Annotated in this window: 51 protein-coding genes and 3 pseudogenes; 17 read left to right on the top strand and 37 right to left on the bottom strand. The window is 65.7% G+C overall.

Annotation, left to right across the window (positions count from 1 at the left end; translation table 11 throughout):
- Positions 1-803 (top strand): HNH endonuclease signature motif containing protein (locus A5659_RS09210; protein WP_156748933.1); only part of this gene is annotated, 803 nt, incomplete at its 5' end.
- 38 nt (positions 804-841) lie between these two features.
- Here the strand turns inward: A5659_RS09210 and A5659_RS09215 are convergent.
- Together A5659_RS09215 and A5659_RS09220 are read right to left on the bottom strand one after the other, a co-directional pair.
- Positions 842-1,273 carry a TIGR03618 family F420-dependent PPOX class oxidoreductase gene (locus A5659_RS09215; protein ID WP_067180546.1) on the bottom strand — a complete coding sequence of 144 codons (432 nt, stop codon included), beginning with the start codon at positions 1,271-1,273 and terminating at the stop codon, positions 842-844.
- A gap of 115 nt (positions 1,274-1,388) precedes the next feature.
- A complete protein-coding gene (locus A5659_RS09220; RefSeq protein ID WP_067180552.1) occupies positions 1,389-2,153 on the bottom strand; it encodes an SOS response-associated peptidase in 765 nt (254 codons plus the stop codon).
- A gap of 44 nt (positions 2,154-2,197) precedes the next feature.
- Between A5659_RS09220 and aroA the strand changes: the two genes are divergently transcribed.
- Together aroA and rsgA are read left to right on the top strand one after the other, a co-directional pair.
- Positions 2,198-3,505, top strand: coding sequence for a 3-phosphoshikimate 1-carboxyvinyltransferase (gene aroA / locus A5659_RS09225; RefSeq protein ID WP_067180554.1), 1,308 nt, complete (start codon positions 2,198-2,200; stop codon positions 3,503-3,505).
- A complete protein-coding gene (rsgA, locus tag A5659_RS09230) occupies positions 3,502-4,497 on the top strand; it encodes a ribosome small subunit-dependent GTPase A (RefSeq protein ID WP_066867998.1) in 996 nt (331 codons plus the stop codon). Before aroA ends, rsgA begins: the two co-directional genes overlap by 4 nt.
- On the opposite strand, the gene A5659_RS09235 is transcribed toward rsgA, so the two are convergent.
- Entirely contained in the window at positions 4,481-4,957 is a 477-nt protein-coding gene (locus A5659_RS09235) for a helix-turn-helix domain-containing protein (RefSeq protein ID WP_066868001.1), read from the bottom strand. The two genes, rsgA and A5659_RS09235, sit on opposite strands and share 17 nt — an antisense overlap.
- Before the next feature lie 97 nt (positions 4,958-5,054).
- Here A5659_RS09235 and A5659_RS09240 point away from each other — a divergent pair, with 97 nt between their 5' ends.
- The 3 genes from A5659_RS09240 to A5659_RS09250 are packed head-to-tail and all read left to right on the top strand — an operon-like array spanning position 5,055 to position 7,825.
- The gene (locus tag A5659_RS09240) at positions 5,055-6,227 is read left to right on the top strand and encodes a thiolase family protein (RefSeq protein WP_066868005.1); all 1,173 of its coding nucleotides are present in this window, start codon (positions 5,055-5,057) and stop codon (positions 6,225-6,227) included.
- Positions 6,228-6,235: 8 nt separating this feature from the next.
- On the top strand, positions 6,236-7,321 hold the full coding sequence (locus A5659_RS09245) for an NmrA family NAD(P)-binding protein (RefSeq protein WP_067180628.1): 1,086 nt from the start codon (positions 6,236-6,238) through the stop codon (positions 7,319-7,321).
- 3 nt (positions 7,322-7,324) lie between these two features.
- Positions 7,325-7,825, top strand: coding sequence for a DUF302 domain-containing protein (locus A5659_RS09250; protein ID WP_067180557.1), 501 nt, complete (start codon positions 7,325-7,327; stop codon positions 7,823-7,825).
- A gap of 6 nt (positions 7,826-7,831) precedes the next feature.
- Here the strand turns inward: A5659_RS09250 and A5659_RS09255 are convergent, their stop codons facing one another.
- The gene (locus A5659_RS09255; protein ID WP_067180560.1) at positions 7,832-8,932 is read right to left on the bottom strand and encodes a hypothetical protein; all 1,101 of its coding nucleotides are present in this window, start codon (positions 8,930-8,932) and stop codon (positions 7,832-7,834) included.
- A 150-nt stretch (positions 8,933-9,082) separates the two neighbouring features.
- Between A5659_RS09255 and A5659_RS09260 the strand changes: the two genes are divergently transcribed.
- Both A5659_RS09260 and A5659_RS09265 read left to right on the top strand, forming a co-directional pair.
- On the top strand, positions 9,083-9,691 hold the full coding sequence (locus A5659_RS09260) for a TetR/AcrR family transcriptional regulator (protein WP_067180562.1): 609 nt from the start codon (positions 9,083-9,085) through the stop codon (positions 9,689-9,691).
- Positions 9,688-10,512: a hypothetical protein gene (locus A5659_RS09265; RefSeq protein ID WP_066868019.1), complete on the top strand. Its 825-nt coding sequence runs from the start codon at positions 9,688-9,690 to the stop codon at positions 10,510-10,512. The genes A5659_RS09260 and A5659_RS09265 overlap by 4 nt, the downstream gene beginning before the upstream one ends.
- Before the next feature lie 15 nt (positions 10,513-10,527).
- Here A5659_RS09265 and A5659_RS09270 read toward each other — a convergent pair whose 3' ends face one another.
- Positions 10,528-12,033 carry an NAD(P)/FAD-dependent oxidoreductase gene (locus tag A5659_RS09270; RefSeq protein WP_067180564.1) on the bottom strand — a complete coding sequence of 502 codons (1,506 nt, stop codon included), beginning with the start codon at positions 12,031-12,033 and terminating at the stop codon, positions 10,528-10,530.
- Positions 12,034-12,151: 118 nt separating this feature from the next.
- A complete protein-coding gene (locus A5659_RS09275) occupies positions 12,152-13,294 on the bottom strand; it encodes an AraC family transcriptional regulator (protein WP_231997786.1) in 1,143 nt (380 codons plus the stop codon).
- Between the two features lie 17 nt (positions 13,295-13,311).
- On the opposite strand from A5659_RS09275, the gene A5659_RS09280 reads away from it, so the two are divergent.
- Entirely contained in the window at positions 13,312-14,055 is a 744-nt protein-coding gene (locus A5659_RS09280; protein WP_082975998.1) for an SDR family NAD(P)-dependent oxidoreductase, read from the top strand.
- A gap of 29 nt (positions 14,056-14,084) precedes the next feature.
- A complete protein-coding gene (locus tag A5659_RS09285; protein WP_066868024.1) occupies positions 14,085-14,948 on the top strand; it encodes an ABC transporter substrate-binding protein in 864 nt (287 codons plus the stop codon).
- Between the two features lie 110 nt (positions 14,949-15,058).
- Here the strand turns inward: A5659_RS09285 and A5659_RS09290 are convergent, their stop codons facing one another.
- From A5659_RS09290 to A5659_RS09310, 5 genes are all read right to left on the bottom strand, one after another.
- Positions 15,059-16,339, bottom strand: coding sequence for a fatty acid desaturase (locus A5659_RS09290; RefSeq protein ID WP_066881909.1), 1,281 nt, complete (start codon positions 16,337-16,339; stop codon positions 15,059-15,061).
- Positions 16,340-16,436: 97 nt separating this feature from the next.
- A complete protein-coding gene (locus A5659_RS09295; protein ID WP_369806940.1) occupies positions 16,437-17,624 on the bottom strand; it encodes a ferredoxin reductase in 1,188 nt (395 codons plus the stop codon).
- Positions 17,625-17,734: 110 nt separating this feature from the next.
- The gene (locus tag A5659_RS09300) at positions 17,735-18,247 is read right to left on the bottom strand and encodes a hypothetical protein (RefSeq protein WP_066868031.1); all 513 of its coding nucleotides are present in this window, start codon (positions 18,245-18,247) and stop codon (positions 17,735-17,737) included.
- Between the two features lie 5 nt (positions 18,248-18,252).
- On the bottom strand, positions 18,253-19,113 hold the full coding sequence (gene ppk2, locus A5659_RS09305) for a polyphosphate kinase 2 (protein ID WP_066881900.1): 861 nt from the start codon (positions 19,111-19,113) through the stop codon (positions 18,253-18,255).
- A gap of 41 nt (positions 19,114-19,154) precedes the next feature.
- Positions 19,155-20,576 (bottom strand): wax ester/triacylglycerol synthase family O-acyltransferase, encoded by a 1,422-nt coding sequence (locus A5659_RS09310; protein ID WP_067180579.1) that lies wholly within the window; start codon positions 20,574-20,576, stop codon positions 19,155-19,157.
- A gap of 209 nt (positions 20,577-20,785) precedes the next feature.
- Between A5659_RS09310 and A5659_RS09315 the strand changes: the two genes are divergently transcribed.
- Positions 20,786-21,394 (top strand): Rv3235 family protein, encoded by a 609-nt coding sequence (locus A5659_RS09315; protein WP_231997787.1) that lies wholly within the window; start codon positions 20,786-20,788, stop codon positions 21,392-21,394.
- 24 nt (positions 21,395-21,418) lie between these two features.
- On the opposite strand, the gene A5659_RS09320 is transcribed toward A5659_RS09315, so the two are convergent.
- From A5659_RS09320 to mddA, 3 genes are all read right to left on the bottom strand, one after another.
- Positions 21,419-22,573 (bottom strand): cation:proton antiporter, encoded by a 1,155-nt coding sequence (locus tag A5659_RS09320; RefSeq protein WP_066868044.1) that lies wholly within the window; start codon positions 22,571-22,573, stop codon positions 21,419-21,421.
- Positions 22,574-22,577: 4 nt separating this feature from the next.
- Positions 22,578-23,060 (bottom strand): cation:proton antiporter regulatory subunit, encoded by a 483-nt coding sequence (locus A5659_RS09325; protein ID WP_066868047.1) that lies wholly within the window; start codon positions 23,058-23,060, stop codon positions 22,578-22,580.
- Positions 23,061-23,127: 67 nt separating this feature from the next.
- Positions 23,128-23,892: a methanethiol S-methyltransferase gene (gene mddA, locus A5659_RS09330; RefSeq protein WP_067022147.1), complete on the bottom strand. Its 765-nt coding sequence runs from the start codon at positions 23,890-23,892 to the stop codon at positions 23,128-23,130.
- Positions 23,893-24,055: 163 nt separating this feature from the next.
- On the opposite strand from mddA, the gene A5659_RS09335 reads away from it, so the two are divergent.
- Positions 24,056-25,777, top strand: coding sequence for an ATP-binding cassette domain-containing protein (locus A5659_RS09335; protein ID WP_082975989.1), 1,722 nt, complete (start codon positions 24,056-24,058; stop codon positions 25,775-25,777).
- 92 nt (positions 25,778-25,869) lie between these two features.
- On the opposite strand, the gene A5659_RS09340 is transcribed toward A5659_RS09335, so the two are convergent.
- The 12 genes and pseudogenes from A5659_RS09340 to A5659_RS26880 form a co-directional block, all read right to left on the bottom strand.
- Positions 25,870-26,679 (bottom strand): adenylate/guanylate cyclase domain-containing protein, encoded by an 810-nt coding sequence (locus A5659_RS09340; RefSeq protein ID WP_067180582.1) that lies wholly within the window; start codon positions 26,677-26,679, stop codon positions 25,870-25,872.
- A 65-nt stretch (positions 26,680-26,744) separates the two neighbouring features.
- Positions 26,745-28,295 carry an HD domain-containing phosphohydrolase gene (locus tag A5659_RS09345; protein ID WP_067138098.1) on the bottom strand — a complete coding sequence of 517 codons (1,551 nt, stop codon included), beginning with the start codon at positions 28,293-28,295 and terminating at the stop codon, positions 26,745-26,747.
- Positions 28,296-28,426: 131 nt separating this feature from the next.
- On the bottom strand, positions 28,427-31,255 hold the full coding sequence (gene secA / locus A5659_RS09350) for a preprotein translocase subunit SecA (protein WP_067180584.1): 2,829 nt from the start codon (positions 31,253-31,255) through the stop codon (positions 28,427-28,429).
- Positions 31,256-31,406: 151 nt separating this feature from the next.
- A complete protein-coding gene (gene hpf / locus A5659_RS09355) occupies positions 31,407-32,072 on the bottom strand; it encodes a ribosome hibernation-promoting factor, HPF/YfiA family (RefSeq protein ID WP_067022154.1) in 666 nt (221 codons plus the stop codon).
- A gap of 333 nt (positions 32,073-32,405) precedes the next feature.
- Entirely contained in the window at positions 32,406-33,038 is a 633-nt protein-coding gene (locus tag A5659_RS09360; RefSeq protein WP_066868068.1) for a ComF family protein, read from the bottom strand.
- 68 nt (positions 33,039-33,106) lie between these two features.
- Entirely contained in the window at positions 33,107-34,315 is a 1,209-nt protein-coding gene (locus A5659_RS09365; protein ID WP_067022156.1) for a cytochrome P450, read from the bottom strand.
- A 515-nt stretch (positions 34,316-34,830) separates the two neighbouring features.
- The gene (locus A5659_RS09370; RefSeq protein WP_067180586.1) at positions 34,831-35,721 is read right to left on the bottom strand and encodes an alpha/beta fold hydrolase; all 891 of its coding nucleotides are present in this window, start codon (positions 35,719-35,721) and stop codon (positions 34,831-34,833) included.
- Positions 35,721-37,352, bottom strand: coding sequence for a GMC family oxidoreductase (locus tag A5659_RS09375; RefSeq protein ID WP_082975990.1), 1,632 nt, complete (start codon positions 37,350-37,352; stop codon positions 35,721-35,723). The genes A5659_RS09370 and A5659_RS09375 overlap by 1 nt, the downstream gene beginning before the upstream one ends.
- Before the next feature lie 30 nt (positions 37,353-37,382).
- Positions 37,383-37,673: a hypothetical protein gene (locus tag A5659_RS09380; protein ID WP_067180593.1), complete on the bottom strand. Its 291-nt coding sequence runs from the start codon at positions 37,671-37,673 to the stop codon at positions 37,383-37,385.
- A gap of 24 nt (positions 37,674-37,697) precedes the next feature.
- Positions 37,698-38,738, bottom strand: coding sequence for a nitronate monooxygenase (locus A5659_RS09385; protein WP_067180597.1), 1,041 nt, complete (start codon positions 38,736-38,738; stop codon positions 37,698-37,700).
- Positions 38,713-39,705, bottom strand: a complete 993-nt coding sequence (locus A5659_RS09390) for a Crp/Fnr family transcriptional regulator (RefSeq protein WP_082975991.1) — start codon at positions 39,703-39,705, stop codon at positions 38,713-38,715. Before A5659_RS09390 ends, A5659_RS09385 begins: the two co-directional genes overlap by 26 nt.
- 172 nt (positions 39,706-39,877) lie before the next feature.
- Positions 39,878-40,243, bottom strand: a pseudogene (locus A5659_RS26880) (oxidoreductase); the annotation flags it as partial.
- Positions 40,244-40,969: 726 nt separating this feature from the next.
- Between A5659_RS26880 and A5659_RS26885 the strand changes: the two are divergent.
- Both A5659_RS26885 and A5659_RS09400 read left to right on the top strand, forming a co-directional pair.
- Complete coding sequence (locus A5659_RS26885; protein ID WP_197497956.1) at positions 40,970-41,467, top strand: nitroreductase/quinone reductase family protein; 498 nt, start codon at positions 40,970-40,972, stop codon at positions 41,465-41,467.
- A gap of 436 nt (positions 41,468-41,903) precedes the next feature.
- Positions 41,904-42,620, top strand: a pseudogene (locus tag A5659_RS09400) (LLM class flavin-dependent oxidoreductase); the annotation flags it as partial.
- A gap of 111 nt (positions 42,621-42,731) precedes the next feature.
- Here the strand turns inward: A5659_RS09400 and A5659_RS09405 are convergent.
- The 6 genes from A5659_RS09405 to istA form a co-directional block, all read right to left on the bottom strand.
- Positions 42,732-43,331, bottom strand: coding sequence for a TetR/AcrR family transcriptional regulator (locus tag A5659_RS09405; RefSeq protein ID WP_067022167.1), 600 nt, complete (start codon positions 43,329-43,331; stop codon positions 42,732-42,734).
- 78 nt (positions 43,332-43,409) lie between these two features.
- Positions 43,410-45,086 (bottom strand): CocE/NonD family hydrolase, encoded by a 1,677-nt coding sequence (locus A5659_RS09410; RefSeq protein ID WP_067022168.1) that lies wholly within the window; start codon positions 45,084-45,086, stop codon positions 43,410-43,412.
- A gap of 24 nt (positions 45,087-45,110) precedes the next feature.
- Complete coding sequence (locus A5659_RS09415) at positions 45,111-45,635, bottom strand: carboxymuconolactone decarboxylase family protein (protein ID WP_067180604.1); 525 nt, start codon at positions 45,633-45,635, stop codon at positions 45,111-45,113.
- Positions 45,632-46,636 carry an MBL fold metallo-hydrolase gene (locus tag A5659_RS09420; protein ID WP_067180606.1) on the bottom strand — a complete coding sequence of 335 codons (1,005 nt, stop codon included), beginning with the start codon at positions 46,634-46,636 and terminating at the stop codon, positions 45,632-45,634. The genes A5659_RS09415 and A5659_RS09420 overlap by 4 nt, the downstream gene beginning before the upstream one ends.
- Positions 46,637-46,891: 255 nt before the next feature.
- The gene (istB, locus tag A5659_RS09425; protein ID WP_067180612.1) at positions 46,892-47,698 is read right to left on the bottom strand and encodes an IS21-like element helper ATPase IstB; all 807 of its coding nucleotides are present in this window, start codon (positions 47,696-47,698) and stop codon (positions 46,892-46,894) included.
- Between the two features lie 50 nt (positions 47,699-47,748).
- Complete coding sequence (istA, locus tag A5659_RS09430; protein WP_156748938.1) at positions 47,749-49,011, bottom strand: IS21 family transposase; 1,263 nt, start codon at positions 49,009-49,011, stop codon at positions 47,749-47,751.
- Between the two features lie 84 nt (positions 49,012-49,095).
- On the opposite strand from istA, the gene A5659_RS09435 reads away from it, so the two are divergent.
- Positions 49,096-49,455, top strand: a complete 360-nt coding sequence (locus tag A5659_RS09435; protein ID WP_067022173.1) for a hypothetical protein — start codon at positions 49,096-49,098, stop codon at positions 49,453-49,455.
- Positions 49,456-49,513: 58 nt separating this feature from the next.
- Here A5659_RS09435 and A5659_RS09440 read toward each other — a convergent pair whose 3' ends face one another.
- Entirely contained in the window at positions 49,514-50,551 is a 1,038-nt protein-coding gene (locus A5659_RS09440) for an AraC family transcriptional regulator (protein ID WP_197497957.1), read from the bottom strand.
- Positions 50,548-51,594 carry an AraC family transcriptional regulator gene (locus A5659_RS26890; protein ID WP_369829366.1) on the bottom strand — a complete coding sequence of 349 codons (1,047 nt, stop codon included), beginning with the start codon at positions 51,592-51,594 and terminating at the stop codon, positions 50,548-50,550. The genes A5659_RS09440 and A5659_RS26890 overlap by 4 nt, the downstream gene beginning before the upstream one ends.
- A gap of 890 nt (positions 51,595-52,484) precedes the next feature.
- Here A5659_RS26890 and A5659_RS09450 point away from each other — a divergent pair.
- On the top strand, positions 52,485-53,603 hold the full coding sequence (locus tag A5659_RS09450; protein WP_067180622.1) for an acyl-CoA dehydrogenase family protein: 1,119 nt from the start codon (positions 52,485-52,487) through the stop codon (positions 53,601-53,603).
- 34 nt (positions 53,604-53,637) lie between these two features.
- Here the strand turns inward: A5659_RS09450 and A5659_RS09455 are convergent, their stop codons facing one another.
- From A5659_RS09455 to A5659_RS09465, 3 genes are all read right to left on the bottom strand, one after another.
- Complete coding sequence (locus A5659_RS09455) at positions 53,638-54,495, bottom strand: class I SAM-dependent methyltransferase (protein WP_231997790.1); 858 nt, start codon at positions 54,493-54,495, stop codon at positions 53,638-53,640.
- A gap of 146 nt (positions 54,496-54,641) precedes the next feature.
- Positions 54,642-55,343, bottom strand: a complete 702-nt coding sequence (locus tag A5659_RS09460) for an alpha/beta fold hydrolase (RefSeq protein ID WP_067180624.1) — start codon at positions 55,341-55,343, stop codon at positions 54,642-54,644.
- A gap of 335 nt (positions 55,344-55,678) precedes the next feature.
- Positions 55,679-56,500, bottom strand: coding sequence for a mycofactocin-coupled SDR family oxidoreductase (locus tag A5659_RS09465; protein ID WP_067180626.1), 822 nt, complete (start codon positions 56,498-56,500; stop codon positions 55,679-55,681).
- Positions 56,501-56,516: 16 nt separating this feature from the next.
- Between A5659_RS09465 and A5659_RS27660 the strand changes: the two are divergent.
- A pseudogene (locus A5659_RS27660) lies at positions 56,517-56,629 on the top strand (SDR family mycofactocin-dependent oxidoreductase); the annotation flags it as partial.

The following is a 56,629-nucleotide window of genomic DNA, read 5'->3' on the forward strand; positions in this document are numbered from 1 at the left end:
CCCTGGGCAATCAGCAGGCCGACGGCATGTCGGCGCTGCGCGGCTGGCTCACCCCCGAAGCCCGCGCCACCCTGGAAACCGTCCTAGCCAAACTCGCCGCCCCCGGCATGTGCAACCCCCACGACGACACCCCCTGTGTGGACGGCGCACCCACCCAAGACGCCATCGACCACGACCCACGCTCGGCCGCCCAACGCCAGCACGACGGACTCAACGCCGCACTGCGCGGCGTGCTGGCCTCCGGGAACCTGGGGCAGCACAACGGGTTACCCGCCTCCATCATCGTCACCACCACACTGGCCGAGCTCGAAGCCGCGGCCGGGCGCGGGCTGACCGGCGGCGGCACCCTGCTGCCGATGAGCGACGTCATCCGCCTGGCCCGCCACGCCCATAATTACCTCGCGATCTTCGACAACGGCAAGGCCTTGGCGCTCTATCACACCAAACGCCTCGCCTCCCCCGGCCAACGAATCGTCTTGTACGCCAAAGACCGCGGCTGCAGCAGCCCCGGCTGCACCGTAGGCGGCTACTACTGCGAAGTCCACCACGTCACCGACTACAGCAAGTGCCACACCACCGACGTCAACAACCTCACCTTCGCCTGCGGCCCCCACCACCGCCTACTAAGACCCGGCGGCTGGACCACCCGCACAAACACCCACGGCGACACCCAATGGAAACCACCCCCACACCTCGACACCGGCCAACCCCGCACCAACACCTTCCACCACCCCGAAAAACTCCTCCGCGACGGAGACGACGACGAGGCGGCTGGCTCAAACGGTCCCATTTCCGGAAACTGAACGGCGATCTCCAGACGGCCGAGTGGCGAGCGGGACGTTCAGGCCGCCCACGGGCCCACACCGCCGACCTTCTCGATCGTGATGTGAGTCAGGTAGCCGGCGGGTGCGTCCGGCGGTGGGAACCCCGTGCCGGGGCCGAAGATGGTCGTGGCGATCTCGTCGAGCAGTTCGGGCGCACCGCCGTCCTCGACGCGGGCGGTGCCCCTGATCGACAGATACGGCGTCTGCGGCCCGCTGCGGTCGGTGGACGCGATGGTCACCGCCACGCGGGGATCACGCCGGATGTTGCGGATCTTCTGATGCTCCTGCAGATGAGCGGTGACCAACTCATCACCGCCGTCGGCTGTACTGCGCACCGTCATCCAGACCAGGCTGACTTGCGGGCTGCCGTCGCGATTGATCGTGACGAGCGTGGCCGGGTCGGACCCGATGAGTTGGCGCGCGCTGTCACTGAGTCTCGTTGTGTTCATTGCGTTCTCCTGATGCGTCGTGGCTCCGGGCAATTCGGTTGCCTATCCATACGACGAAGAGGCTGTACGCAATCCGACAGCCCGAAGCCCGGCGCGTGATCGCGCCGGCCGAGCGCTAAAGGATTTGCATCTGCTCGGGTTGCGGCTCGGCCGGCTCGAGCAGCTGCGGGCCGTTGTTGCGGACGTTGTTGACCAGCGTCGAGACCTCACGCATCCGGATGGCGCGCACGTCGGGCGTGCGGTCCAGCAGGTCCTGATCGATCTCGGCGTCCGGGTCAAGCCACCGGTCCCAGTCACGTTCGGGCACCACCAGCGGCATCCGATCGTGAATCTGCGCGAGCTCGCCGGGCGCGTCGGTGGTGATGATCGTGCAACTCAGCAGCGGCGAAGCATCCTTGGCCGGTTTCCACACCGACCACAGGCCCGCCATGAACAGCGGCTCCCCGCCCTCGCGGTACATGAAGAACGGCGTCTTGCGGGTCTTCTTGCCGGCCGCGTCGGCGGAGTTGACCCGCCACTCGTAGTAGCCATCCATCGGGATCAGGCAGCGCTTGGACTTCGCGCTGGTCCGGAAGGCGGGCGAGGTGGTGACCTTGTCCGCGCGCGCGTTGATCAGCATCGGCCCCTTGGTGTCGGGCGCGCCGTCGGAACCGGCCTTGGCCCACGGCGGCACCAAACCCCAGCGCATCAGCCGCACCCGGCGCGTCGGCTGGTCTTCGGGCTCGGAATGCCGGCTGACCACGGTCGCGATGGTCGAGGTCGGGGCCACGTTGTAGTTGGGGCCCGTCGATCCGGCGTCGGCGCCGGTGGCCTCGTCGATCGCCTTGATCTTCTGGGCCAGCAAAGCCGGATCGGTGGTGACCGCGAACCTTCCGCACATAACACCCATGGTGGCAGAAACCGGTGACAGGCGATGATGGAGCGGTGAGTACGTGGCAGGCCCCCGTGGCGGCGCAACCGGTGCGCGCGACCGTGACCGTTCCGGGATCGAAATCGCAGACCAACCGCGCCCTGGTGCTGGCGGCCCTGGCCGCCGCCCAGGGGCAAGGCACCCCGACCATCACCGGCGCGCTGCGCAGCCGCGATACCGACCTGATGATCGGGGCGCTGCACACCCTGGGTCTGGACATCGACGGCGACGAGGACGGTGACGGGACCGAACTGACCGTCGGCGGTCGCGTGTCGCCCGAACCGATGGCCCAGGTCGACTGCGGGCTGGCCGGCACGGTGTTGCGGTTCGTCCCGCCGCTGGCGGCGCTGGCCGAATCGATCGTCGAGTTCGACGGCGACGAGCAGGCCCGGGCACGGCCCATCATCCCGTTGCTGGACGCGCTGCGCGGGCTCGGCGTGCGGATCGACGGCTCCGGTCTCCCCTTCCGGGTGCTGGGCACCGGCTCGGTCATCGGCGGGACCGTGAACATCGACGCCTCGGCCTCGTCGCAGTTCGTGTCGGGCCTGCTGTTGTGCGCGGCATCGTTCGCCGAGGGGCTGACCGTGCAACACACCGGCGGGGCGCTGCCGTCGGCGCCGCACATCGCCATGACGGTGACAATGCTGCGCCAGGCCGGCGTCGACGTCGACGACTCCGTCCCCAACCGCTGGCAAGTGGCGCCGGGAAACGTCGCCGCCCGGCACTGGGAGGTGGAGCCGGACCTGACGAACGCCGTGCCCTTCCTGGCCGCGGCGGTGGTCACCGGTGGTGCGGTGCGCATCACCGGCTGGCCGTCGAGCAGTGTGCAGCCGGCCGACAACATCCTGAGCGTGCTGGCCAAGCTCAATGCCGTTGTGCAGCACACTGATTCGTTCCTGGAGGCGCGCGGATCCGGCGACTACAACGGTTTCGACGTCGACCTGCGCGCGGTCGGCGAGCTGACGCCGTCGGTGGCCGCCCTGGCGGCGCTGGCGACGCCGGGATCGGTGTCGCGGCTGTCCGGCATCGCGCATCTGCGCGGGCATGAGACCGATCGGCTGGCCGCGCTGCGCAAGGAGATCAACCGACTGGGCGGCGACTGCTCCGAGAGCCCCGACGGCCTGGTGATCACCGCGACCCCGTTGCAGTCCGGAACCTGGCGCGCCTATGCCGACCACCGGATGGCGATGGCCGGCGCCATCATCGGGCTGCGGGTGCCCGGGGTCGAGGTCGACGACATCGGCTCCACCGCCAAGACGCTGCCGGACTTCCCGCGGCTGTGGGCTCGGATGCTGGAGCCCGGGAAAGAGCCCGGCATGTGAGGCCCGGCGACTACGACGAGTCCGACGTCAAAATCCGCTCCGGCCGGGGCTCGCGACCGCGGACCAAGACCCGTCCCGAGCACGCGGACGCCGAGGCGGCCATGGTGGTCAGCGTCGACCGCGGCCGCTGGGGGTGCGTGCTGGGCGGCGACGTCGATCGCCGGGTCACCGCCATGCGGGCCCGTGAGCTGGGCCGCACCCCGATCGTGGTGGGCGACGACGTCGACGTGGTGGGCGATCTGTCCGGGCGCCCCGACACGCTGGCCCGGATCGTGCGTCGCGGAGAGCGCCGAACGGTGTTGCGGCGCACCGCCGATGACACCGATCCCACCGAGCGGGTGGTGGTCGCCAACGCCGATCAGCTGCTGATCGTGGTCGCGCTGGCCGACCCGCCGCCGCGCACCGGCCTGGTGGACCGAACGCTGATCGCCGCCTACGCCGGCGGGCTCAGGCCGATCCTGTGCCTGACCAAAACCGATCTCGCCCCGCCGGAGCCGTTCGCCCGGCAATTCGTCGACCTGGACCTCACGGTGGTCGAGGCCGGCCGCGACGATCCCCTGCTCGCGGTGGCGGACCTGCTCGCGGGGAAGATCACCGTGCTGCTCGGCCATTCCGGCGTAGGCAAGTCCACCCTGGTGAACCGCCTGGTGCCCGACGCGGACCGCGCCGTCGGCGACGTGACCGACATCGGCCGGGGGCGGCACACCTCGACGCAGTCGGTGGCGCTGCCGTTGACCGAGCCGCTGGGCACCACCGGCTGGGTGATCGACACGCCGGGCATCCGGTCCTTCGGGCTCGCCCACATCCAGCCCGACGACGTCATGATGGCGTTTTCCGACCTGGCCGAGGCCATCGCCGACTGCCCGCGCGGCTGCGGGCACATGGGTCCGCCGGCCGACCCCGAGTGCGCGCTGGACACCCTGACCGGGCCGGCCGTCCGCCGCGTCGCCGCGGCGCGGCGGCTGCTGGCCGCGCTCAACCAGACTTCTTAGCCAGCCGCATGCCGAGCTCGTCGGGCGGCACCAGATGGCCTTGGGCACAACGGATTTCGACCGTCGCCTCGGCGCCGCAACCCAAATGGGTCAGCCGCAGCCGGTTGTGCCCCGGCAGATGGCGCCTCCCCCACTCGAACATCGCCCACACCACCGGCATGAAGTCGATGCCGGCCTGGGTGAGCACGTACTCGTCGCGGCTGCGCTGCCCGGGTTCGCGATAGGGCTGGCGGCGCAGCAGGCCCAACTCGACCAGTTCGCTCAGCCGCGCCGAGGTGGCGGCCTTGGTGATGCCCACCCGGCGGGCGAAGTCGTCGAATCGGGTGGTGCCGTAGTACGCCTCGCGCATGATCAGCATCGCGGACTTGGTTCCGACGACCGCCATCGTCTTCTCGATCGCGCACTGTCCCACCGCCGACCACGAGTCGCGGTCGGCCAGCGGTCCTTGCAGCAGTGTCATCTAAATCACCTCCGCAGCTGGGTTGCTTTAAGCATACCGAGGTGTTTATCTGGGTACAGCGATCTATACCTAGATGATCTGGACTCGAGGAGGAGTCATGAACCGCGACGCCGTCATCGTCGGAGCCGTCCGCACCCCCATCGGCAAGGGCAAGGCCAGTGGCGCGCTGCACGACGTGCTGCCCGCCGATCTGCTGGCGCACAGCCTGCGCGAACTGCTCGCACGCACCGGCGTCGATCCGGCCCAGGTCGACGACGTCATCGCCGGCGCCGTCACCCAGGTGGGCGACCAGGCGGCCAACATCGCCCGTAATGCCCTGCTGGGCGCGGGGTTCCCGGAGTCGGTCCCCGGCGTGACGATCGACCGCCAGTGCGGCAGCAGCCAGCAGGCCATCAGCTTCGCCGCGCAGGGCGTGATCGCCGGCGCCTACGACATCGTCATCGCCGGTGGCGTGGAGTCGATGAGTCGCGTGCCGATGGGCTCCCAGGTGTCACCGGGCAGCAACCCGATGGGCGCGGACATGACGCGCCGCTACCCCGACGGCCTGGTGCCGCAGGGCATCAGCGCGGAACTGATCGCCGCGAAGTGGGGCTTTTCGCGCGCCCAGCTCGACGAGTTCTCCGCCGGCAGCCACGAGAAGGCCGCCCGCGCCACCAAGGAAGGGCTGTTCGACAACGAGCTCATTCCGATCGCCGGGCTGGCCACCGACGAGATCATCCGACCCGGCACGACGGTCGAGACGTTGGCCGGATTGCAGCCGGCGTTCTACAGCGACGCGGCCAAAGCCCGCTTCCCGCAGATCAATTGGGAGATCACGCCCGGCAACTCCTCGCCGCTGTCGGACGGCAGCGCCGCGGTGCTGATCACCAGCGGCGAGGCCGCCAAGAAACTGGGGCTGCGCCCGCTGGCCCGGATCCACACCACCACCGTGGTGGGCTCCGACCCGCTCTACATGCTGACCGGCGTCATTCCGGCCACCGAGAAGGTGCTACAGCGGGCCGGCCTGACGCTGGCCGACATCGACCTGTTCGAGGTGAACGAGGCGTTTGCGCCCGTCGTGCTGGCCTGGGCGCAGGACACCGGGGCGGACCTGGCCAAGACCAACGTCAACGGCGGGGCGATCGCGATCGGTCACCCGTTGGGCGCCAGCGGCGCTCGGCTGATGACGACACTGGTCAACGCTCTCGAGCAGCGCGGCGGTCGGTACGGTCTGCAGACGATGTGCGAGGGCGGCGGCATGGCCAACGCCACCATCATCGAGCGACTGTGAGCCGGTCGATGTCGCAGGCCACCTCGAACATCTTCGTCGTCGGCGGCACCGGAGCCCAGGGCATGCCCATCATCCGCGCGCTCGTCGCCGACAAGAAATACTCGGTTCGGTTTCTCACTCGCGACGCAGGCAGCCGGCGAGCCAGGGAACTGTTGGAGCTCGAAAACGTCTCCGCCGTGCAGGGATCGTTCGCTGACGAAGCGACGCTGCGAGAGGGATTCCGCGGTTGTGACGGAGCCTTCGTCAACATCGACGGGTTCAACACCGGCGAGAAGGCCGAGATTTACTGGGCGATCCGCAGTTACGAGATCGCCATCGAAGAAGGAATCAGATTCTTCGTGTACGGAAACCTCGACTACGGGCTGAAGAAGGCGGGATACGACTCTCGGTTCCGCACCGGTCACTACGACGGCAAGGGGCGCGTTGGCGAGTGGATTCTGTTCCAGAATCAGGTGAATCGCAATCGGATGGGCGCGGCGCTGTTCACCTCGGGCCCCTACTTCGAGATGGTGATCTCGCCGGGTACGCCGATGACGCCCACCGTCGAGGACGGCGTCCTGACGTGGCGTGTTCCACTCGGAGACGGGGCCGTGCCGCACGTGTCACTCGAGGACTGCGGTTACTACGTCCGTTGGCTTTTCGACCATCCCGAGCGCGCGAACGGCATGGATCTCGAGGTGGCTGTCGACGACATCGCCTACGCCGATCTCGCCGCGGCGTTCGAGAAGGTCACTGGGCATCCGGCGCGGTACGTCGACACCGACCTGGACACGTACTGGCGAAACGGTCCACTCGGCGTCATCGCCGACGCGCCCGCGGGGTACAACGCCGACCGGAAGGACAAGAGCACCATGAACGTCCGCGACAACTTCACCGGGTTCTGGAATCTCTGGAAGCACGGCGTGATCAAACGGGATTATGCGCTTCTTGACGAGATCCACCCGAACCGGATCAGGAGTGCCGAGGAGTGGTTCCGGCGCCAAGATCACCTTGCGCGGGAGCGAAGTGGTGGCGGCCTTTGGGAGCGGATCCAACCGGAGAATCGAACTCCGATACTCAAAATCGGCGAGGACAAGCGGCAAGGGAGCCTGTAGCCGATGTCTACCTCCGACCCATACGAAATCCCTTTCGACGGCGTGCGCGTGGGCTATCACAGCGAGAAGAGCTACGAGGAACTCGTCGCCGCCCTACTGGCCGACATCGGCGAGCAACCCGTGCCGATCAACGACATCGCCACTTCCACCGGCGACTGGGATTCGTACCGGGAGCGCGTCGAATCCCGCGTCGGACCAAGCGGATTCATGCTGTTCGGCCTGGTCGACCACGGCGCCTGGATCACCAAGGCCGGCATCGACCGCAGGGCGTTGCGCGTCATTCTCGGCAATCCGCTGATCGCGATCACGATGCTGCGCCACGACGTGACGGCCGGGCTGTTCGCCCCGGTCGAGCTGCTGTTGCTCGAGGAGGGTTCGGGCAGCAGCCTGACCTACGTCAAGCCGTCGTCGCTGATCGTCGTCGAGCCGAACGCCGAATTGCTCAGCGCCGCAGAAGGACTCGATGCGAAGCTGGCGGCGCTGGCCGAGAAGGTCACCGCGTGACCGGCGTTACCCCGTGCCGGTCAGCTGTTTTCGGCGGATGAGAGCCGACGGTCGACCGGCGCGCACGGTCACCGATAGCGTCAGGGCGACGGCGAGCAGGTAACACGCCCCCACGTAGACCGGGTTGCCGGTGGGTGTTCCGTCGGCCGACAACCACAAACCCCCGAGCACGATCAGAAATGCCGACCCGAAGACGGCGACGAAGGCGTTGCGCGCCCCGGGCGTGAACGCGGTGTTGCGCCACTGCCGCACCAGGATAGGGACGGCCACCACGGCGAACGCCCCGAGAATGATGTAGTACAGCGCCCGGCGCAGTGCGCTGTCGGGATGCTCGCCACCGGCCAGCAGGATCGGAACATTGGCGATGACGAGGCAAACCGGCACCAGCACCGCGATCCCAAAGGCGCGGCCGATCAATGTAATCCGGCTCAGGTATCGCCCGCGCTCAATGGGACCGGTGATCAGGAGCTGGCTGAACAGTGCGACGCAGGCCGGCCCGACGGTGGCGAAGAGCAGGACGCTGCTCATCGGCACGGAGGCCAGCATCGGACGGTTGATCGCGTTGTCGGTGTTCCACGCCCACCAGCGCAGCTGCGGACCCAACTGATCGAAGATTTCGTAGAAGCAGTTGTGCACGAATCCCACGCACACCGCGCCGACGACCGCGCCCCAGTCCCGGAAAACGCCGAGGCCGCGCACCACCTCGTAGGCCAGCGTCATCATGGCGGGGTACAGGGCGACGATGTAGAGCGGCAGCCGGTCGTACATGAACTGGACCGTGAAGACGTTGTGCGCGAACACCGCACCGAGGGAGCCGTCGACGCCGAAGACGGTGGGAAAATACAGCGGCGGCTCGACGATGAGCAGGTAGATCACCGTGGCGAACCAGATCACGATGTTGACGGGGTCCCTATCGCGGCGCAGTCGGCGGATCGCCCACCAGAGCGCCAGCCCGGCACCCGCGACGATCAGCAGCTCGAGCACCGGCAGCGTCCAATTCGCCAACCCGAACGGATTGCGCAGCGTCAACCACGGCGACGCGTGCTCGCAGCTGAACCCCAGCCGGCTGGTGATGCGTTCGATGTCGTCGCTGCATTGACCGCTCATGTGGTGGGTCCTCTAGTTCCTGCGCGGACAGAAGTGCTTACCGGAAGCTTGACGATACATGTCTGGCAAGCGGGCTCCGCAGCCCCGAAGACCGGCACTCGCTGACGCCCGTCATTGACGACCGTCAGTCGCCTGGCGTACGGTGCCACCATGGTGTCACGACGCGCGCCATCTGCGAGCGGATCACCGGGTACGAGCGTCCGCGAAACGCGCCGGCTGGAAACTCGGGCGCGGTTGTTCGACGCGGCGCTGGCCGAGATTGCGCGGCGCGGGCTGGCCGCTGCCGACGTCAGCGCGATCGTCGCCGATGCGGGCGTGGCTCGGGGGACGTTCTATTTCCACTTCCCGACCAAGGAGCACGTGCTCATCGAGACGGAGCGCGTCGAGGAGACCCGCATCATCAGCGAACTCGGCGACGCCAACGGGGACCTGGCGTCGGTGCTCTCCCATCTGGTGCATCACGTGCTCAGCGCCGAAAGTCGTTTGGGCGCAGCGGTTTTCCGGGACATGCTCGGATTGCATTTCTCCTCGAGCCGTCCGGTAGAAGACGAGCTTGCCCAGCACCCGCTCGGACAATTTCTGGTCGGCGTCATCGTTCGAGCCCAGGACGCGGGCCAGGTGGTCGCCGAGGTGGACGCGGCCGAACTCGCGACGTTCTTCCTCACCGGACTCTTCGCGCTGCTGGCCACCGGGGCCCATGATGCCGCGTTGTTAAACCGTTACGTCACAACGATTGTCGAGGGAATGGAGAAGCGATGAATCAAACCGGCATCGAGGGCTATCGGAATTTCCTGGCCAGGCGCGACGGCGAGGCCGATCTGCTCAATAGGCGGCTGGCCAATCGCGAGCGGTTCTTCAGCGATCTGGAAGCCAATCCCGTCCGGTCGGCCCATCCCGCCGACCGTGACATCTTCCTGCGCAACCTGCGACGCCGGCGACCCGAAGCCGGCCTGGACGACAAGATGCTCTTCCTGCTGGCCACCGCAAAGCTGAATCAGGCGGAGCGATTCGGCGTGGGTCTGGGTGAAACCTACGGGCGCAACAGCGACGAGAGCGTGCCGCCCGAACGGGTCTACCTCGAGTTGGAAGAGCACTACCACACCCGACTGCTGGCGTACGCTCTCGATGCGTTCGACTTGACCTTCCAGGTTGTCCCACCACCCTTCGTCATCCGCCAGTTCGTCAAAGTGAACGTATTTTTGCCCGAACGGCTCGGCTTCATGTTCGTCGGAGCCGCGGAGATGGCGGGCTGCATCCTGTTCGATGAATTACGCCGGGCCGGCACAAGGCTTTTCGCCGACGAACCGCACGTCGCCGAACGAATCGAACTGCTTTACAGCGAAATTCTCACCGATGAGATCGGCCACGTCGGCTACTGCGCCTCGCGCTGCACCTCCGCCGAGCGGGCGGTGATGCGTCGAATCTATCCCATCATCGGGCGGCTCTTCGCCCGTCAAACCGCGGAAATCAGCCTGCTCATCGATCCGAAGGCGCTGCACGCACGCCTCGATCGCCCCTTCGATGTCGAGGAACTCACCGCCGGCCTGGGCAACGAGACCTACCTGGTCACCCACCCCTGACGTAGTCGAACGACGTCATGCGCCGATTTCCTCGGCTTCCGCCGCGGGAACGGATCGGGGCAGCACCTCCATGTAGTCGGAGAACGCGACCGTCCTTGCGCGGCGCTGATATTCGCGAACCAGGCCGGGCCAGTTGGTGGTGACCCGGCCGGAGGCGGTGCGGTACCAGGAGTCGCAGGTGGTCCACACGCCGTTGTCGAGACGGGACTGGATCTCGGTGTCGTAGGCCTGCTCGACGCTGCGCCACACTTCGAACGCGCGACCCGTGCCGGCGCGCGCGAGGTGCTCGGTGATCTGGCGGATGTAGCGGGCCTGCTGTTCCATCATCAGGATGATCGAACTGCTGCCGAGATTGGTGTTCGGGCCGTAGATCAGGAACATGTTGGGGAAGCCGGGCACGGCCATGCCGAGGTGGGCGCGCGCCCCCGGGGCCCACTGCGCATGCAGGTCGCGCCCGTCGCGGCCGGTGATCGCCATGGGCACAAGGAATTCGGTGGCCTTGAACCCGGTGCCGTAAATGATGACATCGACCTCGTGCAGCGACCCGTCGGCGGTGCGCACCCCCGTCGCCGTCACCTCGGTGATCGCGCCGGTCTCCACCGAGACGTTGTCACGGGCCAGCGCCGGATACCACTCGCTGCTGAACAGCACCCGCTTGCAGCCGATCGGATAGTCGGGCGTGACCTTCGCGCGCAGCGCGCGATCCTTGATGTGCCGCTTGATGTTCAGCGACGCGACCGCGCCTATCAGTCGGGCGAGTGGGGCGACCTTGGTCAGCGCGAGGCCGAAGAATTCCGAGATCTCCCAGATCAATTGGCGCATGGCGGCGGCGAAGCCGGGCACCCTCCGGAAGGCGGCGTGGTGCGCACCGGTATAGGCGCGATCCGGTTTCGGGATGACGTACGGCGCGGAGCGCTGAAAGACGGTGACGTGCCGCGCGGCCTCGCGGATGCGCGGAACGAACTGGATCGCCGACGCGCCGGTGCCCAGGACGGCGACGCGCTTGCCGGTCAGGTCGACGTCGTGGCGCCATTGCGCCGAGTGGAACGACGGGCCCTCGAACAGGTCGAGCCCCGGGATAGCCGGCAGCGCCGGACGCGACAGCTGGCCCACCGCCGGCACCAGGACGTCGGCCTCGACGACCTCGCCGCCCGAGGTCGTCACCCGCCAGGTGGCGGTGCCGTCGTCGTAGGCGGCGGAAATGACCTCCACGCCGGTGCGCACCAGGTCGCGCAGGCCGAACCGGTCGGCGGTGTCACGGATGTAGCCGAGGATGTCGGGCTGCTCGGCGTAGCGCCGGCCCCAGTTCGTTTTGCGGGCGAAGGAGTAGGAGTACAGGTTCGACGGGACGTCGCATGCCGCGCCCGGGTAGGTGTTCTCCCGCCAAACGCCGCCGACGTCGTCGGCCTTCTCCAGCACGGTCACGTCGGCCAGGCCGTCCTTGGACAGTTCGTAGGCGGCGGCGAGTCCGCCGAAGCCGGCCCCGATGACCAGCACGCGAGGGCGATGGGTCGAAGTCATGCCTCAAACGGTATGGGCGCACCGCCCCGCCCCCACAGCCGATTGCGGTCGAGAAATCCATGATTGCGGCCACGACCGGCGGGCGCGCGGACGGTGGGCTGGCCAGACGGCGGGCGACTCAGACGGCCAGCGACCGCGTGCGGGGCGCCACCGAGCGCTGATAGCGCGCCGGGGTGGTGCCCGTCCACCGTTTGAACGCGGCGATGAAGCTGGTCGCCTCCGCATAGCCCAGCCGCAACGCGACATCCTCCACCGAGAGCGCGCCGGTCGCCAGCAGCTCCTCGGCCAGGACCCGATGCACCTCCTCGGCAAGCTCCCGAAAGGTCGTGTTCTCCTCGGCCAGCCGCCGGCGCAGCGTCCGCTCGCTCATCGCCAACTGCCGGGCGACGGCCGCGATCGTGTGCGGTTCGTCGTCGATCGACGCCAGGCGCTCCCGCACCCGCAGGGCGACGCCGGTGCGGGCCCGGCGGCGTTCCAGCAGGGCGCTGCACTGCTGCTCGCACATGGCCACGCTCGGCTCGCTGGCCCGGGGCAGCCGTGTGTCCAGCAGCGCAACCGGCAGGCGCGCGACGTTGGCCGGCGAGTCGTATTGCGGTGCCACGCCGAACACCTCGCGGGCCGCGTCGTCCCCCTCCGACGGCGCCGGGCCGCTGAATTCGATCGCGGTGAACGGGACCCGGCCGCCGAGCAACTCCGCCATGACGCGGGCAATCGCCGTGAGATCACGTCGCACCAGAAACTCCGCGACCGGTCCGGTCAGGTCGGGCAGGTCGAGCCGCAGCGCCGCGACCGGTCCCTCTACGGTGACGGTCGGCAGGCAGAACCCGTAGCTGAGCTCGTAGAAACGGGCCGCGAACCGGACGGCGTCGCCCAGCGTCGAACTGGTCAGGCACGCGAAGCCGAAGATGCCGAGCGATCCCACGTGATAGCTGCCGCCCACCTGCATGCCCAGGTTGGCCGCCCCGGCCGCCTCCCCGAGCAGGTCCACCAGATTCGCCGCGACCGCCAACTCCTGGCGCCCGACGATCATCCGATCGTGATCGTGCAGGTCGGCCTCCGACAATCCGGACCCTTTGAGCACGTCCTCGGCCGCAAGCCCGTTCCTGCAACCGAATTCGGTCATCAACGCGACGCTGGCCGTGCTCCGCGGGAAATCCCAGTGCGACACCTGGGAACCGACGAACACCTGCACGTCCTCCAGTATGGCGAACAGCCCCGGATCGGGAGTATCGTTCCCGCGTGCCAGCCACTCGGTGAGCACGGTCGGAGGTGACGTCGGTGGGTCGTGTCGCGGTGATCACCGGAGCTAGCCGGGGCATCGGGGCGGCAACCGCATTGGTCATGGCGGAGCAGGGATTCCGGGTGGTCGTCAACTACCGGTCCAGCGCCGACGAGGCAGACCGGGTGGTGGCGGCCGTGACCGATGCCGGTGGCGTGGCCGCCGCGATCCGGGCCGATGTCACGCAGCCCGACGACGTCGCCGCAATGGTCGACGAAACCAACGAGAGGTGGGGCGGCATCGATGTGCTCGTGCACAACGCACTGATCCCCTACGACGTCACCTCGTTCGCCGATCTGAGCTGGGAGCAGCTCGGCGGCAAACTGGACCGCGAGCTGCATGCCACCTTTCTGCTCACAAAAGCCGTTGCACCCCACATGATTTCGCACGGCTATGGCAGGTTGATCTATCTCACTACGGTGCTGTCCCGTCGGCCCCGGCAAGGCATGATCACGTTGGGAACCGCCAAGGCGGCAATGGATCAGTTCGTCCGGTACGTCGCACTCGAGCTGGCTCCACACCAGATCACCGCCAACCTCGTTTCGCCCGCCACGGTCGCCGACCCGACGGCGAACTCGCTGTTGACGGCCGAAGAATTAGGCCAGCTCGGGGCGACAAATCCCATGGGGCGGCTCGTCACGCCGGAAGAGGTGGCCAAGACAGTGGCGTTTTTGGCCGGCGAGGACGCCGGTTTCATCACCGGCCACTGCCTGGAGGTCAATGGCGGCCTCGCCATGGATTGACGGCGGATCCGTCGGGAAAGGGGTGCGGCGTGCACACGATCGACCTGGCATACGTCGGGCGTGGCATTCACGAGGAGCTGATCGCCCACGTCGCCGATCAAGAGGGCTATTACCAGGACGAAGGTGTGCACGTCGCCATCCGCGACGGGGTCGGCTGGCAAGCACAGCGGCTGCGCCACGTCGCGGTGATCGGCCTGGGTCGGGCCTTGCTGTCCCGACTCGCCGACGGGATCGGCTGGAAGGCGTTGAGCGTCAACACCGATCGACCACTGTTCTGGTTCCTCGGCAACGCCGAGGTGAAGACCATGAGCGATCTTCGCGGGCGCCGCCTGGCCGTGCACGCCGCCGATAACCCGCCGGGCGCTTTCGCCCGGATCGTGTTGCGCAAACACGGCTTGGACCCCGACCGCGACTTGCAGTGCGTGGTGCGGCATCCCGGTGACTACCAGATGGACCTGCGCCGGCTGCGCGACGGTTCGATCGATGCCGCCTACGTGGGCAGCACGCTGTCCCCCGAACAGGTCGCCGCCGAAGAGGGCTTTCACCTGCTGGCCTGGGTCGGCGATCACTTCCAGATCCCCACGGTGGGCGTCGCGGTCGACCCGGTCCACATTCCACCGGATAGCCCCGCGCTGGGGGCCCTCGTCCGGGCCAATCAGCGCGCGCTGCGACTGCTCGCCGAACACCCAAGCCGCGCAGTCGAATACGTCAACTGGTTCCTCGACCGGCTCACGCCGCAAGAAGCGCAACGACACTACGAGCGCTACGTCGGGCCCTACTTCACCCCCGACTACCGGGTGGACCTGCGCGTCGCGCAGCAGTCGATCGACGCGGTCGCACGCGAACTCGGCATTGCCCCGGTCGCGGCAGCCGACTTCTACCGGACCGGCTAGTCACAACGGTCGCGCCGAGCGTGCATTCCTGGCGGCAAATCAGCGAAATCTTCACCGTGAGAACATGTTCGGCGCGCGCAGTTGCCGCGGTCGGACGCCCCGACCGGCGGCTAGGCTGCCAGGTCGTCGGCGCGCCGCGCGGCGGCCGCCCGCTTCCCGCTCCGCCAGCCGCGCACGGCCGCGATCGCGGACTTGAGGCCGCGACGGCGCCCGGTGGCCGGATCGGTGCCCAGGAACCCTGGTTCGAGTTCGTCGAACATCCGCTCGCTGCGGGTCTCCGGGGCGTTGTCGGCGTCGTCACGCAGGTACTTGTTCGGCAGCGAGAGCTTGGCCAGCGTGCGCCACGTCTTGGCGTACTGCAACAGGAAAGAGCCTGTGGTGTAAGGCAAGTCGTACTTGTCGCACACCTGGCGCACCCGCACCGAGATCTCGTGCAACCGGTTGCTCGGCAGGTCGGGATACAGGTGGTGCTCGATCTGGTGGCACAGGTTGCCGCTCATGAAGCGCAGCGCGGGGCCGGCCTCGAAGTTGGCGCTGCCCAGCATCTGACGCAGATACCACTGCCCCTTGGTCTCACCGATCATGTCGGTCTTGGTGAATTTCTCTGCGCCGTCGGGGAAATGGCCGCAGAAGATCACCGCGTTGGCCCACACGTTGCGGATCACGTTGGCAACGGCGTTGGCCTTCAGCGTGGACATGTAGGTGGCTCCGGGCGACAGCGAGGTCAGCGCCGGGAACGCGACGTAGTCCTTGAGCACCTGTCGACCGGCCTTGGCCAAGAACTCGTCGACCCGTTGGCGAGCCTCGTCGTTGTCCATCCGCCGCTTGGCGATCTTGCCGAGCTCCACATGCTGCAGGCCGACTCCCCATTCGAAGAGCAGCGCAAGCAGGGTGTTGTACACCAGGTTGAAGAGGTTGAAGCGCTTCCAGCGCTGGTCGCGGGTTACGCGCAGCAGGCCGTAGCCCACATCGTCGTCCATCCCGAGGATGTTGGTGTATTTGTGGTGCACGAAGTTGTGGGTGTAGCGCCAGTGCTTGGACGACCCGCTCATGTCCCACTCCCAGGTCGAGGAGTGAATCTCGGGGTCGTTCATCCAGTCCCACTGGCCGTGCATGACGTTGTGGCCGATCTCCATGTTCTCGACGATCTTGGCCACGCCCAGGGTCACCGTCCCCGCCCACCAGGCCGAGCGCCGCGAGCTGGCGGCCAGCAGCAGCCGGCCGGTCACCTCCAGCGCGCGCTGGGCCGCGATGGTGCGGCGGATGTAGCGGGCGTCCCGCTCGCCGCGCGAGTCTTCCACGTCCTGGCGGATGGCATCGAGCTCAACGGCCAGGTTTTCGATGTCGGCGTCCGTCAAATGGGCGAATACGTCGACGTCTGTGATCGCCATCGTCGTCATCTCCCTGCGGTGGTTTGTTCAGTCGTAATCGTGTTCCAGACCTACGCTATCGTAACCTACGAAGCCGTAGGTTACCAGTGAGTAGCCTTTATATGTCGAGCACGCAATCGCCGGAAGCGGCGGACACGCAGGTCTGCACCCTGGTCCCCGGGTCGTGCTCCTGGCCGGTCCGCAGATCGCGGACGTGACCCTCCACCAGGCCGACGACGCACGATTGGCAGATCCCCATGCGGCATCCAAAGGGCATCTGCACGCCGGCGCTCTCCCCCGCATCCATCAACGACGTCGCGGCGTCGGCACCGACGGTGCGCCCGCTGCGGGCGAAGGTGACGGTGCCGCCGGCGCCGCTGGGTGCGGCCTTGGACACCGCGAACCGCTCGAGGTGCAGCTGCTCGCCGATGCCCGCGGCCGACCATGTCCGCTCGGCCTCGGTGAGCATGCCTTCCGGACCGCAGGCCCAGGTCTGGCGTTCGCGCCAGTCCGGCACCTCGCGGTCCAGCACGGAGAGGTCGAGCCTGCCCTGGCTGCGGGTCTCGCGCAGCCGCATCCGATAGCCGGGGTGCTCGTCGGCCAGGGCGGCCAATTCGGCGCGAAACATCACGTCGGATTCGGTGGGCGCCGAGTGCAGATGGACGATGTCCCCAATCTGGTTGCGGCGCACCAGTGTTCGCAGCATGGACATCACCGGCGTGATCCCGGAGCCCGCGGTGAGGAACAGGATCGATGGCGGCGCGGGGTCGGGCAGCACGAAGTTGCCCTGCGGCGCGGCCAGCCGCACGATGGTGCCCGGCTCGACACCGGCCACCAGGTGCGACGACAGGAATCCCTCGGGCATCGCCTTGACCGTGATCGTCACCGTGCGGGCCGGATCGGCCGCCGAGCGCGGGGTCTTGCCGGCCGGGGCCGAGGTGAGCGAATACGACCGCCAGCGCCAGCGCCCGTCCATCAGCAGTCCGATGCCGATGTACTGGCCCGGCTGGTAGTCGAAGTTGAAGCCCCAGCCCGGCTTGATCACCAGGGTCGCGGAGTCCTCCGTCTCGCGGCGCACCTGCAGGATGCGGCCCCGCAGTTCGCGCGCCGACCACAGCGGATTGGCCAGATGCAGGTAATCGTCGGGCAACAGCGGCGTGGTGATACGCGCGGCGAGCTTGCGCAGCGCATGCCAGCCGGGATGCCGGTCCGCGCCGGCGACAACAGGTCGCTTGGTGTCGACGACGTTGCCCGTGATCGATGGGTTACGTCTGCCCAGGGGAAGCTCCTGCTCACTACGCGGCATCTGACTGACGCTCACATTGTGATCGATTCTGTGTGCTTCACGAAACCTACGGTACCGTAACCTACGGTGTCGTAGCTAGCGCTGCGGCGAGGACTGCCTCACATTCGGCGTCACATCAGCTCCAGCAGAAATGGCAGCTCCTGGTTGGCGTACCAGGCCAGATCGTGGTCCTGGGCGTCGCCGACGATCAGGTCGGCATCCTCGTCGCCCAGGTCGGCGGCGTCGACGGCCTCGATCGCCCGCACCACCGCCGATTCGGCGGCGGCGTTGTCGACGTAGGCGGCGATCACGTGATCGATCGCAACCGGGCCGGCCAGCCTGACCACGGCGTCGTCGAGGTCGGGACGGTACGTGACGCCCTCGACGTCGGCGGCCAGCACGGCTCGGCGCGGCGGCGGCGACTCCGACGGCGCTTCGGCCCCCTGGGCCGCCAGCAGGCGCAGGGAGGCCAGCGCCGCCTCGCGCAGTGCGACGTCGGCGAGCTCGTCGTCGTCGCCCTCGGCGTAGGCCTCCCGCAGGGTCGGCGTCAGCGCGAACGCCGTGCCATTGACCGGCCACAACGAACCGTCGGCGACCAGCTGCTGCAGCATCGGCACCGTGGCCGGGATATAGACAACGGTCATGGGGGCTAGATCAGCGTGGCCGCGTAGTCGGCGACGTACGTCGACAGCTCACGCGGCGGGCGCTGGTAGTTGCCGCTGACGACGGGACGCCCGGGCAGCTTGACCTTGGGCGTCTCGACCTCGCGGTAGGGAATCGTGGACAACAGATGGGCCATCATGTTCAGTCGCGCGTGTTTCTTGATATCGGATTCCACCACGTACCACGGACTCTCCGGGGTGTCGGTGTGCACCATCATCTCGTCCTTGGCGCGTGAATAATCCTCCCATCGGTATACCGATTCCAAATCGATCGGGGACAGCTTCCAGCGCCGGACGGGGTCGTTCAGTCGCGCTTTGAACCGGCGCAACTGCTCGGCCTCCGACACCGAGAACCAGTACTTGCGCAGCAGTATCCCGTCGTCGATGAGCATCTGCTCGAATATCGGCGTCTGCCGCATGAACAACGCGTACTCCTGCGGCGTGCAGAAACCCATGACCTTCTCGATGCCCGCCCGGTTGTACCAGGACCGGTCGAACAGCACGATCTCGCCCTTGGTGGGCAGGTGGGCGATGTAGCGCTGGTAATACCACTGGCCGCGTTCGCGATCCGACGGCACCGGCAGCGCGGCGATGCGGGCGATCCGTGGGCTGAGGTACTCGGTGATCCGTTTGATGGCACCGCCCTTGCCCGCGGCGTCGCGGCCCTCGAAGAGCACCACCACCCGCGCCCCGGAATAGCGCACCCATTCCTGCAGCTTCACCAATTCCGTTTGCAGCCGGAATAATTCGGCTTCGTAGACCTCGTCGGTGATCTTGCGCACGGGCGGGGAAGCCGACTTCTTCTTGTTCGGCTTCGACGGCGCTCCGTCGCTTTTCGCGGTGCTCACAGCAACGAATGATAGCCCCACGCAGGGGTTTTCACCGCAGACTAGGACCGGGAAGCCTCCAGCAGTTCTTCGAGCGCTTGGTGCAGCAGGCCGGGCAGCAGCTCGACATCGCTCATGGCCTCGCGGTCGGCGTTGATTCCGTAGTACAGCTCGCCGTTGTAGGACGTCACCCCGATGGCCAGCGCCTGGTTGTGCAACAGCGGGGGCACCGCGTACATCTCGAGCAATTTGGTGCCGGCGATGTACATCTGCGACTGGGCGCCGGGCGCGTTGGTGATCAGCAGGTTGAACGTTCGCCTGGAGAAGCTCGGGAAACCGGTCGCCACCCGAATGCCCATGGCGTGCAACGTCGGTGGGGCAAAACCCGACAGCGTGACGATGGTCCGGGCGTCCACCAGATGCGCGGCCGTCGGGTTCGACTCGGTGGCGTGGGCGATCTGCGACAGTCGCACCACGGCGTTGGGCTCGCCCACCGGAAGGTCGACGAGGAAGGGCATCACCTGGCTGATCGCCTGACCGGGGCCGCTGGCGTCGAGGTCGCCGTCGTCATACACCGGCAGCGGCGCCATCGCCCGCACGGTCGCGGTCGGCGACACCGCCACCCCGCGCGACATCAGCCAGTTACCCAGGGCGCCGGCGATCACGGCGAGCACCACGTCGTTGACGTCGCAGTCGTAACGCGCGCGCACGGCGCGGTAGTCCTCGAGGCTGCCGCGGGCGACGGTGAAGCGCCGATGCCGTGACACGGTGGCGTTGAGCGGGCTGCTGGGCGCGGCGCGTCGGGCCGCGGTGCGTACGAAGTCGACGGCCCGGCGACCGGCGTCGAGCAGCTCGGTGTGGCTGGTCACCAGGCCACCGATCATCGAGCCGACGGCCTGCAGCTGGGCGCCCGGGCCGGTGACCCACTCGCTGACCGCGCCCAACATCAGCCGGGTGTCGCCGGGATCGCGCTCCGGTACCCAGATGTCCTCGGGAAACGGTGGCGGGCGTTTCGTCCGGTCGGCGATCACGTGGTTGATCTCCAGCGCGGACATGCCGTTGATCAGCGCCTGATGCGACTTGGTGTACAGGGCCACCCGGTTCTTGGACAGGCCCTCGACCAGGTACATCTCCCAGAGCGGGCGCGACTTGTCCAGCGGCCGCGCGGCCAGGCGCGCGATCAGCTCGTGCAGCTGCTCGTCGCTGCCCGGCGAGGGCAACGCCGAACGCCGGACGTGATAGGTGATGTCGAAGTCGTTGTCGTCGAGCCACACCGGCCGGGCCGTGCCGACCCGCACTTCCCGCACCTTCTGCCGGTAGCGCGGTATCTGCGGCAGCCGCTGCTCGACGGTGGCGAGCAGCGTTTCGTAGCTCAAGCCCGAACGGGGGCGGCGCAGGATCGCCAGCGATCCGACGTACATGGGGGTGGCGGTGTTCTCCAGCCGAAAAAACGATGCGTCCGGCGGGGACAAGCGACTCACCATGCGGCGCTGTCCTCCTGGTCAGTTCGTCGCCCGTGTGCGGGGGCCCCGGGCCCTGGGGGCCCCGTCCCGCCCACGGTAACCGGGCGTCGCCGCGCTAACTCCGCGTGGGTACGCGTGCGGACGAGTTGTGCCATGATGACCACTGACTAACCACTGTCTGCCCCTCTCCAGCAGGCTTGCGGTCCGGCCGAAGACTTGGAGAGTGCGCGTTGAACACCAATCCGGTTGCTAATCCAGCTGACGCTTTCACCGTCATACCAGTCGTCGATTACGAACCGCCGACGCAGGACGTGTCGCACCCCGCCCCGCAGTGCCGTCAACCCTCGCGGCCCCCGTTGCGCCGCCGCAGCAGCCACGCAGCGCCGCGGCCCTATACCGGCCCGCCCAGCAGGGCGGCCGCACCGGATCGCGACCCGGTCATGTCCGCGCGGCTGCGTCAGGCGGCCGCCTTCGCCGACGCCGCGCTGCGCCGGGTGCTGGAAGTCATCGACCGGCGCCGTCCGGCCGTCCAGCTGAATCCGCTGCTGGCCCCGAGCCTGGTGGATTCCGTGGCCGCGGTCGCCCGCTCGGCGGCGGGCCAGGCGGGCGCTCGGCGCGGTGCGGCGGTGCTGCGCCGCATGCGGCTGCAGCCGGCCGGTCACCGGGACCCGGACTCGGCGGCCGAAGTCTTCGGTTCCTATAGCCGTGGCAACCGGATCCATGCCATCGCCTGCCGCGTCGAACAGGTCAGCGCGGCGGGAAGCACCCGGTGGATGGTGGTGGCCCTGCACATCGGCTGCCTGGAGGGGCTGACTGGAGGGGCTGACTGGAGGGGCTGACCGGATGGGTTGACCCGGCCGGGGTCAGGCCGGTGCGGCGCCGGCCGGCCGCGGGCCGCCGACGTAGCGGGTGAGCACCGGCCCCACGATCGCCATGATGAACACGTAGGACGTCGCCAGCGCGGCGACCGCGGGCAACGACTTGCCGGCCAAACCGATGATGATCAGCGAGAATTCGCCCCGGGCGATCAGCGCGGTGCCCGCGCGCAGCTGCCCGCGCCGCGCTACCCCGTCGTGCCGGGCCGCGAACACCCCGGTGGCCACCTTGGTCGCCGCGGTCACCACGGCCAGGATCAGCGCCGCCGGAAGCATCGGAACCAACTCGTGCGGGTCCACCGAGAACCCGATGGCCAGGAAGAAGATGGCGGCGAACAGATCCCGCAGCGGGCCCAGCACCTGGCGGGCCCGCTCGGCCGTCTCACCGGTCAGGGTCAGGCCCACCAAAAACGCGCCGACGGCGGCCGAGGCGTGCAGGGACTCCGCCATGGCCGCCACGATCAGGGTGATGCCCAGCACCCGCAGCATGAGCTGTTCGGAGTCCGGGTGCTCCACCAGCCGGTCGACGTGGTGGCCCCACCGGTAGGACGCGGCGAACGCGGCCACCAGGGCGCCCACCGCCACGACCATGCCGCCGACGGCGTGCAGCCACCCGCCGCCGGATGCCAGGACCGCGAACAGCGGAAGGTAGGCGGCCATCGCGAAATCCTCGAGCACCAGCACCGACAGCACGGCCGGCGTCTCCCGGTTGCCGAGCCGGTGCAGGTCCTCGAGCAGCCGCGCGATGACGCCCGACGAGGAGATGTAGGTGACGCCGGCCAGGCACAGGATCGCCACGCCGTCGAGCCCCAGCAGCCAGCCGGCGATCGCGCCGGGCGCGGCGTTGAGAACGATGTCGACGGCCGCCGACGGCAGATGGTGGCGCATGCTGGCAGAGAATTCGGCCGCCGAGAACTCGCAGCCCAGGGTCAGCAGCAGCAACACGACGCCGATGGGCGCGCTGGTCGTGATGAACTGCCCGCCGGCCGCCACCGGCAAGATGCCGCCGTTGCCCAGGGCCAGGCCGGCCAGCAGGTACACCGGGATGGGCGACAACGCGAATCGGCGTGCGGCGGCGCCCAATACGGCCAGGGTGGCCAGGAGGGCGCCGAGTTGGAGCAGCAGCGTCCCCGAAATCTGCACCGGCTCAGCCTTTGTCGATAATCTTCTCGACGCCCGCGATTCCGTCTTCGGTGCCGATGACTATCAGAACGTCTTGGACGTGCAGCATTTCGGAGGGCCCGGGTGAGGCGAGCACCTCCTCGTTGCGCACGATCGCCACGATGGATGCCCCGGTGCGGGTGCGCGCCCGGGTGTCGCCCAGCGGGTGATCGACGAACGGGCTGTCGGCCAGGATGTGCACCTGGCCCGTCTCGAGCCCGGGGATCTCGCGGGCCAGCTCGGTGAACCGTTCGGCGATCCGCGGCGCCCCCAGGATCTGGGCCACGGCTTCGGCCTCCTGGTCGCTGAGGTGCAGCAGCGGCCTGGCTTCGTCCGGGTCGTCGCGGGCATAGACGACGACGTCGAAATCGCCGCTGCGCCGCGCGATGATACCGATGCGATCGCCCTTCTGATCGGTGAACTCGTAGCGCAGACCGACCCCGGGGAGCAGCACCTCCTTGACGTCCATACCGTCAATCCTGACAGGTCGCGCGCCGCCGGTGTCGCCGGGCGCGGATCTTTTTGCCGCCCGAAAGTTAGTGCAGCTCGGCCGGTTGGGTGGGGCCACCGCGCGACCGGCGCCCCAGCGGCAGCAGCATCGGCACCTGTCGGCGGTAGTCGCGGTAGTCATCGCCCAGCGCGGCCACCAGGTCGCGCTCTTCGAATTGCGTGGCGATCAGGATGTAGCCCGTCATCACGATGGAGAAGAGCAGATGTCCGGCGGTCATGGTGGGTACCGCCCAGAACGCGATGACGAAGCCGAGCATCAGCGGGTGGCGCACCAGGCGGTAGAAGAACCTGACGCGGAATTCGAGGTTGGTGTAAGGCCTTGCGCGCCAAGCCAAATAGACCTGCCGGAGCCCGAACAGGTCGAAATGGTTGATCATGAACGTCGACGCCAGCGCGATGGCCCAGCCGAGCCAGAACAGCGTCCACAGCGCCAGGCGCCCGGCCGGCAGCTCCACCTTCCAGAGCACGGCCGGCATCGTCCGCCATTGCCAATAGAGCAGCACCAGCACGACGTTGGACAGCATCACGTAGGTGCTGCGCTCTATCGACGGCGGCACCAGCCGCGTCCACCTCGCCTTGAACCCCGGCCGCGCCATGACGCTGTGCTGGAGGCCGAACACGCCGAGCAGGATCATGTTGACCAACACCGCCTGGCCGACGGGCGCCGAGAGCCCGTGATCGACCGTTCGCGGCACCCAGAAGTTGCCCAGGAACGCGACGAGATAGAGGAATACGGCGAGAAAGAGCAGATAAGCGGCGGCGCCGTAGCCGACCGTCAGGTAACGCCTCATTAGCTGATTGTGCGCCTAGTCGACGCCCACACATATAGGGCATTTGCCTCAATTTCAGCCATAGTGCCCTCCATTTGGGGCAAACGCCTCATGTGGCGGCGCACGCGGTGGACCGACGATTACCGGTGACAGGTCAACCTCGAGAAAGTACGGAGACCAGATCATGAGCGAATCGACATGCCCAGCGATCGCGCTGCTGGGTGATCAACCGGAGCGGGTGCCGGATGGCGCACGGATCGACGCCGTGGACGTCAGCCGGCGCGTCAGTGGCCGCCAACTGCTGCACAACATGTCGCTGTCGGTGGAGCCGGGCGAACTGGTCGCCATCGCCGGCGGCAGCGGAGCGGGCAAAACCACTTTGTTGGAGGTCCTCGCCGGGCTGCAACCTCCGTCGACCGGAGAACTTCGCCACGGCGGCGTCGCGCGTCGCGCCGGCGTGGGGGCCGTCGCGAAAGTCGGCTACGTGCCCCAAGACGACATCATCCATCTCGAAATGCCGCTGCGCCGCACCCTGCGTTACGCGGCGCTACTGCGGCTTCCCGGCGGCACCACCGCACGGGAAGCGGAACGGATCGTCGACGAGACGCTGCACAGCCTCGACCTGGCCGATCGAGCCGACGTGCCGGTACGTCAGCTGTCCGGCGGTCAGCGCAAGCGGGCCAGCATCGCGGTGGAGTTGCTGACCCGGCCACGCCTGTTCTTCCTCGACGAACCCACCTCCGGGCTCGATCCCTCGACCGCCGCTGAGGTGATGCGGCTGCTGCGCCGGCTCAGCCAGCGCGGTGTCACCGTCGTCCTCACCACCCACGAACCGGCCGCCATCGACCAGTGCGACCGGGTGGTCTTCCTGGCCCGCGACGGCCATCTGGCCTTCACCGGTAGCCCGGACGCGGCCCGCCGCTATTTCGGCGTGCAAAACCTCACCGAGGTGTACGAGCGCCTGGCGGCCGAGCGCGCGCCGCGGACCTGGGCGGAGCGATTCGCGCAGAGCCGCAAGGCAATAGACGCCCGGCCCGGCTTCACTCTTCCGGCAGTCGCCGCCGCGGCGCCTAATGCCAACGGCACGGGCATGATCCGACAATGGTGGCTGCTGACCCGGCGCAACGTCGATGTTCTCGTCCGTAATCGGCTCACCCTGGCGATCCTGCTCGGCTCGCCGGTGCTGGTGACCGCAATGATGGCGACCTTGTTCAAACGGGGCGCCTTCGATCCGGGTGACGCCGCCGGCGTCGGCCCGGCCCAGATCGTGTTCTGGATTGCGTTCGACGGCTTCTTCTTCGGGCTGACCTACGGTCTACTTCAGCTCGTCGGCGAGATGGCCGTCTTCCGGCGCGAGCGCCTGGCCGGCCTCAGCGTGAGCGCCTATGTGGGGTCGAAGGTGACGGCGCTGCTTCCGCTTCTGGCCGGAGTGAGCACGGTGTTGCTGATAGTGCTGCGCGCGCTTGGTCGGCTCCCCGCGCTCGGGTGGCACGTGTACGCCTTGCTGTTCACCACGATTGTGATCGAAGCGATTTCGGCACTGGCGCTTGGCCTTTTCGCCTCGGCCGCGGTCTCCAACGCCGCGCAGGCGGCCCTTGCCCTGCCGATGCTGTGCTTCCCGCAGGTGCTGTTCGGTGGCGCCATCGTCCCCGTCGACCAGATGGCCACGCCCGGGCGCCTGATGAGCCTCGTGCTGTCCAACCGGCACGCCTTCGATGCGTTGGGCCGCGACCTGCAACTCGACCGTTACACCGCCACGTTGCCCGCCATGTCCGCCTACCGGCAGACCTTTGCGGGCGGCAACGCGGTCAGCCTCATCGCGCTCGCCTCATTCGCCGTCGTCCTCACGCTGGCCACCGCGTGGTTGCTGGACCGGCGATCCCGGCCCGGTGCAGCCACGCGATGACGGCCACGCCGGGCCCGCGGTCCTGCACCGGGACCGCGGGCTCGGCTGTCTGTACGTCCAAGGGGCACAACAAGGTTGAATTCGGCACCGGCTCAGGCTTGATGGACGAAGGCGTCGATCGGCTCGTCGTGTCCCCGCAGGTTCAGCGTGCGCCGCGCCAGGTGGGCCGTCATTTCGTCGGCGACCCCACCGGCGATCAACAACTCGCCACCGGCGGCGAGTTGTTGCATCCGGGCCGCGGCGTTGACCGGACGACCGAGTGCGGTGAAATCGACGACGGCCTCGCCGACGTTGCCCACGTACGCGATACCCGCGTGCACGGCGACGCCGACGTCCAGCCAGGGTCCACCCGCAGTGCCGTACCCGACCGCTTCGAGCAGGTCGACGCCCGCCTCGACGGCCCGTTGACGATAGGTGGGGCCGCTGATGCCTTGCACGAAAAACGCCATCACCTCGTCACCGATGAGTTTGTCAATCACCGCGTCATGGCGCAGCAGGGTTTGCGATGCGGCACAATAGAACCGGTTGAGCACCGCAGCGAAGTCCGCGGCGGCCCTACAGTGTCCCAGCGCCGTGGAGCCGCGAACATCAGCGAACAGCACCGCGATGTCGACCTCGGCTCCGCCTTGCGGCAGTGCATCGCAGCAGCGCATGCACAGGTTGGGATTCTTGCGCGACCGGCGGAAGCCGGCTACGGCGAAGAGCCGACCGACGGGTCCACCGAACGGGTTGTTGCACAGCTTGCATCGCGGCGCCGAGGGCAGGTAGCGAAACGCGTGCCTTGCCCTGACCAGGGAAGCGTGGCCGTCGGTGAGCACCCGGTTCCACAGCGCCGACGAGGGCGCCGGTTGCGGTTCCAACGGGACGGCCGCGGCGGCTGGGCCGGTGGCATTGCTGATCATGCGGAAATATTCGCCCAGATTCGCTCACCGGCACATGGGGCATTCACCCCAAACATCGCAGCGGGTCAGTTGGGTGCCCCGCCGGCCAAGCCGTGCCGGGTCGCGTACAGGCTGGCCCCGATCCGGTTCGAGACCCCGATCTTGGCGTAGATGTGTTCGACGTGATTACGAACCGTCTTCTCGGAAATCCACAGCGCCGAGGCGATCTCCTTGTTGGAGTGTCCCTGTGCGACATGGAGCAACACCTCGGCCTCGCGCCGGGTCAGCCCCGCCGGCCTGGCGGCTCTGCGCGACGGCCGATGGCCCGCGGCCTGCAACACGGCTTCGACCGCGTCGCCGTCCAGGTGGCCGCGGACCGCTTCTTCTCGCAGTTTCCCGGCCGCGGCGGCTTCGTCGCGCGCATCGCGATACGGACGCGGTTCCATTGAGGAGCAATAGCTTTCGGCGGCAGCGAGCAGCCGGTCGCGAACCGACAGGTCATCACCGCGCAGACCGTTCGGGTAGCCCGAGCCGTCGAGTCGCTCGTGATGGTTCACCGCGACCTCCCGGACCGCCTTCAGTCCGCCGACCCGGGCCAAAATCCTGCCGGTCAGATAGGGATGCAAATGCACCCGCTCGCGTTCGACGTGGGTCAACGCGCCCGGCTTTTCCCACACCCGGTTCGACACCCCGATGCGACCGAGATCGTGAACGTAGCCGGCCCGACGCAAGATATCGATTTCGTCTTGCGCCAGCCCGGCGCATTTCCCTGCGCTCTCGGCCAGCTGCGCGACGGCGCGTGAATGACCAAGAGTGAACGGGCATTTCAGATCCGCGAAGTCACCCATCGCGCACAGCAGCCGGTCCAGCGCGGGACCGCTCAGCGCTTCGCCCGGATCCGGAGCCAAGTCGGCAGCGGTCGACCAGACATCTTCGTGCTCGAGCAGCAGGTCGTCGGCGGCCGCGGTGAACACCGCGACGATATCCGGGTCAAACTGCTTGCCGCTACGGCGGCGAATCTCGGCGATCGCGGCGCTGGCGCCGTAAGCGCGATGGTGCACTTCGGCGATGTCGCAAATCTGCGCCACCCGCATGGCCATCGGTATCTGGTTTCCCGCGGCCCCGGCGGGAAGACCGCTGCCGTCCCATCGCTCGTATGCATAAGGCAGGGCTTGACACACATCGGCGCCCAGGCCGATCTCCTCGGCGAGTAATGCCGCCGAGAGGCAATGGGAGTGCACCAACCCGCCGAGATTCCCGCGTGCGTCCCAGAAAACTTTGGCCGCCAACCGGGCTCGTTTCGGCAACGTCGACCCACGGCCCAGATTGCTCATCAGGAAGCGGCGGTATGGCGCGCCGGACCAGTCGATGTAGTGGCTGTCATGTCGCACCGCGATGTCGTCGCCGAACCACTGCACATACTCGTGCGAGTCGGCGTGACAGCCGATCCACATCACCAGGGCCGTGTAAAAAACCGTCCCGCGCTCGCGCTCGTCGAGTCCGAGCCGCATCGCCAATCGCGAGCCCATCGCCGCCGACCGCAGCATGTGATCCATCGGCTGCCCGAGCCCGAGGTCGATCGCCAGAGATAGCGCGGCCAGGATGTCCGTCCGGGACACGGCTCCGTCGAAGGGCATGGAACTCGCCCCTTTCCCGACCCTCACCGGCGCGGCGTCACTGTAGCCACACACAAGCCGATGCCTGCTAAGCCTAGGGCATTGGCGTTGCTGCCGGGCCGAGAAACGTATTGGCGAGGTTGGGCGCGCGGCTAGCGGCGCTTGACCGACTTGGGTGGCTTGGCGCCGCGACCCTGTTGCCGCGCCGCGGCGCGCCGCTCGCGCCGGCTGGCACCCCCGGGAACCCCGGCCGGCGTCTTGGAATCGCCGCCGTTGCGCTGGACCGCCGCCGAGCCGTCCTCCGCCGGTCCGGAGTAGGTCATGGCCGGCGCTTCGTTGTCAATGCCCTTGGCGCGCAATTGGGTTGGGGCCTCTTCGCGCACGGCCGTCGCCGCGCCGCCCTGCTTGCCGGCCGCGGCGGTGGCGAATTCGGCCAGCCCCTCCGGGGCTTGTACCGGCGCGACCTGCGGGCTGGGCACCGCCTCGACGGTGACATTGAACAGGAACCCGACCGACTCTTCCTTCATGCCGTCGAGCATCGCCATGAACATGTCGTAGCCCTCGCGCTGGTACTCGACGAGCGGGTCGCGCTGGGCCATCGCGCGCAGCCCGATGCCCTCCTTGAGGTAGTCCATCTCGTAGAGGTGCTCGCGCCACTTGCGGTCGATCACGTTGAGCAGCACGTTGCGCTCCAGCTGGCGCATCGCGCCCTCGCCGGCGATCTCCTCGAGCTCGGCTTCCCTTATGGCATAAGCGTTTTCGGCGTCTTTGAGCAGCGCCTCGAGCAGCTCCTCGCGGGTGAGGTCGTCGAGGTCGGCGTCGGCGTCGCGGCGCGTCAGCGTCGCATGGTCGATGCCCACCGGGTACAGCGTCTTGAGCGCCGTCCACAGCGCTTCCAAGTCCCAATCCTCGGCGTAGCCCTCGGAGGTGGCGCCGTTGACGTAGGCGGTGACCACGTCGCGCACCATGTCCAGCGCCTGCTCCTTGAGGTTCTCGCCCTCCAGGATGCGGCGGCGCTCGGCGTAGATCACCTTGCGCTGCTGGTTCATCACCTCGTCGTACTTCAGGACGTTCTTGCGGACCTCGAAGTTCTGCTGCTCGACCTGGGTCTGGGCGCTCTTGATCGCCCGGGTGACCATCTTGGCCTCGATCGGCACGTCGTCGGGCAGGTTCAGCCGGTTGAGCATCGCCTCCAGCGCGGCGCCGTTGAACCGCCGCATGAGCTCGTCGCCCAGCGACAGGTAGAACCGCGACTCGCCCGGGTCGCCCTGCCGGCCGGAGCGGCCGCGCAGCTGATTGTCGATGCGCCGGGATTCGTGCCGCTCGGTGCCCAGCACGTACAGGCCGCCGGCCTCGATCACCTCGGCGGCCTCGGCGGCGACCTCCTCCTTGACCTTGGGCAGTTCTTCGTGCCAGGCGGCGTCGTATTCCTCGGGCGTCTCGACCGGGTCGAGGCCGCGCTCGCGCAGCCGCTGGTCGGTGAGGAAGTCGGCGTTGCCGCCGAGCACGATGTCGGTTCCGCGGCCCGCCATGTTGGTCGCGACGGTGATGCCGCCGCGGCGGCCGGCGACCGCGACAATGGTCGCCTCCTGCTCGTGGAACTTCGCGTTGAGCACGTTGTGCGGCACGCGGCGCTTCTGGAACTGGCGCGACAGGTACTCCGAGCGCTCCACGCTGGTGGTACCGATCAGCACCGGCTGACCCTTTTCGTAGCGCTCGACGACGTCGTCGACCACCGCGATGTACTTGGCTTCCTCGGTCTTGTAGATCAGGTCGGACTGGTCGGCGCGGATCATCGGCTTGTTGGTCGGGATCGGCACCACGCCGAGCTTGTAGATCTCGTGCAGCTCGGCCGCCTCGGTCTGGGCGGTACCGGTCATGCCGGCGAGCTTGTCGTAGAGCCGGAAGTAGTTCTGCAGCGTGATGGTGGCCAGCGTCTGGTTCTCGGCCTTGATCTCCACGTGCTCCTTGGCCTCGATGGCCTGATGCATGCCCTCGTTGTACCGGCGGCCGTAGAGCACGCGGCCGGTGAACTCGTCGACGATCAGGACCTCGCCGTCGCGCACGATGTAGTCCTTGTCGCGGTTGAACAGCTCCTTGGCCTTCAGCGCGTTGTTGAGGTAGCTGACCAGCGGCGAGTTGGCGGCCTCGTAGAGGTTGTCGATGCCGAGCTGGTCCTCGACGAACTCCACGCCCAGCTCGTGCACGCCGACGGTGCGTTTGCGCAGGTCCACCTCGTAGTGGACGTCCTTCTCCATCAGCGGCGCCAGCCGGGCGAACTCGAGGTACCAGTTGGAGGCGCCGTCGGCGGGGCCCGAGATGATCAGCGGGGTGCGGGCCTCGTCGATCAGGATGGAGTCGACCTCGTCGACGATGGCGAAGTTGTGCCCGCGCTGGACCAGGTCGTCGAGCGAATGCGCCATGTTGTCGCGCAGGTAGTCGAAGCCGAACTCGTTGTTGGTGCCGTAGGTGATGTCGGCGTTGTAGGCGACCCGGCGCTCGTCCGGCGTCATCTGGGCCAGGATCACCCCAACGTCCAGGCCGAGGAAGCGGTGCACGCGGCCCATCCACTCGCTGTCACGTTTGGCCAGGTAGTCGTTTACGGTGACGACGTGCACACCCTTACCGCCAATGGCGTTGAGGTAGGCCGGCAGCACCGAGGTCAGAGTCTTGCCCTCACCGGTCTTCATCTCGGCGACGTTGCCGAAGTGCAGTGCGGCACCGCCCATCACCTGCACGTCGAAGTGCCGCTGGTCGAGCACCCGCCACGCGGCCTCGCGGGCGACGGCGAACGCCTCGGGCAGCAGGTCGTCGAGGCTTTCGCCGTCGGCGTGCCGCTTCTTGAACTCGTCGGTCTTGGCCCGCAACTCGGCGTCGGTGAGCTTCTCGATCTCGTCGGACAAGGTGTTGACGTAGTCAGACACCCGCTTGAGACGCTTGAGCATGCGACCTTCGCCAAGGCGCAGCAACTTCGACAGCACGGTGTTGTCCCCTTTTGGGATGTGCCCCTGTTGGTAGGAGTCTTTTCTTGAGCGACTCCCATGGTAGGCGACGACCCCGTGGGTACCGCCGTAGCGGCGATCGCAAGCGCGGCAACGCCGGGCGTAGCGGGTCGCCGCCCAACCAGCCCCGTCAGGACAGCCTGATCAGGCCGTAGTCGTAGGCGTGCCGCCGGTAGACCACGCTGGGCCGTTCGGTCTGCTTGTCGTGGAATAGGAAGAAGTCGTGTCCGACCAGCTCCATCTCGTAGAGCGCGTCGTCGACCGTCATCGGCGTCGCCGGGTGCTCCTTGGTCCGCACGATCCGCCCGGGCTCGTGGTCAGGTTCCACGCCGTCGCGCTCGGCGGGCGCGGGCTGCGGCGCGCTGTCCGGCGGGACGGGTGGCACCGCGGTGGCCGCGGCCAGTGACACCGGGGTCTTGTCCCCGTAGTGGACCTTGCGACGGTCCTTGACGCGGCGCAGCCGGTTCTCCAGCTTGTCGACCGCGGACTCGAACGCGGCGTAGAAACTGTTGGCACAAGCCTCCGCCCGGGTCACCGGGCCGCGGCCGCGGGCGGTGATCTCCACGCGCTGACAGGATTTGCGCTGGCGCCGGTTGGGCGCGTGCTTGAGCTCGACATCGAAGAGATAGATGGAGCGGTCGAACCGCTCGAGCCGGGCGAGTTTTTGCGAGACGTACAGACGGTAATGATCGGGGATTTCAACGTTGCGGCCCTTGAACACAACATCGGCGGTGGTTGTCGGTGGGGCTTGCTCATCGGTGATGGGCGGTTGGTCCAGAATCTGACCGGAATCCACGGATAGCCTTGACATACGTGACAACTCGTTTCTCTTTTCACGTCGCACGCGCCCTGCGTGCCCGGCTGCTTGATGCGCCGACGAGGTGAGAGCGGTTCGAGACTGGCTACCGCCGCAGGCTGCCCGCCGGTGCAAGGTGTCGATTACTCACCCCTTCCCGCGGATGGGTCCCACCTGGAAAATCGCGACCAGTGAGTCAGACCGATGAGTCGTTCTTCGTTGTTCTCGACGTTAGCTCGTGTTCGCCTGCCGAGCCACTAATTTGGTCCGGCTGTTGCGAGTTCTTCACAACCTCTTGGCCGGCTCACGGGCTCGGCCTGGCGGCGGTGAGGTTCACACGGCGGCCAGCGCCAGCACCGCGGCGACCCGGACCCCGGCGGCGTGCAGGATGCGCACCGACTCGCGCGCGGTCGCACCGGTGGTGACGATGTCGTCGACGACCATGACTTCGGTGCGCGGCGGTGGGCCGCGCAACACCACCCGGCCGGTGATGTTGCGTTCGCGCGCGGCCGTGCCCAGGCCCACCGAGTCACGGGTCAGCGCCTTGAGCCGCAACGCCGCGACGACGGCGATCTCCGGATGCCGCGCCACCGCGGCGCGCGCCAGCCGGGCGACGGGGTCACCGCCGCGCCGCCGCGCGGCCGAGCGCCGGGTGGGCGCGGGAACGACGGTCAGCGGGGTGGGCACGATCCCCCACGACAGCAACCGGTGCACGCCGACGGCCAGGGGCCGCGCCAGCGGTTCGACCAGGTCCGCCCGGCCCCGCTCCTTGAGCGCCAGGATCGCGTGCCGGCGCGCGTTGGCGTAGCGGCCAAGCGCGAACACCGGGACCTCCGGGTCGATGCGCGGGGTCACCACATGCGGCTGGTCGGCCGGCACCGACAGCTCGGCGGCGCACGCGTCGCACCAGCGGGTCGACGGCGCCCCGCAGCCGCCGCATTCGGCCGGCAGGAACAGGTCGAGCATGGCGTCAGTGTGGCGGGTGGGTGTGACAGCTATGCGGCCGGGAGCTAGGCCGCCACGCGTGGCTTCCATCATCGCGGGCCAATGGGTTTCGACGGCGTGAAGATCACCGGCATTGACTCGGGCCCACTGACGAAGTTCGCCGGGCGCAGCGGCACTTCGACGCCATCGGCAAGCCGCAGGTCGGGCAGCCGGTCCAGCACGCGCGCGACCATCAACGAGAGTTCCGACCGCGCCAGCTGGTTACCCAGGCAAAAATGGGTGCCGAAGCCGAATGCCAGGTGATTATTCGGCTGGCGGTCGATGCGAAATTCGTCTGGGTTCTCGAACACTGTCTCGTCGAAGTTCGCGGACTCGAACAGAAGCAGGATTTTTTCGCCGACGCTCAGCCGGGTGCCGTGGAACTCGGTTGCCGCCGCCAGGGTGCGGCACATGTTCTTGATCGGCGAGGTCCAGCGCAGCATCTCCTCCACGGCTCCGGTCAGCAGGCTTCGATCGCGGCGCAGCCTTTCCCATTGGTCGCGGTTGCGCAGCAACTGTTCGATTCCGCCGGAGAGCGTGTGCCGGGTGGTCTCGTCCCCGCCAATGAGGATCAGTAGTGACTCGAAGATGATTTCGTCGTCCGACATCCTCCGTCCGTCTACTTCGGCATTCGCGAGCACGCTGAACAGGTCGTCGGTGGGCTCCATCCGGCGTTTGACGACGGCGTCCTTGGCGAACGCCGTGTAGGCGGCGAACGCCTCCATCACCGCCTGCACGGATGCCTCGTCGTCCGGCGACCGGGGACCGCCCACCAGCTCTTCGGACCATTTCAGCAGTGTGGCGCGCTCGTCGGGCAGCACGCCGAGCATGTCGCCGATCACCGCCATCGGTAGCGGCGCGGCGATGTCACGGACGAAGTCACAGTGCCCCGACTCGCAGACAGCGTCGATCAGCGCGTCGCACATCCTGATGATGGGCAACGCCTTGTTCCTTACCCGCTTTCCGGTGAATGCCGCGCTGACCAGCTTGCGGCGCAGGAGGTGGTCCGGGTCGTCCATGTCGATCATGTAGGGCATCGGTGGGTACGCCGGCCGAATTCCGCCGGCATTGGAAAATAGCTGCGGATTGCGTTCGGCGTCGAGGACCGCCCGATACGTCGCAGCCGCCGCGAGGCCGTTGCGGTCACGGCAAACTGGTTGGTTTTCGCGCATCCAGCGATACGCTTCGCGGGCGCGCCCATCAGCGTAGAAATGGCCGTCGGTGAGATCGATGTCGAGTGTGTGTTGCGTGGCATTCATGCGGCTTAACGCTATGCGTACCAACGATATTGGCGAAGCCGCCGCACGCGCCGCGGCGGCCGGGAAGCGAAGCTCGCTACCCCACCACCGCCTCGATCACGCTCTGCAGGCCGGCCATGGTCCGCACGGCGACGCGCCGCGCGGTCGCGGAGTCAATGGTCTCGAGCCATTCGGTCAGCCACAACTCGACACGGGGCCATACAGTTCGCTATCTGCTCATGCAGCCGAGACGGTTTGACTGTCCACTCGATCATCTCGGACGCCTTCTGGCCACCATCAGTGCTGCGCACACGATTCTCATTTCGCTGGGGCGGCGAGGCTGGCTCGTGACCACGACCTGCACGACATATCTGGGTATCGAAACCTCCAGACGCATTACGATTCCGCCCGCTTACGGGGAGTAAATATGATCGACACCGACGTTCAGAACTGAACCGAATGCGTTGCGCACTAAGGCCGATTCCGCGATCCGCGAGGACCGCGGTCCGATACCATAAAAATGTTTCATCTCGTGGCTAACTCGTCTCGAGAACAAAGGTGCGCAGCCGTTGCAGCACAAGTTCGGGTCGTTCCTCGACGATCCAGTGGCCGACGTCCTGGATGGTTTCAACCTCGAGGTCGGACATTCGGCTGTTGTAGCCACGCAGCAGCGTCGACGTAATCACCGGGTCTTTGGCTCCACGCAATAGCCGCACCGGCACATCGATGCGACACTGTGCGTACTGACCACGAAGCCAGCGCGGGATTTCCCGGCATTGGGCGGTGCGGTACCAGCGCGACGCGGCCAGCGCGCGACTGGGGTCGCCCATTAGCTGAATATAGAGCGGCATGTCCTCGGGGACGAATCCCGCGCCGAGCCAACGGCTTAACATTGCCAGGAAGCGCCCCTTGCTGTCGCCGATCAACCGTTGGCCGAGAACTGGCAACGACAAAGCAAGCTGGTACCACAGGCTCCACAGACCGCGCAGGAACGCGTCGTCAATCACATACCAAGGTCCAACCGTATTGAGTCCGAAGAAGCCGCGGACCATTTTGGGATGCCGCAGCATCAGAAGGAATGCGACCGGTCCTCCCCAGTCGTGGCCAACGAGATGCACCGGTCCCGTGTCAAGCCTTTCGAGCACGATCGCGAGATCGTCCGCCATATCGGACTTGTAGTACCGGCCGCGGGGCACCGAACTCCAACCGGCACCCCGCAAGTCAGGACAAAGCACCCGCAACCCATCCTCGGTCAGCGGTTGAATCAGCTGATGCCACAGCCACCAGTTCTGTGGGAACCCATGGATAAGCATCACCGTCACAGAGTTGGGGGCGCCTGCGTCGGCTACATGAATCGTGACACCATCGCCAACCTCGATGAACCGGTGCACGACCCCGTCGAGTTCGGGCATCGCGCTGAGCGCCATCACGCCGAGGCCGCCAGACTGTGTTCTGCCTTGATCTCCTCGGCGGCGCGCTCCCCAATGACGACGCAGGGCGCCATCGTGTTTGCACTCGTGATCCTCGGCATAATGGATCCGTCTGCGACACGCAGGTTTTCGATGCCATGGACTTTCAGGCTGCCGTCGACGACGGCCATCCGGTCGCGGCCCATCTTCGCCGTGCCGACCACGTGCCAGAAGGTGACCGCGGCATCACGTATGTAGATGACCAGCTCCCTGCCTCTCAGCGGTCCGGGCATGACTTCGCGTTTGACGAACGGACGCAGTGGTGCGGCATTGCCGACTTTGCGCATATCCTCGACTAACTTGCGAGCCAGCCGCAGGTCATCGGGATGCGACAGACCGTTGTGCACCACCCGGACGGGCTGGTTGGGGTCTGCGCTCGTCAGCTCGACTGCGCCACGGCTCCTGGGTCGCGTCAGGGCACCCAGCAGCATCCAACCGGTATCGGGCAGCCCGAAGCGGGCGATGTTCTCCGGACTCGAGAACAGGATCGCGCCTTGGCAGGCGAAGAAATCGGGCTCCGCACGCCCGCCGTGACTCGGCCAGAACAGCGTGGTGTCGCCGGAATTATGCAACGGCTCCTCGTCGGGTGATTCCCAGATGCATGGGATGCCGAGATGGTCCTGCAAGTTGCGGCCGACGCCAGGTGAGTCCTCGGCCACCGCAATTCCCAAGCGCCGCAGGATCCTATGGTCACCCACTCCGGAAAGCATCAGCGTCTTCGGGGTATGGATTGCACCCATTGACAGCACAACCTCGGCTTCGGCACCGAAGTGCCGGACTCGGTCCCGATACTCGACTTCGACTCCCACGGCGCGGCCGCGTTCAATGGTCACTCGTCGCACCAATGCAGCCGTCAGTACAGTCAGGTTGGGCCGGTCCATGTAGGGATACGTGTAACACCGAAAAATGGATTGGCGCTTGCCGCACCGCGTGCGCAGGTCCATGATCGCCGCGCCACCATTGCCCTCCATCATCTTTCCGTTCGGATTGTCGAAGCGGGCAATGCCGAGACAATCGGCGGCTTCTAACACCGCGGGACCCGCCGGATGCGGATTCATTTTCGGCTGCACGAAGATCGGACCGCCCGTGCCCCGGTATTCATTATCCGGGGCGCCTTGCCAGTCTTCGATGCGACGATAGACGTCCAACACGGACTGGTAGCTCCACGCGTCGTTGCCCGACTCCGCGGCGAAGAAGTCCCAATCCGACCGATGGCCGCGGGCCCAGGCCATTAGGTTGATACTCGAGCCGCCGCCCAGAACTTTGCCCATCGATAGCATGAGCCTGCGGCCGTTGAGGTACGGGTTCGGCTCGGCCTGGAACGCCCAATCCGTTGCGCTGCCCAGATTCGTATGCCACAGCGTCGATTCGGTGACAGACGGGAGGTCATCGGCGCCCCCGGCCTCTAACAACAAGACGCTGACTCCCGGGTCCTCGGCCAACCGCCGGGCGACCACGCAGCCGGATGATCCTGCGCCGCAGACGATGAAGTCGTAGGACTGCTTGAGATCGGCCGCCAATCGATTCTGATTCTCTCGAATTCGGCGGTGTCGTTCGTGATCAACGCTCTCCGGCCAGTGATTCGACATTCGTTCGTCCTTTCCGCTTGTTTCCCCTATTCAGTGGCCCGCGCTCTGGCCGCCGTCGATGTGCAGGACCTCGCCGGCCATGAACATCGCAGCTTCCAGGTACATGGCACGTGTCGACGCGTCCGTGAGGATGCGTTCGGCAGTGCCGGGGTCGGCGATATCACCCGCGACGGTTACGACTTCGGGGTGGGCCGATTCAGTGATAGTGCGAGAGTTGGCGATCACCCGACGGGCGTGTGTGCGATACGCTTCGACCAAGCCCGCACTAATGAGGCGCGATGCGCCGGTAATGATCGCGCCTTTGTCGCCACTGAATTCCATTGCAGTGGGCCTTTCCTATGCCGGCTAACCGACCAGCTCGCGCACGATGTCGGCGGCTGGGCCGGTCTTTGCGTGGCGGAAGGCGCCACCAGCCCACAGTGCGGTGGCGTGCGGGTCACCCAATTTCACCGCGGCCTGTTGAATCGGTGCGGTCATCAGTGCTACCTCGGGGAAGCCGAATACCGCTGCAGGTTCGTACATTTCGATGAAGCGGTTACGCAGTGCTCGTGCATATCGGCCGGTGAACGCGCGCGTCTGCACAGTCTCGGTGAACCGCGGATCTCGCAATGCGGCCCGATGCAGCGGATTGGTTGCGGCTTCGTCGGCGAGCAGAAACGCTGTACCGCATTGCACAGCCGTGGCACCCGCATCGCGCAGCCGACTGACGTCATCACGCGTACCTACACCTCCGGCTGCCACAACCGGACAGTCGAAGCAGTCGACCAGAACGGCAACCAGGTCCAGGAGCGGATCATCGGGCGGCACGGCGAGTGCGTCGAATGTCGCCCGATGCCCACCCGCGTTGGGGCCCTGCGCGATTAAGGCATCGACACCGCACGTCAGCGCAATCACCGCTTCGTGAACCGCGGTGATTGTGGCGACGCTCATGATGCCGAGACCGCTCAAACGCCGACACTCCTCCCCGCTCGGCGAGCCGAAGGTAAACGACACGACCTCGGGCCGCAGATCGCTGACCACATCGAGTTTCGCGTCCCACTCGTCGTCGCCATGACGCGGTTCACCAAGCGCCACACCGTAGCGTCGCGCTTCCTGCGCCAAGGCTGCCGCGAATGCAGTGAGCTGTTCCGAGGTGCACACCTGTCGCTGAGGCACAAACAGATTGACTCCGAGGGGACCTGATGTCAGCCTCCGCGCCGCGGCGATGGCCTCGGCTAAGTCTTCGGCTGACAGCGTGCCGGCGGCTAGGAAGCCAAGGCCGCCGCCGTTGGTCACCGCAGCCGCCAGCTCGGGCGTCGATGGTCCGCCGGCCATGGGCGCTCCCAGCACCGGAGCGCTGAGATCCGCCAACGCGAATCGGTCAAGCACAAGATACCTCCCGCACATTGGTATGTGATACCGACGAAAGCGCCTGGGCATCGACGATTACCACGCTGTTGTCCTCCAGACGGATCCAGCCGCGGTTCTGAAATTCGCGCAATATCCTGCAGACCGTCTCCGGCGCAACGCTGGTCAAAAGAGAGAAGTCCGTCAAAGTCAGGTCGTGCACAACCCGCACAACTTCACCCTCCCGCTGGCCAAATCGCTTCCTCAGCAACAACAGCTGATTCGCGACACGGCCCTGCACATCGCCGAAAGCGAAGTCCACCAAGGAGTTCATCGACGCCTTCACCCACCGCGCAAACAGTCGCAACACCTGATCACTGAACTCTGGGCATTGGGCTATCCAACCCCGAAACTGATCGCGTTGTATCGACACCGCGACGACCTCGGTGAGCGCAGTTGCCGTGATTTCGCGGGCTTCGGGGTCGAAAAGCATTAGGGCACCGAACATCTCTTTGGGGCCTAAAATGCTGAACACCATCTCCTTGCCCTCACGGTGACGGTAAGCGACCTTGACCTTTCCCGAGACGATGACGTAAACCTCACCGCCGCGGCTACTTTGAGTAGCCATGGCGGCCCGTGCCGGGAATCGCACTATCTCAAGCTGCTCGACCGCGGCGGACAGGATGCCCGAATCTACCTTGCTGAAGAGCCCTGACGCGATGAGCGCCTGATACGCAACGGAACTTTCGCTACCGACGCGCGACCCTCCTGCATGCGAATGACGGTTCAACCGATCCGGTGGGGTGTCCGCAGGATTGTTTACTCGGTCCAGTGTGCTGCTGCACAAACCGGCACAAGTCGGTGATGCCGATGAAGGAACGGCACCTAAACCGTTCGTCTGCAACGTATCTATTGACGCATTCCCGTCCGCGCCCAGCGAATGCCTATGCCTGGGCGCGGATCGCCGGAACATCGGCACCCCTAGCCATACCGCCGGCGACAGCACAGCGAGCGCAGTACGATTCATGAAACCTACGGTATGGACGTGACTGTAGATCGACTAGCCGCCACACGCAGCTCTTTGGCCGGTCCGCGCATACACGCAGTTACGCCATACCAATCCGCTTACCACGGGCTGCTAGGCACCGGCGGGTTGAATGCTGCTGCGACCATTCGGATCGCTTCTTGATTACTTGCGATCACAGCAATTCGAGCAGTCGTAAGTCGTTGACGTATTTAGCGATGATCGCCGGAGTGATGTGTGGGATGGCTTTACCTGGGCCGGTTTTGGCGTCCTGGACGGCTGCGCGGAATCGGTCGGTGGGGGCCATTGACCCGGTGGCGGGCTGTTGGGGTTTCTGGTAGTTGTGTAGCAGCGGAAGCAGCGAGGCGTTGCGCTGCTTTTCGGGCAAGCCGCGCAGCGCTGTCTCGAACCGCCGCAGCGATTCGGAGTAGTCGGCAATGCGCTCGATCGAGTATCCGGCCTCGACCAGCCAGTCGACGTACTCGTCCAGACCGATGCCCTCGTCGTACGGGTTCATCACGTGGTAGGTCTGGAAGCCGGACCCGTCCTCGAGGGCCCGGCCCCCGGGGACGACCTCATGGGTCCACGCGTTTGCAAGCGTGCCGACACGGCGCCACAGCTCGCGATAGGTGATGGTCTCGAACCGAGGCAGCAACTTTAGTAAGGTGCGGCCGGTCTGCGGGTCGTTGACGAACTCGACGGCGCGCTGCCCGAGCGCGGGCCGCTCCGCGTAGCCCTCCATCACCGTCTGCATCACCTGCGTCAGTCGCAGCCCCGGCCGCTGGATCGCCGCGGTCACCGCCGCGCTCGGCTGCGCAGCGGCGAACTGCGGATCAATGGCGGACAACTCGGCGATGCGACGCTCTAAGCGTTCTGCACGGGTTCAATCGGCATAACGGAACCTCTGAACGATCATGGGAGAAAACTGGCCGGGCGCCCAAAGGAGTAATTGCCAACCGACGCTAGTGAGGCGGCCGACGGCTGACTAGCCACTGCGCGCAGACCGCCGGCCTAAATGCGCACTGACACTCTCGGGACAGAAACCTGGTCCATCGCATGGCATTCCACGCGCCCGGGGATCCCAATAGCCGGTCCTGCGCGCCGAGACGGTCGACAATGGCTCGCAGGATGCGCAAGGTGGCCGAAGTAGTGGACGCGGTGGCTAGTCGACCTGCTGCCAGACCCCGAGCGATAGGTTCGAGACAGAATGCGCAGGTCTGACCTTAGCCATCAAGGATCGGAGTTGCGCTCAACTACGCTGTGTCACATGATGATTCCGCGATCAGAGCCGTCGGATAGCCGCGCTCACCGGTTCACGACCCGGCTGGCAAGCTCGACGCCCGGCATATGGTTCATGCGCAATGTCGGGACGCGCCTCGACCCGACTCTGGTGCGACTCAGCCGAGGTCGCTTGTCCTGCGTCGCTCCGTTTCATGCGCTGGTACTCACCCACACCGGCGCCAGATCCGGCATCAGCCGCACTTCTACGGTCGTGTATTTCACCGATCGGGGACGGGTGATCGTCATCGCATCTAACTTCGGCTCTCCCCAGAACCCGAGTTGGTATTACAACGTCAAGGCGAATCCCTTGGTGACGTTGGATGGCGGGTGCTTTCGCGGCCGATTCGTTGCAGAGGAAATCACCGGCACCGAACGGGACCGACTCTTCGGTCTGGTCCGAGGAGCCGCTTCCCCCTACGGTCACTACCAAGGCATAGCGGGTAAGAGATCCATCCCGGTCGTAGCCTTCATACCGGCGTCCTGATGCGGCAAAGATTGCATGTCAGTCAAACGAATTCAGACTGTTGCCAAAGGACAGCACAGCACGCAAGCGTAGGAAAGGCTGTAACGCACCGGTGCGGTTCACCAGCTGTGTACCGAGGTAGTCGGCAGCACCCGTACTCAGCTACAAATTTGAGGGGTTGGACCGTACCGCCAAATCTTGCGCGATAGGTACGAAGTGCTGTGCTCTGGGGGCTACCCGCGCGCTCGGGACCACTCTAACGTCGGGCCCAGTTGTATTTGCTCGTGCTTCGGCAGGATGCGGGCGATGTCGATCACGACGTCGTTCGCGGTAACGAAAAGTACGACCTACCAGTCTTAAACCTCGTGGCACTTATAGATTGAACGGATTGAACATGGCGAACATCAAGGTCGGGCTGGTGAGCGAGCCGCTGAATACCGTTCTGTCGCCCACCGCGATGGTCAAGGCAAACTACCTGTCCGCGGTGTCCAGCCGGATCGACTCACTGTGGGTGCCGGATCACCTCAATGCCATGCTGGCGCGCACCGTCGCGACACCGATGAACCTCGGAATGGCCAGACTTGTCCCGAAGGTCGACGCCTACCTGGAACCAAGGACAATCCTCGGTCACCTCGCCGCCCGCAACCGGCTCGGCCGGTTGCGTCTGGGTATTGGTGTGACCGACGCCGGTCGTCGCAATCCGGCCGTCACCGCGCAGGCCGCGGCCACGTTGCAGCTTCTCACCCGTGGACGGGCCATCTTAGGCATCGGTGCCGGGGAACGCGAAGGCAACGAACCCTATGGTGTCGACTGGCACCATCCCGTGGGCCGATTCGAAGAAGCGATCGCCACAATCCGGGCGCTGTGGGATTCACGGGGTGAGCTAGTCACCCGCGACTCGCCGTACTTCCCGTTAAGGGACGCGATTTTCGCAGTACCACCATACCGTGGACGATGGCCCCAGATCTGGGTAGCGGCACACGGATCCCGGACCCTGGGCATCACCGGCCGCTACGGCGACGCGTGGTTTCCGGGATTCCCGCAGACTGCGCAGGATTACGCCAACCGCTTGCATGTGGTCCGCACCGCGGCCTCCAATGCCGGCCGCGATCCCGTGAGCATTCTTCCCGCCGTCTGGCTGTTCGTCATCACGGGACGGTCCACCGATGACGTCTGTCAACGGTCTCTGAAAATTGACCCTCTACGGGTCTCTTAAAGTTGACCCGCTGTCGCAGCGAAGATTGGTGAGACGCACCGTTCAGTTCAACCAGACCCAGTTGTCGAGCTAGGAGCCGGGTAGCTGGTCAGTCAATATCTGCTGGATCAAGGGGGCGAGCATAGCGACCAGCGTGTCCATTTCGAGGTCGGCGATAGGCTCTACATGCGTGACATAGCGGGCGATGGCGACGCCGAGCAGAGTTGAACTGGTCAGCGCGATCCGCACATCGGGGTGGTCGGTCGGGAGATCACTGGCCAGTTTTCGGGTGACTCGGGCGCTGAGAAAGTCTCGCAGCAGTTCGGCGGCGTCGGTGCTGGCGAAGGCAGACCGCAGCATGGCTTGCACCGGGGCACTGGATTCGGGGTTTTCCCACAGGTTTAGGAAGGACCGGACACAGCGCTCACCCAGACCGTCTACGTCCCCGTCGAAGACCCCCTCGATGTGGTCTCCAAACCAGGTCGGCAGATCGAGGGTGGCCGCGAAAAGCTGCTCCTTATTGCCGTAGAAGTGCCGGATCAGTGCCGGGTCGACGCCGGCTTGGGCGGCGATGCCTCGGATGGTGGCTGCCTGATACCCCTTGGCACCGAACTGATCCCGCGCGGCATCGAGGATGGCGTCCTTGGTCCCGCTGTCGCCGGGCCGGCGTCCACCGGGATTCTTCGCCACAGAATCCTGTTGGTGTGGTGCCGGTCCCGGCGTCGGCGATGTCACTGATCTCTCATTTCTGCGATGACCGGCTGCGGTTTAGTCTGACGGGAGCACGGGTGCCCGAAGGTGGGAATCGTAGCGTCCGCCGGTGTGGATGATGTGGCGGCCAGGGTTGGTGGTGGTCGCCTTTTCACCGGCCGCTCCGATCGTGGTCTGAAAATCTCTGCCGGCGACCACGATTCGCAGTTTCTCCCCGGCGTGCCAGCGCATCGCCATCGGCCAGATCTCGATGTCGACGGCCACGATCTCCCCAACCTTCAGCGGCTGAGGGTTGTCGTAGGTGTGGTACGGCGCCAAAGGGGTGCTTCTGGTGGCGTCGAGGGCACGGTGCGACACCCGCAGTTGGCCCTTGGCACCGTGACTGGACAGGCCTGGAAAGACGTCGGGCACGAGGACGGTGCCGTCGGCACCGGTTTTCTGGACGGCGACGTACAGGTCCATGTCGTCCTCGCCGTCGGTTTGCACCCACAAGCGCAGCGACATCGGACCGGCGATCGTCAGGTCGCCGAAATCGGCTTCGAAAACCGCGGATTCGCTGGCCGCGACGTAACTCACCGACGCTTCCTCGATCCCGTCGGCTTGCTCGCTGATCGTGGAGTGCGCCGCGTCAAGGTAGAAGCTGCGCTCGATGGCCGCAGGCGGGGGGAACGCGGTCTGCGGCATATCGACCACGTCGTCGTGCCCAGGATCGTAGATGGCCATCCGCACGCGCGGTGTCTGCTCCCACCCGTTGTCCAGGCCCTTGAGCACGTGATCGAAGAAGCGGCGCAGGTCGTCCTGATGGGCGTAGAAGTCAGGCCACTCCTGGGTGTTGTGAATGCGCAGCCACGTCTTGGTGGGGTCGAGGGTGGCGTAGGCGCGCAGCGTGCCCCGGGTGTGCAGCGCATTGGTGTAGCTAGCCACCACGTAGGCCGGCACGTCGATCACCTCGGTGTGGATGCGCTTGGTGTCCCAATACTCGTTGAACAGAGGGTATTTGGTCATCATCGCCGGCACGTCCTCGATCTTGTTGCGGCCGTACTGATGAGAGACCAAACCTTCGATGAACGTGGGCTGCGGTATGCCGCCGAGGTAGGTCAGCTCGCGGTAAACGTCACTGAAGCCCTCCCAGGGTGCGATCGCCGCAAGGTGGGGCGGTCGCTGCACGGCGGTCAGCCACTGCGCCACCCCGAGCCACGAATTGCCTGCCATCGCGACCTTGCCTGAACACCAGGGCTGGGTGCCGATCCACTCCACGGTGTCGGCGGCGTCTTGGCCTTCTTGGGGGGAGAAGACTTGGATGTCGCCGTGCGATTCGTAGGCGCCGCGGGCGTCGGGATTGACCACGGCATAGCCGTGCGCGCACCAGTAGGCCGGATCGGGGGCTTCCCACTTCTGCAGACCGGACACCGCGTCGTGAGGCACTCCCGCGCGATTGGGGAAGGTATCGAGTGTGATGAACCCTCCCTGTTTGCCGTAGGGGCTCCACGCCATGATTGCCGGTACCGGGTCCTCGGTGAGCGGCCGGAACACGTCGACGTAGATGATCGTTCCGTCGCGCAACGCGACCTCGACGTCGCGGTCCAGGCGGATGTCACAGGACAGCGCCCGCCCGCCTGGTGCGTGGGTCGACCCGGCTTTTAGGACCGTGGTGCCCGGCTGGAAGCCGCGCCACTTGGCCTCCGGAAGTTCAGGGGACGGGGCTGGTCGGAAAGCGACAGGAATGTTCGTCATTTTTCTCCTCAGCGCTTGTGGTGGTCAGTTGGCGGGCGGGGGCACTGCCGGCGGGTCCAAGGGGACATCGGTGGTCTTGAGGAACATCGCGGTCATCACGTAGTGCCCGATGAGCAGCGTGAAGGTGGCAATCTGATCGTCGGTGAAGTGCGGTTGCACCCCCTCGACGGCGGCCGGGTCGCCGAAACTGGCGACGACGTCATCAACGAAGCGCAGCAGCGCCGCGGTATCGGGCGCGAAGACGGTGTCCAAGTCGCGCGCCAGGTCCAGAGCGGCGGCCACCTCAGCATCAGTGCATCCGGCCACACGGGCCATCGGCTCGTGCTGCACCCGTTCGAATTCGCTTCGGGTCAACGCGGCCACCCGCAGAATCACCAACTCACGCTGCCGGTCCGAGAGCTGGTCATTGTCGCGGAACGCCATGCCAAATGCCCAGAACGGCCGCATGTTGACTCCGGTGCGCGACAGCATTCTGATGATGTTCGGCGCCTCGACACCAGCGGGCAATAGCCCGGTGAAGTCCACGCCGGCGATGTCGGGAACCCTCATTTCGCTGCGTCCTTACCGAACTTCTCCAGCTGGGCCGCCTCGGCTGCCAACAACGCGGTGGCGAAGATGCCCTCCTCCTGCTGAGGTTTCGGGAAGCGCTTGTCGAGGTGGTGGAACGCGACGCTGGTGTTTTGCAGCAGCAGTTCGTTCGGCAACTTGCCGTAGTACGGCGAGTACTCGATGGCCTCGAGCACCGATCGGCCGTCGTTGAAGGCGCGGGTTGCCGCATCAAGGGTGTTCTGCAGGTACTCGGTGACCGAGTCGTACGCCTTCGCGCGGTCATCACCGGTCAGGAGGGGGCCGTGACCGCACACGATGGTGCGGGCGTCGAGCTTGCGGATGACATCGACGGCCTCGATCCAGCGGTCCAGCGGGCCGTCCCAGCACACCGGCGTGCCGATGCCCGCGCCGAAGAGGTCCCCGGTGAACACCACGTCGAGTTCGGGGACGCTGACGATGAGGTCGCCGGCGGTGTGGGCCGGTCCGAGGTCGATCAGCTCGACCTGCAAGGCACCGACAGTCAGAGTCTTGCGGCCGGAGAACGTCACGTTGGGCTTGCGCACCCGGACGGGCCGGAAATCGAACTCCGCGCCGTAGGCCGCCTTGATCGGCGCGAAGTAGCTGTCCGGCTGCTCGCCGCTGACCGTCGTGGCCACGAACAGGTCCACCGTGCTCTGAAACATCTTGGCCGTCGCCGCCTCGGTGGCGATGATGTCGACGTCCTCACCGAACAACTGGTTGCCGTAGATGTGGTCACCGTCGCTGTGGGTGTTCACCACATACTTCACCGGCGCATTGGCGGTGATCGGCTCGATCGCCTCCAGGAATGCCCGTGCGTGGTCGAGATCGAAAAGCGTATCGATGATCAGTGATTCCCCGCCGTTGGTGATCAGCCCCGCGTTCGCGGTGCCGCCCCCCATCCCGGGTCCGTGCAGCCACGCGTACGCGCCGCCGCCCAAATCATGCAGACCCCGTGTGTGCGGATACGTCTTCTCTGACACAAGTCCTCCTCCAATTCCACAGGCCCGATCCCTTGCAGGCACCTGCGTCGGTGTTCGAGCGATCAAACCGCATTAACTCCACGAGTGTAGAACTCCACGCTTGTGGAACACAAGCGGATTGCCGATTCGCTGCCAGGGTGGCCATCCGGCGAAGCAACATTCGAGGTCGATCATGAGCTTGGCATCCAGCGGCCGGCGACATGTTCCACGAGGAGGGCGTGGGGCGCGCTTCTACACTCACCGCTGGTGTGGGGCTCAGCTGCCGTTGGTGCGGTTCTTGCCGAGGAGTTCGCGACGTGTACGGGTGCGGTAGGAGTCGCCGGTGAGGGTGAGCACTTCAGCGTGATGGACGAGGCGGTCGATCATGGCTGCGGCGACGACGTCGTCGGAGAAGGTTTCGCCCCAGCGGCCGAACGGCAGGTTCGAGGTGACCATGATCGAGCCCTGTTCGTAGCGCGAGGCGATGAGCTGGAAGAACAGGTTTGCCGCGTCCTGGTCGAACGGGATATAGCCGACCTCGTCGATGATGATGAGCTTGTAGCGGCGGACCTTCTTCAGCTCGGCCTCAAGCTGACCGGCGTGATGTGCCCCGGCCAGCCGGGCGATCCAGTTGCTGGCGGTGTCGAAGAGTACCGAGTAGCCGGCGTGGGCAGCCTTGACTCCGAGCCCGATGGCGATGTGGGTTTTGCCGATCCCAGGCGGACCAAGCAGGATGACGTTCTCGGCCTTCGGCACGAACATTCCGGTTGCCAAGTGCGCCAATACGTCTCGCCGCAAAGAGGGGAGATGGTCGAGGTTGAAATCCTCCAATGTCTTGACCGCCGGGAAGTGCGCGGTGCGGATACGCATGACGGTTCCGGCGGATTCGCGGTCTGCGAGCTGGCGTTGCAGCAGTGCGGCGAGGTACTCCTCGTGGGACCAATTGTCGTCGCGTGCTTGATCGGCCAGGCCCTCCCAGCAGCGGCCGATGGTGGGAATCTTCAATGCGCGGGTTAGGTAGGCGATCTGGGCGGGCAATCCATCGGAGGGTATCGACGCCAACGGCGGGGTGTCGGCAGGCATCGGCGTGGAGAGCTCTGGAGAAGGTTGTTTCTGGGTCTTCGGCGCCGTGGTCACGAACGTGTCCTCACATTGTTGGGGTGGAACCGAATTCGACACCAAAGGGCGTCGTAGTCCGGTAGCGCACGTAGCGCTACCGGGTGACCGTCACCGTGATGACGGCGGCTTGCGGCAACGCGGCTGGCACGTTGGTCGGTCAGCGCGGTGCGCAGCCCCGCGGCGGTGGCCACGTGGCTGGGATCGGTGATGACGGCGTGGCTGGCCCAGCACCTCTGGTGACGAGCAACGACCTGGCCCTCACATCGCGCCGTGACCTCCTGCGGCGAGGCGGTGATGTCGACGAATCGGCCAATGACCCGAGGATCGACCGAGTAGTCCACGGCGTCGACACGGACGTAGTAGTCACGCGACAACCGGACCCGATACGCCAGGCCAACCGACGGGCTGATGGGCGGGAGCGCCAGCATCGCCTGAGTGTCGGTTTCGAACAGATCGACCGGTCGGGCACCGATCACCCGAACTGCACGAGTGTTGGCTTTGATCAACCACTTTGAGAGTCGATCGTTGAAATCCGATGGGGAGGCGAAGTGCCGCCCCGGAAGGAACGAGGTCTCCAAGTAGCCGTTCATGCGCTCGACGAGGCCCTTGTATTCCGGATCTCGGGGCGGGGCCAACTGGATACGAGTGGCCATCGTGCCGGCGAACGCCGCCGCCGCCGCAGACACCCGCCCAGTGCCTCCAATCGCGGCCTCGCGGTCCCACACCAGCGTCTTTGGCACTCGGCCCCAGCCACATATCAACGACCACATGCCGGACAAGATGTCCCCGCCTTGGCGTGAGGGCAGCATCACCGCGTTGATCATGCGAGAGAACCCCAACACCATCACCAACACCGGCAGCATGCGGTGCTGGCCCTCGCCGACACAAATCCGCGGCTCGGGAAACCACAGATCGCATTGGGCGATCTCGCCGGGCCGGTAGACGAACCGGTCGACCGGATCGATCCCTACGTACTCGGGGCGGATGCGTTGCAACTTCTTCTTCAGCGGCGACATCGAATGCGGCCATCTGATCCGCTCGGCGATCACGGGCGCGGGCATCTTCGGCCACTCCACGAGCAACGCCCGGATCTGCGACTCGTAGGCATCTGCCACCGAGCCATGCGGAGGACGTTGGTACTGCGGTGGTCGATCAGAGGCCAAGGCCGCTCGCACCGTGTTCCGCGAGACACCCAGCCGGCGTGCCACCTCGCGGATCGGCACCCCCTCGGCCCGATGTAATCGCCTGATCTGGGCCCAATCCTCCACCGAAATCACCCCTCCAAAAGACCATCGGGTGGGTCAAACTTGCGGGACCCGTGGAGGTCTACTTTTCAGGGATCGTCAACAGACGTCGACGCGGTGCTCGATTCCGATATCGCAAAATCGTTCGCTCTCAACATCTCCGCCAATTTCTGGGCGCGCCACGGTGCCGAGCACCCGTTTGGAAACGACTTCGCCGGCTTCTCCGATGCGCTTCCGCAGACCCTCGATGCTGCGACCGTGCTCGCGGCGGCTGCCGCGGTGCCTCGAAAACTCATGAGGGCGGCCTTCTTGACGGGCACTCCGGACGACATCATTGACCAAGCCGCGGTGTGGCGCGACAGTGGCGTGCGCTACATCGTGCTCTGCAACCTGAGCGTGCTGCAGCCAAGCCTAAGTCGCGCGCTCTCCGCCGGTATCCCGCTGCAACGGATCCTGCGTGGGCTGCAAAAGCTGTGACAGCGAGACCGGCCTTCAGTATGCGCACCGACAGGCGTGCCGACGTGCAGTGGCGGATCTAGGCAATAAGTCTCGGCTGTGTTCTTGCGGAGCCGCCTGGACGACGCAGAGTCACGGCGGGCATCTCGCCATAGCGAGCTGCATACGCGGCAGCGAAACGGCCCTGATTGCTGAATCCCCAACGAGATACGATCGACGCCACCGTATCGACCGATGGATCGGATTGTTGCAACTGCTGGTGGGCGCGTCGCAGACGGACCTCCCTGAGGTAGGCCATAGGCGTAGTGCCGACGTGAGCTCGGAAGCCCTGCTGCAGGGAACGCACGCTCACGTAAGTGCGCGCGGCCAACGCAGAAATCGTAAGCGGCAGTTGAGCTTCAGTCTCGATGATGTCGATTGCTGCCCGGACAGCGCGCGGCGGCGGCTCGGTCGCTTCGCCTTCTAGGGCCGCGCGATATGAGTGGTCTGTGGCCAGCAAGAAGCCGCGGACCAGGCTGTCGACGAATGGCATCCCGGCGATTGGCTGATGCACGACGCTGCGAGGCCGGAAGAGCTCCTCGGTGAACAGCGACACCATGGTGATCCAGCTACGAACGGCTTGAGAAGTGGTCCGCATGCTGGGTTGCAAGTCGATTGGGGAGCTGACCGAGCGCCCGAGGGCATCCCCGAGAGCCTCCTCGACAGCGTGGCGATCCAACATCACGGCCAGCAGGCGGCCGACGTAGCCTGAGATGCCGGCTTGTCCCTCGGGCCGATAAACCGGGACGGAGCCAGGTGCGGCACTTGAGAAACGGCTATTCATCTCGGCCGACGTCGCGAGCGGCAGAGCCACGTGGTAGTGCGGGCGAATTTCGCCGCCGTTCACCCATACTTCGTCGTGAAAACCTATGTCAAGTACGTTAATCGGACCGAGACAACGCCTGCGGTGCGTGAAGGAAAAGGACCTTGTGTCTCCTAGCGGACCAATATCTGGCCACCAGTAACGTGAAGACTCGAGCCGGCCGTGGCGTAGTTCGGCGAAGTCATCCAACGAACGCACCTCAACCCACGTATTGGTGTCTTCCGTCGAGGCCGTTAGCGCGCTCTGCTCCCTCATGCGCATCGCATTCTCCTGCGTTCTGCGCCGATCACTTTCCGGCGCAACGTCTTCACCGGCGGTTCACCGTAGCGGGCGCTGTGGGCGGCGGCAAACCGGCCGAGATTGGTGAAGCCCCACCGGTACGCAACCGAGGCCACGGTGACCGTGGATGGGTCGGACTCGAGCAAGTTCTGATGTGCTCGACGCAACCGCACCTGGCGTAAATACGCCATCGGCGAGATCTCCAGATGACGTCGGAAACCTAGCTGTAGCGAACGAGCGCTGACGTGACAACGCGCGGCGATCAAAGACAGCGTCAACGGCAGATGTGCTTCCGCTTCGATGATGTCGACCGCGGTACGAATCGCACGAGGCGCGACCAGCCGCGGATCTCCCGCGAGAGCGTCACGGTAGGGATGCTCAGCGGCGAGTAATAACCCGCGCACGAGGCTGTCGACAAACGGCATTCCGATCAGCGGTTGATTCAACAGACTTTCCGGCCGAAAGAATTGCTCCTTGAATAGTCCCAACATGTTGATCCAGCTCTGGGCCGGTGCCGTAGTAATTGGCAAGATGGGCGTGAATTCTATTTGCGAGGTCACCTGCCGACCCAATGCATCGCTGAGAGCATCATCGACGGCGGAACGATCAATGTTGAAACAGATCAGATTGGCGCCTGCCACCCATCGCGTTTCGCGATGATCCTGCGGAGAGAACACGGCGGCAGTGCCGGGGCCGGCGGGGGCACGCTCACCCTTTTCTACACACTCCGTACGGCCCGCGCTCAGCATAAGAACCCGGTAATTGTCGCAACCTTCACAGCAATCCATCGACATGTCGGACCCGACGACGATTTCGGCGAGCGTGACTGGCCCCATGCGACCGGCCCGCTGTACCAATGCAAACGAATCCGGGTCGCTCAGCAGATGGAGGTGGCGCCGGCCGCAGCACGCGACGGCAAAGTCTTCGAACCTCGTGGCTCGCGTCCATGTGTGCCTTCGCGACGCGCCTGTTATCGGTCGTTCCGCCACTGCGTCCTCTCCCTCGCTTTCTGCGGCCACACCTCGTCCACACTGCGCACCTAACGGTAACGCCGCTAGCCTCGATCCGGTATGGCGCAGCAGGGCGTATGCGCAATCTGGCCAGAATGGCGCGCGATGTGGCTAGCCGCCGTGCGAGCCCTGGACATCCAATTGCATGGTGGAAGGCGACCTGGACGAATGGCTCACGCGGCTACCTCACTGATCTGTGTGCATTTGACAGGCGATGTGGAAGTAGTCCTTGGGAATGTGCCATATGACCATGCGTAGCCGGCCGGCATAAAAACTACTCGAATCACGTACGTTCTGGACGCCCACGTTGGTAGTTATGAATTCGAATGGCAACGGGTTGCGAAGAAAGTGCTCCGGCATCGCAATCGGCATCACCCGAAAAATTCTCTTCAACCGCGGCGGAGCCAAGCATTATTGCGGAGGCCGATCTCATACCCTGTAGCCGGTCACTGGAACCTGGCGCTTGATAGCAGAACGCGGTACCGTCCGCCGGCGCCATCCAGTTCACGTGAGGATAACGTCGCAGCCTGTGCCGGGCCACGCAGCGCGGCTGTTTGCACGAATTGTCCACCGCGGTGCGCGAACCGGACAGAGAACCTCTGGGGCATCATCCCGCCATCAACGACGAATCTTCGTCGTCCCGGCGCCGGTGGTCGCGGCGATAGGTGAATGTCTTTCCTTCGGGTTCGTGCGTCACACCGCGCGCAGTCCAACATCGCAATCGACCACCAGCCCTTGCGCTCGCCGTCTGGGCGCTTGCGCCGCGTGGATACCCGAAAGCATGTTGTCTCCCTAGCGTTACGCGTGTAGTACGAAAACGACACCCTGGGAGGTGAATTGTGTCTATCCTTCGTGATCCGTTGGTCGCCGATTCGGACGCATCAGCGATTTGGCATCGGGTGAATAAGATCGACCCCGTCATCCGCGAGCACAGCGACGAAGCGGAAACGGCCCGTCGCCTTAGTCAACCCGTCGTTGATGCTATGCGGTGGGCCGGTGTGTTCCGGATGGCGATGCCCGCCGCATGGGGCGGCCCCGAGCTTGACGTCTGCACCCAGGTCGAGGTCATCGAGCGGTTGGCCAGGGCAGACGCGTCCGCGGCGTGGTGCGCCATGATTGGCATGGAAAGCGGGTTCTTCGCTTCATACATCGATGAGTCCGCGGCGCGTACTCTCTTTCCCGAATTGGACATGATCAGTGCGGCGTTTCAAGGTCCGGCCGGCCGCCTCGAAGCGTGTGAGGGCGGTTACCGCCTGTCGGGGCGATGGCCGTTCGGCAGCGTGGTCACACACGCTGACGTCATCGCGGGTGGCGCCATAGTTACCCAGGACGGTCGGCCACGACTCAACCGATCGGGTAAGCCCGAGTACCGGGTCGCGATGCTGCCAGCCGAACATTGGGAGATACTCGACACCTGGGATCCAGTCGGGCTGGCCGGCAGCGGCAGCCACGACTATGCGATCAAAAACGCCTACGTTCCAGAGGAATACACCTTCCTCCCTGGACAACACCAACGGCCCGAACCCTTGTACGCCTGGTATGGACTGCTGCCCGCGTGCGGTGTCGGCGTCGCGCTTGGCGTGGCTGCCGAAGCGTTGGATAACGCGCGAGAAACGTTGCAGACCAAGGTCAGTAAGGTGACCAGCCTTCCCGCGAAGGAGGACCCGGTCGTTTTGGCCGGCGTGGCAAGGGCGGCGGCCATGATAGGTGCGTCCCGAAGCTACATCTTCGACACACTAGGTGACGTGTTTGCGACGTTGCAGGCCGGGAACGAGCCTTCTTTTGACCAACGCGCCCGCTGGGCAGGTGCCGTCGTCCACGCCGGAACATCCTGTCGTGACGCGGTACAACTCTTAGTCGATGCGGTCGGCGCGGGGGCGTTACACCGGTCATCTCCGCTGCAACGGCAATTGCGCGACCTCAACATGGTGGCCCAACACGCGCTGACAACAAAGCGAGTATGGGACTGGTCGGGGGCACTGTATTTCGGCACGCAGCCTCCGGTCGCCGTCTACTGACGCGCGGACCGACGAGGGTCGTGCGCTAATACCACTATGGTTTGGTTGCCTTGAGGCCATAGAGAACCGGAAATCGCGGTTCGCATTCCGGCATCACCCACCATCCATTGTCCGTTCGGACCATCTGCGGCCAGCGCTGCCATGGAAGAAGGCTTGTTTCGGTGAGGCTTTCGATGGTCAAGCCGGCTTGTGCAATTGCGGTGATGACGTCGCCTAAGCCGTGTGGCCACTCGTAGTGCAATGTGTCGCCAGCCAGCGGCGGACCGTCGGTGTAGCTATGGCTGCCGTCACGTTCGACGGCACCGCCCCCGCCGAGGTAGTCATGACGAATCACCAAGTCGCCGGGAAGGTTTGGGGATTGAGTAGGGCCGAGCGCGTTCAACAGCGGATGAAATTCGACCAGGTAAAGGAAGCCGCCACGCTTGAGTAGAAGCGCTACCGTTTGAGCCCATGCCGTCAAGTCAGGCAGGTAACATAGGGCGCCCTTGCCCGTGTAGACAACGTCGAAGCGTTCCGCTCCCAGTGCCTCGACCGCAGCATAGACGTCGGCGTGTACGTACTCGATTGACAGGCCCGCCTTGTGTGCAATCCGCCGCGCCTCCCGCAAAGAAGCACCCGAGAAGTCCAGTCCGGTGGTCCGCGCGCCCTCGAGGGCGAAAGCCATCGTTTCCGTCCCCAAGTGGCATTGCAGATGCACGACCTCACGCCCTTCGACTTCGCCGAGGTCTTGCCACTCGAAGGGCGCGAACCAGCTCATCGGATCGCGCTCACCGATGCCGTAGAACGCGCTGAGCGCATGGATCGGTGCCCGCGCATCCCAATTCCGCTGGTTAGCAACAAGCTTCATCCCAGCATCCTTGCCAAACATCCCGTTGATGCCGTACCGCTCCATCTCCTCCACCTCAGAACACGCATGCTCCCGACCGGCTCTGTCACATCAGTTGCGCAATATCATCTGGTATCCATAGCTCGTACGCCGGCCGGAGCCTCGCGCGCCTCGCTCGTAGGACGAGCGAGGCGCGAAGATGATCTCGCGCGTCACAGTGCGGCAACCTTCTCGACGATGTCGACCAATGCCCCGGGTTGTGACAGCATCGGCGAATGCCCCGCCGAAAGGCGCTCGATCCTGTCGGCACGACGCGCCATGGTTTCTTGCCAAGACCGCGGACCGGACTGGTCGCGTTCACAGATGACGTAGGTGGAGGGGACGTATCGCCACGCCGCCGCGGTGACGGGGTCGGTGAACGCGGAGAAGGTGCTTGGCAGCAGTCGGCTTTCCGCCCAGGCGGCAGTCCGCGGGTCGACGTCGTTGTAGAAAACCTCGAGGGGGCGCCGCGCGGTAACGCTGTCGCCGTCGACTCTGAACCAGGATGGGATTCGTCCGCCGACTGAGCCCAAAAGGCTTTCGCCGACTTCGAGTTGGAACGCCGCAACATAAATGATGTGACGCACTTGGGGCAGTTCGTGGGCAATCTGGGTGACCGGTATTGCCCCGTATGAGTGTGCGACGACGATCTGGGGGCCATTCGTCCGGCCGAGGACTTCGCTAATGACTTCCGCGTCGGCGTGCATACCCGCCCTGGGCTCGACTTCTGGTGCCACACTTGGTAAATCGACGGTTTTCATTCGCCACCCTCGCCTCGCCAGCTGATCAAGTACCGCCTTCCATACCCACGATCGGTGAAAAGCACCGTGCACAAACGCCAGCGTCGGCTGGTCACTCACAGAATCGCCTGCCATTAGACGACTCCAGGTGATTCGAGATGCGTTGACGAGGCTTGCCCGACGTTGTGACGCAGCAGCGTGCGATCGGCGCACCCGAAGCGGTAGTTATATTCCATGACGGCGACGTTAGGAAGGGCATCGCAATACGACTAGCCCCGGAGCGTGCGCTCGTGGCCAGCCGACGCAGCGAGAGAGGTGCGCAACGTGCAATGTCGCTCAATCGTGCGGCCGCAACATGCGAATCTTCGCACTTGGCAATCCCACCGCTTCAGCCGTTCTCCTCACTGACGGCTCCGGTCGAGCGCGGCCATCCTCGATGGGCCCGCGTAGTTGAGGCAGAAATGGTCGCCTTACTTCAGATTGAAGCCGGCATCCACCGGCAAAGTGACGCCGGTGATGCACCGGGCAGCTGGGCCGCACAGGAAGACCATCGCCTCCGTGATGTCGGCCGGCTCGATGACCGGTACCGGAAGCAGGTTTTGGAACCGTTCAGTGAATTCTGGATGTTCGGCAGCGAACCGGGCAACCTGTTCGCTCATGGCCATCGGGGTAGCAACGGTACTCGGGTGCACGGAGTTGACGCGAATATTCTTCTCGGACAGCGTGTGTGCGAAATAGCGCATCAAACCGACCGCACCGTGTTTTGCAGCGACGTATCCAGCGGCGCCGTGGTCGCGCATGTCGAAGGACGAGGCAACCGACTTCAACCCGGCAGCTGAGCTGGTGATGACGATGGCGCCACCATCGCCGTGGCTCAGCAAGGCCGGCAGGGCGGCCTCGATGGTGAAGTAAACGCCGTTGAGCATCACGTTCACCGCATCGAGATAAGCCGAAATGGTCGGGTCAGTGTCTCCAAGACCCGGCAATATCCCGGCGTTGGCCAACACGAAGTCGATACGCCCCAGCTCGTCCATGCCTTTGGCAACTACGGATTTGAGCTGTGTTACTTCTCGAACGTCGGCTTGTTCGGCCACGATGCGTCGTCCGGCCTTCTCGACGAGGTTGACGGTTTCATCGAGGTCTTCGGGTTTCGCCATCTCGTACGTCACGCTATCGATCTGCGCGCACAGATCGATAGCAATGATCTCAGCGCCTTCCTCGGCGAACCGCACCGCATGCGAGCGGCCTTGCCCACGCGCCGCGCCGGTTGGCGCGCGCACATTGATCGGCAACGGTTAGGAGGAAATGATGGCAGGACAATTCGAAGGCAAAGTTGCACTCATTACCGGCGCGGCGCGTGGGCAAGGCCGCTCGCATGCGGTGCGGTTCGCCGAGGAAGGCGCTGAGATCATTGCTATCGA

The organism is Mycobacterium sp. 1165196.3 (genome assembly GCF_001673415.1).
In the GTDB taxonomy this organism is placed as follows: Bacteria; Actinomycetota; Actinomycetes; order Mycobacteriales; family Mycobacteriaceae; genus Mycobacterium; species Mycobacterium europaeum_A.

What these genes read in the sequence shown, in the direction of transcription:
- A5659_RS09215 (WP_067180546.1), bottom strand. Translation starts at nt 1,273, where the DNA reads ATGAACACAACGAGACTCAGTGACAGCGCGCGCCAACTCATCGGGTCC.
- A5659_RS09220 (WP_067180552.1), bottom strand. Translation starts at nt 2,153, where the DNA reads ATGTGCGGAAGGTTCGCGGTCACCACCGATCCGGCTTTGCTGGCCCAG.
- A5659_RS09235 (WP_066868001.1), bottom strand. Translation starts at nt 4,957, where the DNA reads ATGACACTGCTGCAAGGACCGCTGGCCGACCGCGACTCGTGGTCGGCG.
- A5659_RS09240 (WP_066868005.1), top strand. Translation starts at nt 5,055, where the DNA reads ATGAACCGCGACGCCGTCATCGTCGGAGCCGTCCGCACCCCCATCGGC.
- A5659_RS09245 (WP_067180628.1), top strand. Translation starts at nt 6,236, where the DNA reads ATGTCGCAGGCCACCTCGAACATCTTCGTCGTCGGCGGCACCGGAGCC.
- A5659_RS09250 (WP_067180557.1), top strand. Translation starts at nt 7,325, where the DNA reads ATGTCTACCTCCGACCCATACGAAATCCCTTTCGACGGCGTGCGCGTG.
- A5659_RS09255 (WP_067180560.1), bottom strand. Translation starts at nt 8,932, where the DNA reads ATGAGCGGTCAATGCAGCGACGACATCGAACGCATCACCAGCCGGCTG.
- A5659_RS09260 (WP_067180562.1), top strand. Translation starts at nt 9,083, where the DNA reads ATGGTGTCACGACGCGCGCCATCTGCGAGCGGATCACCGGGTACGAGC.
- A5659_RS09265 (WP_066868019.1), top strand. Translation starts at nt 9,688, where the DNA reads ATGAATCAAACCGGCATCGAGGGCTATCGGAATTTCCTGGCCAGGCGC.
- A5659_RS09270 (WP_067180564.1), bottom strand. Translation starts at nt 12,033, where the DNA reads ATGACTTCGACCCATCGCCCTCGCGTGCTGGTCATCGGGGCCGGCTTC.
- A5659_RS09290 (WP_066881909.1), bottom strand. Translation starts at nt 16,339, where the DNA reads ATGGCGATCACAGACGTCGACGTATTCGCCCATTTGACGGACGCCGAC.
- A5659_RS09295 (WP_369806940.1), bottom strand. Translation starts at nt 17,624, where the DNA reads ATGCCGCGTAGTGAGCAGGAGCTTCCCCTGGGCAGACGTAACCCATCG.
- A5659_RS09300 (WP_066868031.1), bottom strand. Translation starts at nt 18,247, where the DNA reads ATGACCGTTGTCTATATCCCGGCCACGGTGCCGATGCTGCAGCAGCTG.
- A5659_RS09310 (WP_067180579.1), bottom strand. Translation starts at nt 20,576, where the DNA reads ATGGTGAGTCGCTTGTCCCCGCCGGACGCATCGTTTTTTCGGCTGGAG.
- A5659_RS09325 (WP_066868047.1), bottom strand. Translation starts at nt 23,060, where the DNA reads ATGGACGTCAAGGAGGTGCTGCTCCCCGGGGTCGGTCTGCGCTACGAG.
- mddA (WP_067022147.1), bottom strand. Translation starts at nt 23,892, where the DNA reads ATGAGGCGTTACCTGACGGTCGGCTACGGCGCCGCCGCTTATCTGCTC.
- A5659_RS09335 (WP_082975989.1), top strand. Translation starts at nt 24,056, where the DNA reads ATGAGCGAATCGACATGCCCAGCGATCGCGCTGCTGGGTGATCAACCG.
- A5659_RS09340 (WP_067180582.1), bottom strand. Translation starts at nt 26,679, where the DNA reads ATGATCAGCAATGCCACCGGCCCAGCCGCCGCGGCCGTCCCGTTGGAA.
- A5659_RS09345 (WP_067138098.1), bottom strand. Translation starts at nt 28,295, where the DNA reads ATGCCCTTCGACGGAGCCGTGTCCCGGACGGACATCCTGGCCGCGCTA.
- A5659_RS09360 (WP_066868068.1), bottom strand. Translation starts at nt 33,038, where the DNA reads ATGCTCGACCTGTTCCTGCCGGCCGAATGCGGCGGCTGCGGGGCGCCG.
- A5659_RS09365 (WP_067022156.1), bottom strand. Translation starts at nt 34,315, where the DNA reads ATGAATGCCACGCAACACACACTCGACATCGATCTCACCGACGGCCAT.
- A5659_RS09370 (WP_067180586.1), bottom strand. Translation starts at nt 35,721, where the DNA reads ATGGCGCTCAGCGCGATGCCCGAACTCGACGGGGTCGTGCACCGGTTC.
- A5659_RS09375 (WP_082975990.1), bottom strand. Translation starts at nt 37,352, where the DNA reads ATGTCGAATCACTGGCCGGAGAGCGTTGATCACGAACGACACCGCCGA.
- A5659_RS09380 (WP_067180593.1), bottom strand. Translation starts at nt 37,673, where the DNA reads ATGGAATTCAGTGGCGACAAAGGCGCGATCATTACCGGCGCATCGCGC.
- A5659_RS09385 (WP_067180597.1), bottom strand. Translation starts at nt 38,738, where the DNA reads ATGTGCGGGAGGTATCTTGTGCTTGACCGATTCGCGTTGGCGGATCTC.
- A5659_RS09390 (WP_082975991.1), bottom strand. Translation starts at nt 39,705, where the DNA reads ATGAATCGTACTGCGCTCGCTGTGCTGTCGCCGGCGGTATGGCTAGGG.
- A5659_RS26885 (WP_197497956.1), top strand. Translation starts at nt 40,970, where the DNA reads ATGATGATTCCGCGATCAGAGCCGTCGGATAGCCGCGCTCACCGGTTC.
- A5659_RS09410 (WP_067022168.1), bottom strand. Translation starts at nt 45,086, where the DNA reads ATGACGAACATTCCTGTCGCTTTCCGACCAGCCCCGTCCCCTGAACTT.
- A5659_RS09415 (WP_067180604.1), bottom strand. Translation starts at nt 45,635, where the DNA reads ATGAGGGTTCCCGACATCGCCGGCGTGGACTTCACCGGGCTATTGCCC.
- istB (WP_067180612.1), bottom strand. Translation starts at nt 47,698, where the DNA reads ATGCCTGCCGACACCCCGCCGTTGGCGTCGATACCCTCCGATGGATTG.
- A5659_RS09440 (WP_197497957.1), bottom strand. Translation starts at nt 50,551, where the DNA reads ATGAGGGAGCAGAGCGCGCTAACGGCCTCGACGGAAGACACCAATACG.
- A5659_RS09455 (WP_231997790.1), bottom strand. Translation starts at nt 54,495, where the DNA reads ATGGAGCGGTACGGCATCAACGGGATGTTTGGCAAGGATGCTGGGATG.
- A5659_RS09460 (WP_067180624.1), bottom strand. Translation starts at nt 55,343, where the DNA reads ATGGCAGGCGATTCTGTGAGTGACCAGCCGACGCTGGCGTTTGTGCAC.